Source organism: Nitrospira sp. (genome assembly GCA_024760525.1).
Taxonomy (GTDB): domain Bacteria; phylum Nitrospirota; class Nitrospiria; order Nitrospirales; family Nitrospiraceae; genus Nitrospira_D.
Genome location: CP060499.1, coordinates 2,594,031 through 2,651,267, shown reverse-complemented (window position 1 = coordinate 2,651,267; position 57,237 = coordinate 2,594,031). Strand labels below are relative to the sequence as shown.

55 protein-coding genes, 1 tRNA gene and 1 pseudogene (2 of these 57 running past the window's edge) are annotated in these 57,237 nt (G+C 54.7%); 34 read left to right on the top strand and 23 right to left on the bottom strand.

Annotated features, from left to right (window positions below; all coding sequences use genetic code 11):
* The 5 genes from H8K04_12400 to H8K04_12380 form a co-directional block, all read right to left on the bottom strand.
* Positions 1–810, bottom strand: partial view of a hypothetical protein gene (locus H8K04_12400; GenBank protein ID UVT14647.1) — the 5' portion only. It extends 321 nt beyond the left edge of the window; the window shows 810 of its 1,131 coding nt (coding positions 1–810); the start codon lies at positions 808–810; its stop codon lies beyond the left edge, outside the window.
* A gap of 156 nt (positions 811–966) precedes the next feature.
* Positions 967–2,646: a hypothetical protein gene (locus H8K04_12395; protein UVT14646.1), complete on the bottom strand. Its 1,680-nt coding sequence runs from the start codon at positions 2,644–2,646 to the stop codon at positions 967–969.
* A 392-nt stretch (positions 2,647–3,038) separates the two neighbouring features.
* Positions 3,039–3,794, bottom strand: a complete 756-nt coding sequence (locus H8K04_12390) for a hypothetical protein (GenBank protein ID UVT14645.1) — start codon at positions 3,792–3,794, stop codon at positions 3,039–3,041.
* Positions 3,795–4,042: 248 nt separating this feature from the next.
* On the bottom strand, positions 4,043–4,501 hold the full coding sequence (locus H8K04_12385) for a polymer-forming cytoskeletal protein (protein ID UVT14644.1): 459 nt from the start codon (positions 4,499–4,501) through the stop codon (positions 4,043–4,045).
* Between the two features lie 148 nt (positions 4,502–4,649).
* On the bottom strand, positions 4,650–4,910 hold the full coding sequence (locus H8K04_12380) for a hypothetical protein (protein UVT14643.1): 261 nt from the start codon (positions 4,908–4,910) through the stop codon (positions 4,650–4,652).
* A 120-nt stretch (positions 4,911–5,030) separates the two neighbouring features.
* Here H8K04_12380 and H8K04_12375 point away from each other — a divergent pair, with 120 nt between their 5' ends.
* Positions 5,031–5,423, top strand: a complete 393-nt coding sequence (locus tag H8K04_12375) for a DUF423 domain-containing protein (protein UVT14642.1) — start codon at positions 5,031–5,033, stop codon at positions 5,421–5,423.
* 178 nt (positions 5,424–5,601) lie between these two features.
* On the opposite strand, the gene H8K04_12370 is transcribed toward H8K04_12375, so the two are convergent.
* Positions 5,602–6,495 (bottom strand): hypothetical protein, encoded by an 894-nt coding sequence (locus H8K04_12370; GenBank protein UVT14641.1) that lies wholly within the window; start codon positions 6,493–6,495, stop codon positions 5,602–5,604.
* Positions 6,496–6,572: 77 nt separating this feature from the next.
* Positions 6,573–7,373 carry a dienelactone hydrolase family protein gene (locus H8K04_12365; GenBank protein UVT14640.1) on the bottom strand — a complete coding sequence of 267 codons (801 nt, stop codon included), beginning with the start codon at positions 7,371–7,373 and terminating at the stop codon, positions 6,573–6,575.
* A 133-nt stretch (positions 7,374–7,506) separates the two neighbouring features.
* Between H8K04_12365 and H8K04_12360 the strand changes: the two genes are divergently transcribed.
* Positions 7,507–8,490, top strand: coding sequence for a Gfo/Idh/MocA family oxidoreductase (locus H8K04_12360; protein UVT14639.1), 984 nt, complete (start codon positions 7,507–7,509; stop codon positions 8,488–8,490).
* 78 nt (positions 8,491–8,568) lie between these two features.
* Here the strand turns inward: H8K04_12360 and H8K04_12355 are convergent, their stop codons facing one another.
* Both H8K04_12355 and H8K04_12350 read right to left on the bottom strand, forming a co-directional pair.
* Positions 8,569–8,805: an Lrp/AsnC ligand binding domain-containing protein gene (locus H8K04_12355; GenBank protein UVT14638.1), complete on the bottom strand. Its 237-nt coding sequence runs from the start codon at positions 8,803–8,805 to the stop codon at positions 8,569–8,571.
* Positions 8,806–8,918: 113 nt separating this feature from the next.
* A complete protein-coding gene (locus H8K04_12350; GenBank protein ID UVT14637.1) occupies positions 8,919–9,359 on the bottom strand; it encodes a hypothetical protein in 441 nt (146 codons plus the stop codon).
* Between the two features lie 330 nt (positions 9,360–9,689).
* On the opposite strand from H8K04_12350, the gene H8K04_12345 reads away from it, so the two are divergent.
* The 5 genes from H8K04_12345 to H8K04_12325 all read left to right on the top strand — a co-directional run bounded on the left by H8K04_12345 (position 9,690) and on the right by H8K04_12325 (position 12,915).
* Complete coding sequence (locus tag H8K04_12345) at positions 9,690–11,219, top strand: YifB family Mg chelatase-like AAA ATPase (protein ID UVT14636.1); 1,530 nt, start codon at positions 9,690–9,692, stop codon at positions 11,217–11,219.
* Positions 11,220–11,226: 7 nt separating this feature from the next.
* Positions 11,227–11,439 (top strand): hypothetical protein, encoded by a 213-nt coding sequence (locus H8K04_12340; GenBank protein ID UVT14635.1) that lies wholly within the window; start codon positions 11,227–11,229, stop codon positions 11,437–11,439.
* Between the two features lie 319 nt (positions 11,440–11,758).
* A complete protein-coding gene (locus tag H8K04_12335; protein ID UVT14634.1) occupies positions 11,759–11,998 on the top strand; it encodes a hypothetical protein in 240 nt (79 codons plus the stop codon).
* The gene (locus tag H8K04_12330) at positions 11,995–12,414 is read left to right on the top strand and encodes a type II toxin-antitoxin system VapC family toxin (GenBank protein UVT14633.1); all 420 of its coding nucleotides are present in this window, start codon (positions 11,995–11,997) and stop codon (positions 12,412–12,414) included. The genes H8K04_12335 and H8K04_12330 overlap by 4 nt, the downstream gene beginning before the upstream one ends.
* A gap of 75 nt (positions 12,415–12,489) precedes the next feature.
* A complete protein-coding gene (locus H8K04_12325) occupies positions 12,490–12,915 on the top strand; it encodes a hypothetical protein (protein UVT14632.1) in 426 nt (141 codons plus the stop codon).
* Here the strand turns inward: H8K04_12325 and clpB are convergent.
* Positions 12,905–15,523, bottom strand: coding sequence for an ATP-dependent chaperone ClpB (clpB, locus tag H8K04_12320; GenBank protein ID UVT14631.1), 2,619 nt, complete (start codon positions 15,521–15,523; stop codon positions 12,905–12,907). The two genes, H8K04_12325 and clpB, sit on opposite strands and share 11 nt — an antisense overlap.
* A 142-nt stretch (positions 15,524–15,665) precedes the next feature.
* Here clpB and H8K04_12315 point away from each other — a divergent pair, with 142 nt between their 5' ends.
* The 5 genes from H8K04_12315 (at position 15,666) to H8K04_12295 (ending at position 21,182) form a co-directional block, all read left to right on the top strand.
* Positions 15,666–16,496 (top strand): hypothetical protein, encoded by an 831-nt coding sequence (locus H8K04_12315; protein ID UVT14630.1) that lies wholly within the window; start codon positions 15,666–15,668, stop codon positions 16,494–16,496.
* A 182-nt stretch (positions 16,497–16,678) separates the two neighbouring features.
* Entirely contained in the window at positions 16,679–18,154 is a 1,476-nt protein-coding gene (locus H8K04_12310; GenBank protein UVT14629.1) for a HAMP domain-containing protein, read from the top strand.
* Positions 18,155–18,441: 287 nt separating this feature from the next.
* Positions 18,442–18,927 (top strand): hypothetical protein, encoded by a 486-nt coding sequence (locus H8K04_12305; GenBank protein UVT14628.1) that lies wholly within the window; start codon positions 18,442–18,444, stop codon positions 18,925–18,927.
* Between the two features lie 24 nt (positions 18,928–18,951).
* Positions 18,952–20,370, top strand: a complete 1,419-nt coding sequence (locus tag H8K04_12300; protein ID UVT14627.1) for a sigma-54-dependent Fis family transcriptional regulator — start codon at positions 18,952–18,954, stop codon at positions 20,368–20,370.
* Between the two features lie 221 nt (positions 20,371–20,591).
* Positions 20,592–21,182 (top strand): hypothetical protein, encoded by a 591-nt coding sequence (locus H8K04_12295; protein ID UVT14626.1) that lies wholly within the window; start codon positions 20,592–20,594, stop codon positions 21,180–21,182.
* A 203-nt stretch (positions 21,183–21,385) separates the two neighbouring features.
* Here the strand turns inward: H8K04_12295 and H8K04_12290 are convergent, their stop codons facing one another.
* The 4 genes from H8K04_12290 to H8K04_12275 all read right to left on the bottom strand — a co-directional run bounded on the left by H8K04_12290 (position 21,386) and on the right by H8K04_12275 (position 26,694).
* Complete coding sequence (locus H8K04_12290; GenBank protein UVT14625.1) at positions 21,386–21,553, bottom strand: hypothetical protein; 168 nt, start codon at positions 21,551–21,553, stop codon at positions 21,386–21,388.
* A gap of 495 nt (positions 21,554–22,048) precedes the next feature.
* The gene (locus tag H8K04_12285) at positions 22,049–22,486 is read right to left on the bottom strand and encodes a hypothetical protein (protein UVT14624.1); all 438 of its coding nucleotides are present in this window, start codon (positions 22,484–22,486) and stop codon (positions 22,049–22,051) included.
* A 2,742-nt stretch (positions 22,487–25,228) separates the two neighbouring features.
* A complete protein-coding gene (locus H8K04_12280; GenBank protein ID UVT14623.1) occupies positions 25,229–25,936 on the bottom strand; it encodes a thermonuclease family protein in 708 nt (235 codons plus the stop codon).
* 347 nt (positions 25,937–26,283) lie between these two features.
* A complete protein-coding gene (locus H8K04_12275) occupies positions 26,284–26,694 on the bottom strand; it encodes a hypothetical protein (protein UVT14622.1) in 411 nt (136 codons plus the stop codon).
* Between the two features lie 252 nt (positions 26,695–26,946).
* Between H8K04_12275 and H8K04_12270 the strand changes: the two genes are divergently transcribed.
* Both H8K04_12270 and H8K04_12265 read left to right on the top strand, forming a co-directional pair.
* The gene (locus H8K04_12270) at positions 26,947–27,345 is read left to right on the top strand and encodes a hypothetical protein (GenBank protein UVT14621.1); all 399 of its coding nucleotides are present in this window, start codon (positions 26,947–26,949) and stop codon (positions 27,343–27,345) included.
* Between the two features lie 1,066 nt (positions 27,346–28,411).
* Positions 28,412–28,984 carry a DUF1566 domain-containing protein gene (locus H8K04_12265; protein ID UVT14620.1) on the top strand — a complete coding sequence of 191 codons (573 nt, stop codon included), beginning with the start codon at positions 28,412–28,414 and terminating at the stop codon, positions 28,982–28,984.
* A gap of 112 nt (positions 28,985–29,096) precedes the next feature.
* Here H8K04_12265 and H8K04_12260 read toward each other — a convergent pair whose 3' ends face one another.
* A complete protein-coding gene (locus tag H8K04_12260; GenBank protein UVT14619.1) occupies positions 29,097–29,444 on the bottom strand; it encodes a hypothetical protein in 348 nt (115 codons plus the stop codon).
* A gap of 632 nt (positions 29,445–30,076) precedes the next feature.
* On the opposite strand from H8K04_12260, the gene H8K04_12255 reads away from it, so the two are divergent.
* A complete protein-coding gene (locus tag H8K04_12255; GenBank protein UVT14618.1) occupies positions 30,077–31,285 on the top strand; it encodes a threonine ammonia-lyase in 1,209 nt (402 codons plus the stop codon).
* Between the two features lie 272 nt (positions 31,286–31,557).
* Here H8K04_12255 and H8K04_12250 read toward each other — a convergent pair whose 3' ends face one another.
* Both H8K04_12250 and H8K04_12245 read right to left on the bottom strand, forming a co-directional pair.
* Positions 31,558–32,451: a class I SAM-dependent methyltransferase gene (locus H8K04_12250; protein ID UVT14617.1), complete on the bottom strand. Its 894-nt coding sequence runs from the start codon at positions 32,449–32,451 to the stop codon at positions 31,558–31,560.
* Positions 32,452–33,445: 994 nt separating this feature from the next.
* Positions 33,446–34,381 (bottom strand): trypsin-like peptidase domain-containing protein, encoded by a 936-nt coding sequence (locus H8K04_12245; GenBank protein ID UVT14616.1) that lies wholly within the window; start codon positions 34,379–34,381, stop codon positions 33,446–33,448.
* 1,151 nt (positions 34,382–35,532) lie between these two features.
* Between H8K04_12245 and H8K04_12240 the strand changes: the two genes are divergently transcribed.
* Complete coding sequence (locus H8K04_12240) at positions 35,533–35,736, top strand: hypothetical protein (protein ID UVT14615.1); 204 nt, start codon at positions 35,533–35,535, stop codon at positions 35,734–35,736.
* 586 nt (positions 35,737–36,322) lie between these two features.
* Here the strand turns inward: H8K04_12240 and H8K04_12235 are convergent.
* On the bottom strand, positions 36,323–36,706 hold the full coding sequence (locus H8K04_12235) for a hypothetical protein (protein ID UVT14614.1): 384 nt from the start codon (positions 36,704–36,706) through the stop codon (positions 36,323–36,325).
* A gap of 489 nt (positions 36,707–37,195) precedes the next feature.
* On the opposite strand from H8K04_12235, the gene H8K04_12230 reads away from it, so the two are divergent.
* Positions 37,196–37,570 (top strand): hypothetical protein, encoded by a 375-nt coding sequence (locus tag H8K04_12230; protein ID UVT14613.1) that lies wholly within the window; start codon positions 37,196–37,198, stop codon positions 37,568–37,570.
* On the opposite strand, the gene H8K04_12225 is transcribed toward H8K04_12230, so the two are convergent.
* Positions 37,536–37,910, bottom strand: coding sequence for a hypothetical protein (locus H8K04_12225; protein UVT17967.1), 375 nt, complete (start codon positions 37,908–37,910; stop codon positions 37,536–37,538). The two genes, H8K04_12230 and H8K04_12225, sit on opposite strands and share 35 nt — an antisense overlap.
* A gap of 560 nt (positions 37,911–38,470) precedes the next feature.
* Positions 38,471–38,770: a hypothetical protein gene (locus H8K04_12220; protein ID UVT14612.1), complete on the bottom strand. Its 300-nt coding sequence runs from the start codon at positions 38,768–38,770 to the stop codon at positions 38,471–38,473.
* 562 nt (positions 38,771–39,332) lie between these two features.
* On the opposite strand from H8K04_12220, the gene H8K04_12215 reads away from it, so the two are divergent.
* From H8K04_12215 to H8K04_12185, 7 genes are all read left to right on the top strand, one after another.
* On the top strand, positions 39,333–39,479 hold the full coding sequence (locus H8K04_12215) for a hypothetical protein (GenBank protein UVT14611.1): 147 nt from the start codon (positions 39,333–39,335) through the stop codon (positions 39,477–39,479).
* A 373-nt stretch (positions 39,480–39,852) separates the two neighbouring features.
* Positions 39,853–40,014 carry a hypothetical protein gene (locus tag H8K04_12210; GenBank protein ID UVT14610.1) on the top strand — a complete coding sequence of 54 codons (162 nt, stop codon included), beginning with the start codon at positions 39,853–39,855 and terminating at the stop codon, positions 40,012–40,014.
* Between the two features lie 206 nt (positions 40,015–40,220).
* On the top strand, positions 40,221–40,673 hold the full coding sequence (locus H8K04_12205) for a hypothetical protein (protein ID UVT14609.1): 453 nt from the start codon (positions 40,221–40,223) through the stop codon (positions 40,671–40,673).
* Positions 40,674–41,324: 651 nt separating this feature from the next.
* Complete coding sequence (locus H8K04_12200) at positions 41,325–41,519, top strand: helix-turn-helix transcriptional regulator (GenBank protein ID UVT14608.1); 195 nt, start codon at positions 41,325–41,327, stop codon at positions 41,517–41,519.
* A gap of 939 nt (positions 41,520–42,458) precedes the next feature.
* Positions 42,459–42,632, top strand: coding sequence for a hypothetical protein (locus H8K04_12195; protein UVT14607.1), 174 nt, complete (start codon positions 42,459–42,461; stop codon positions 42,630–42,632).
* A gap of 136 nt (positions 42,633–42,768) precedes the next feature.
* The gene (locus tag H8K04_12190) at positions 42,769–43,008 is read left to right on the top strand and encodes a YtxH domain-containing protein (GenBank protein ID UVT14606.1); all 240 of its coding nucleotides are present in this window, start codon (positions 42,769–42,771) and stop codon (positions 43,006–43,008) included.
* Positions 43,009–43,262: 254 nt separating this feature from the next.
* Positions 43,263–43,850: a DedA family protein gene (locus H8K04_12185; protein UVT14605.1), complete on the top strand. Its 588-nt coding sequence runs from the start codon at positions 43,263–43,265 to the stop codon at positions 43,848–43,850.
* Positions 43,851–44,462: 612 nt separating this feature from the next.
* Here H8K04_12185 and H8K04_12180 read toward each other — a convergent pair.
* Complete coding sequence (locus H8K04_12180) at positions 44,463–44,903, bottom strand: DUF3015 family protein (GenBank protein ID UVT14604.1); 441 nt, start codon at positions 44,901–44,903, stop codon at positions 44,463–44,465.
* Positions 44,904–45,165: 262 nt separating this feature from the next.
* Between H8K04_12180 and H8K04_12175 the strand changes: the two genes are divergently transcribed.
* Positions 45,166–45,384 (top strand): hypothetical protein, encoded by a 219-nt coding sequence (locus H8K04_12175; GenBank protein ID UVT14603.1) that lies wholly within the window; start codon positions 45,166–45,168, stop codon positions 45,382–45,384.
* Between the two features lie 9 nt (positions 45,385–45,393).
* Here H8K04_12175 and H8K04_12170 read toward each other — a convergent pair whose 3' ends face one another.
* A complete protein-coding gene (locus H8K04_12170; protein ID UVT14602.1) occupies positions 45,394–45,936 on the bottom strand; it encodes a DUF4142 domain-containing protein in 543 nt (180 codons plus the stop codon).
* 850 nt (positions 45,937–46,786) lie between these two features.
* Here H8K04_12170 and H8K04_12165 point away from each other — a divergent pair.
* Positions 46,787–47,296: pseudogene (locus tag H8K04_12165) on the top strand (site-specific integrase).
* Positions 47,297–47,456: 160 nt separating this feature from the next.
* Here the strand turns inward: H8K04_12165 and H8K04_12160 are convergent.
* Positions 47,457–47,532, bottom strand: a tRNA-Thr gene (locus H8K04_12160).
* A gap of 563 nt (positions 47,533–48,095) precedes the next feature.
* Between H8K04_12160 and H8K04_12155 the strand changes: the two genes are divergently transcribed.
* The 8 genes from H8K04_12155 to fliE form a co-directional block, all read left to right on the top strand.
* The gene (locus tag H8K04_12155; protein UVT14601.1) at positions 48,096–48,452 is read left to right on the top strand and encodes a hypothetical protein; all 357 of its coding nucleotides are present in this window, start codon (positions 48,096–48,098) and stop codon (positions 48,450–48,452) included.
* A gap of 1,181 nt (positions 48,453–49,633) precedes the next feature.
* A complete protein-coding gene (locus H8K04_12150) occupies positions 49,634–51,085 on the top strand; it encodes a sigma-54-dependent Fis family transcriptional regulator (protein ID UVT14600.1) in 1,452 nt (483 codons plus the stop codon).
* A gap of 118 nt (positions 51,086–51,203) precedes the next feature.
* Entirely contained in the window at positions 51,204–53,384 is a 2,181-nt protein-coding gene (locus H8K04_12145; GenBank protein UVT14599.1) for a tetratricopeptide repeat protein, read from the top strand.
* A complete protein-coding gene (locus H8K04_12140) occupies positions 53,381–54,652 on the top strand; it encodes a PAS domain-containing protein (protein UVT14598.1) in 1,272 nt (423 codons plus the stop codon). The genes H8K04_12145 and H8K04_12140 overlap by 4 nt, the downstream gene beginning before the upstream one ends.
* Positions 54,645–56,057, top strand: coding sequence for a sigma-54-dependent Fis family transcriptional regulator (locus H8K04_12135; protein UVT14597.1), 1,413 nt, complete (start codon positions 54,645–54,647; stop codon positions 56,055–56,057). Before H8K04_12140 ends, H8K04_12135 begins: the two co-directional genes overlap by 8 nt.
* 201 nt (positions 56,058–56,258) lie before the next feature.
* Positions 56,259–56,669, top strand: a complete 411-nt coding sequence (flgB, locus tag H8K04_12130; GenBank protein ID UVT14596.1) for a flagellar basal body rod protein FlgB — start codon at positions 56,259–56,261, stop codon at positions 56,667–56,669.
* A 74-nt stretch (positions 56,670–56,743) separates the two neighbouring features.
* The gene (flgC, locus tag H8K04_12125) at positions 56,744–57,193 is read left to right on the top strand and encodes a flagellar basal body rod protein FlgC (protein UVT14595.1); all 450 of its coding nucleotides are present in this window, start codon (positions 56,744–56,746) and stop codon (positions 57,191–57,193) included.
* Positions 57,193–57,237 carry the beginning of a flagellar hook-basal body complex protein FliE gene (fliE, locus tag H8K04_12120; GenBank protein UVT14594.1) on the top strand. It continues 270 nt past the right edge of the window, so the window shows 45 of its 315 coding nt (coding positions 1–45); the start codon lies at positions 57,193–57,195; its stop codon lies beyond the right edge, outside the window. Before flgC ends, fliE begins: the two co-directional genes overlap by 1 nt.

The window sequence follows — 57,237 nt, the reverse complement described above, 5'->3', positions numbered from 1 at the left end:
CTCTACCCGATAATCCCGCGGACCATGATTCAACAGTTCTGAAGGTATGACAGCTGACACCTCAGCGCCTGTCACTGACAGCACTCGCAAGGTAAAAGTATCGCTATTCGCCGTCGCACTAAGCTTGAGACGTAATTCACTTGCTGGGGCTTTCTGGAGATCGAGTGGAGAATTCAATTTTGCAGTCAGCTTGCTTGGATCTTTAGGTTTGTCTGTCTCCACCTTATCGAGTCGGAATAGGCCCAACTCTTTTTCTGCGGAGGCTTCGCGAACGGCTCTAAACTGATCTGCCCCACTCTTCGACTGGAACTTCACAATATCGATCTTCTTCAGTGTCAGTTCATCGATTGCACTACCCACTTCTCGACGAAGCGCAGACGTTGCTTCTCTGTAAGCGGTTGCTGTGTTTGGCGCAATGTGATCTGCTGCGCCACGAAGAGCCTGCTCCATTTTCATTCCCGCTACTTCGTAGGCCTCGTACAATGCATCATTCTTGCTGTACGCTAGAAGGCCACTGAGGAATGTGCCGACTATCGGAATGACCACGTATGCATCAGAGCCTGTATGGCCCAGGGCCGAAAAACCAGCCAGGGCTCCTACGCTTGCCAATGCCACAACTCCGCCCAAGTAGATAATGTCCCGATTCAGAATTGCTCGTGCCCTTGCATAACTTCTATAATCTTGGGCCCAAAGCACAGATTCCCAATAGCGAATACACTCGGGCCTCACGTCATTTTGCATGTTTTTCGGGCAGCGCTCGCTCGCATCATCATAGAAGTCCGATCGATTTTCTATTAGCGGTGGAAACATTCCAATTTCTCGCGTGATGTTAAAGTGAGATCCGGTACAGCCTGTGCTCAGGAGACTGGTTGACAAGAGCAAGACCATAATCCAATGTGAGCGACCGCGACTTTCCAATGGGTTTGGAATCATTGGCTGCCCCCCCCTCAATAGAAAAAGTTACTGCTATTCGGGCTTAATACACTCTTCCGATGGTGTATCCACTTGCCAGCACTTAGCGTTCCAGAATCGAAACCGTTCTGCCATTTCCGAGTGATTCTGGGGGTTTGTATCAGCAGCGGCAATTCCAGCGCTGAAGCTCCTGACGTGGATGCGACTTCGCAAACATTGGTCACCGGCATTGGTACAGATTGGTGTGCTGTGGATGCTGCGCAAATAGTTGTCGTAGGAGCCAACCCTTCGGTGCTGAAGCGTTTCCGGATTGGCTAAGAAAGTGTCGAGCCATGTAAGGAGCGATCCTCGAGGCGTGAGGTCGCCCCATTCATACTGAATCTCGCCGCGCTCTACAACAGGATGCAACATGAAGTTATTGAAGTGAGTCTTTGTATTTGCGGTAAGGTAAGGGAATAGTGAATCTTCATAATCCTCGATTGAAGAAGCCGCAGCGAGATAGATAATTCGAGAAATGGGCAGCTTGGGGCCATACAATTGGATCATTTCATTGAGCACGATTGCACCCATGCTGTGCCCCACTACGACAATTTCCCAATCATACGCCGCGTCTTTGCGCTTGGCTTCTAGTAGCTTTTCCATGAATATGGAAAGCCCTCCAGAGGCAGGAATTGTCGCCAGTTCATCTCGTGCTTTAGCGGCTCTAGTAATTGAAGAAAGCCGCATTTCCTCCTCGGAGTGGAACAAAAGATGTATTCTCCGTTGCATGTTTATCCAGGCACTGGTCCCAAATGTATCGAGGATTGGGGCAATGGCTAGCTTCATGGGGAACGTAAAGAGATAAGACGCTGCGCGCAGATTCTTCTCGGTGCACCGTCCCTCATCGCTTCCAATTGAAATCGGAAAAGTGTCCATTGATGGCGGACGAGAGGGGGGCCTAAACGCCGGTGGGCTAGCTTCTATAGCAAAGGGCACGCAATAGGGAGGCTTTTGCAACTTAAGCTGGTCGGTACATGAATCGAGCGGGGTAGCTAAATTGTACCGGCACATGAGTTCGATGCTGATTGTACCGCTGAGGCCTGGACCGAAATGATTCCATGCATTGTCGAATGTTTTGAAATCGTTATAGATCAACTGCCCCCAGACCAACGGGGCGCGCACCAGGCTGCGCGTAACGTCCACCGGGAAAATGATCATGGAGGATGGGATGCCGGCGTACCACGGCCAGCGTTCTCCTTGACGTGTCTCCCACAGGTGTTCGAAATAACTAGACCATAGCGATGATCTCCAATTGATAAATATGGGATAGAATCCCTCTTTCTTGATCAAATCTATTCGAGTTTTTTCATCCTCGAACTCTTCAGTCATCCGGCGAAGTGAGCCCACCTGTGTATTCATTCCTCCATGGATGAAAAGCATGATTTTGCGCTTGCCTTGCCGGCCGTTTTGAGGTGCAGTGCCCCATTGCGCGATTCCTCCAAGAACTCGATCGATGTGTGTTTCGTATTCACTTGTTTCATAGTGCCGGTATGACAATAACGTGCTGTGTCGACCCTCTCCCACGTTTCCTGTGGGATCGACTGCTTGTCCATTTCTGCCAAACATGACCACATGTTTCGTGGGAACAGAGAATGTCTGACAGCCTACAATCAATATTGCACTGATTATCAGGAGAATAACTGATGGTAAGCCTGACCGATTGGAGTTATTCATTGGTATGTTGAGTGTACTCAAGCGATGCTCCTTTCGCTTGGGTTGCATGCAAGAGACTTGTTGCGCTGCTGACTCATCCAGCAAATGATGTGCCTCGAGGATAGCGACGGAATTGCATGAATTGCGAAGGATTGTGATGTTACCTGCGAAACGGCAATTTCGTAACGTGAATCCATTTTTATCCATAGTGAATCCGAATAGATTCATGCTTTTGCGCTTGGGGCCAAGCAAGGCAGGATAGTAGGGCTAGAGAGAATGTAAAGAATATGACTCGTAGGGCTAAAGTTTTACAGCGCGACTCAATAGGTACGATAAGCTCTATCGAGTGCGTGCTAGTGAATGTGGGCAAGAGTTCAGTGTTGAAGGCGTTCGTTCAGGCTGCGGATCGAAACAGTTAAAGATTCAAAAATGGTTCACGGCAGGGTGATCCCGTCGGTGATGCCATAGGCAAGGGCGTAACAAACAAAAATGCCGAGGCCGCCGATGGTGCCGGCTATGATCGATGTCATCCAGTTGCCGCGAGTGACATGTTTGGCAAGGATGGCCAGCAGAATCGCAATGCCGAACTCTCCCAGGATGATGTAATACGGTGTTTGGGAAAACATGCGGCAGTTGTCATACTGCCACCAGTTGATACGCCGAGCCATCTCTTCATAGTAGGGAATATTGATCGCGCCCAGCAGGCCGACGCCCAGCAATCCCCAGCCGCAGAATCGATTCCAGAGCCAGAGTCCGACATATCCGAATTGCACGGCGACGACTTCCCAGGCGAACGGCATCCAGAGAGGTGAGCGCCAGAGCATTGGTCCGCCGCCGATGGAATAGTCGAGCGTTTTGGTATAGTCCACCAGCCAGGCATCCGCCGCTAGTTCCGTGAAGCCCACTCCGAGTCCGAAGATCATCAACCGCCCAAGGAGGATGTCTCCATGTTTCACAACGAACCAGAGCAACATGGCGTTATCGACGACATTAAGCGCAAGGCCGGTTTTCCAATCAGACCAAGGCGCCCATGTCAGCACAGCGACAGCAACAATGTTGATCGCAATGGTGGCAATGATGAGCAGTAAGCGCTTGAGTGCCAGGGAATCGTCGAGCTTCTGTAAAGGCCTCTGCGGTGTTGCAAGGCTGAGTGGTGGTCTGGCGAGCAGCTCTGCGTAGGGCGCGATCACGGAACGCCTCATTCCATCTCGGCTCATACCCCGATCTACGAAAATGGAGGAAGGTTGGATCTCCATCTTTGTGAATAATGGTGCGGAGCAGTTACGGTCGCACAACAGCGAGCCGGCAAGATGGCGGTCGGATGTGGCGACTGATTTGAACGAGGTGTTCGGTAGGAATTTCCGTACGTAGCTAACGCGGGTCAAGGCCACTAGCGCGTGATAGCCGCCGGCTCGACCTTACACGATGCGAGGGAACGTCAGTTCCCTCGGTCGCTTTCGATCAGAACGGGGCGGGACACGTTCAGTCTCGGGGCCATCTCAGTGTAGACCATGGGGCTCTGTTCGAGCTCATCGACGACCGGATGGGAACCCATGTCGATCGACCCCTTAAAGAATGAGCCCTCTTCCATCGAAAAAGAAGGGGTGGAGATGTCGCCGAGCAGGACGCCGGGCTTGAGCAGCTGGATTTTTCCGCTCGCGGTGATATTCCCGTGAATCTTTCCCCTGGTCACGATCGTCTCGGCGATAATGGTGCCTCGGATGATCGCGTTCTCGCCGATCACCAGCATGCCCTTCGCGTGAATTTCTCCTTCGATCGAGCTGTCTAATTGAACGGTGCTGTGAAAGTGGACGATGCCTTTGAATGTGACATCTTTCCCGAGAACGGTGAAATTCCCATTATCGCCGCCCTCAAGTTCTCGTTTTTTGTCCCACATGATGGTGACCCTCTTTTAAGCTTGAGATGAGCGTACTCAACACCTTTTGTGTACAAAGTCAGTCAAAAGTCCGTGTCAACATACAGGAGTCGGGAGAAAGAATCAAAGGGTGATTTTCAGCAATTCGGTTTTGTAGCGGGAGGGAGACTCACTTCTTGCCCGAGGGTGATTCCGGAGTGCGTGCCTTGTCCGAACCTTGTGCGGCGATGGACTTGACGGCCTTTCCAATAGCCGGTCCGATCTTCGGAATTTCTTTCTCGACGTTCTGTGCGGCGCTCCGTAACCCGCGCGTGAGCTCATCGACTGTGAGCCCCTTGTTGCGTTCGGCTTGTTGCGAGTCAGCGGAAGAGGCTACGCCAGCGGTGACAAGAAGGAATGTCAGCACCCAAAAAGAGCATCGTCGATCCATGGTGAAACTCTATCATAGGTGGGAAGGCTTTTCAGACTCGGTCCAGTGGATGGAGTATTCGGTTGGGATCGCGTATGATCGCGCCGGTCTGCGACGGGGCATATCTGGGAGCTAAGTGCGATGGATGTCGATGTGTCATCTCGGTGGTTGGTGTTTGTCGGCTGTATCAGTGCCGGACTTGGAGTGGCAGCCGGTGCCTTTGGGGCTCATATGCTCAAAGGTGTATTGGATCAGCCGATGTTGGCCGTCTACGACACGGCCACTCGTTATCAGATGTATCATGCCTTCGGGATGATCTTGAGTGGCTTAGCTGTTCGTATCGGGCGTGATGTTGGAGCAGCCAAAGCCGGTTGGCTGTTTTTGGCGGGGACGCTCTTGTTCTCCGGGAGCCTGTATGGAGTCTCGTTGCTGGGCATCCGTTGGCTCGGAGCGGTCACACCGGTCGGGGGAGCACTGTTTATTATTGGTTGGGTCTTGCTGGGTTGGCGTGCGTGGCGTTGGGCAAGATGTTGAAAAAGTCCCCCAGCTTTGTTCTCGCATCGCTCAACGCCTCAACGTACTGAGAAGTACGCCTCGGCATCTCGCTTGCTGCGGCCTCGCTGGATGGACTTTTTGAACATCTTGCGGGGTATCCGCTACATCACTCTATTACCCGCAGGTGTTGCTTAAGACCTCAACATAAGAGATCCTACTAGGGCTGGCAGCCGGTCAATCGCTTGCCGCTAATCGGTCCCCATCCCCCCATGTTGTTCACGAACGACCCTTCGATCTTCGCATCGTCCTTGATGAACAGCAGACTGTCTTCCTGGATGCGGCCGTTTTGCTCCCATCGCAAGTAGATGGCATCTCCCACGATAATGGATTCCGTCGGTGTGACGGAGTTGGCCGATACTTGTCCGGCCGGGGGAAACGTAATGGTGGCCTTCTGCTCTCCGTGGTTCTGGTGATTGTGAACGATCCATTGCCAGGTCCCGCACAACCGCGCCTGGCCTTTCGCCTGCCTGATACGCTCCTTCCACCCGTAGATGTCCCACCAGGCGGCGGTTGCCCGCTGGCTCGCTTCAAATACCGTGCGTTCAGCAGCCAACAAAAGTTCTGTGTTCTGTTGCTTGAACGTTGGTTGAGACGTCCGAAGGGTCTGGTCTTCCTCGGTGAGGCGGAGCAAGTCGGCAAGCGATGCGCTTCGGCTGCGACCACGCAACCATTCTTGGCGGGCAGGGGAAAGGGAGACCGCTGTTGAAGATGAGATCGCGTCGCGGCTGAGTGAATCGGCCAGCTGCCACGCAGCCAGTGCTCCCATCAATTCATAGACCGTCTGGGATAATTCGGTCAATCCCAGCTCCTTGACCATCTTACTCGGGAGTCGCTTGGTTCTGAGCGCTCCTGCAGCATCTTTCAGGCCGAGCGCAGGGCCGACGCTGGTGGTGAACAGTGTCATGGCGCCCTCGTCTGAATCGATCGGAGCGAACTGGTCGGCACGCTGACCAACCGTTTCGGCCAGAAGAGTCGGTGACACCCGTTCTTCTGCGGCTGCGGGTGACAGGGTGAGCATCGAGAGGCCCACGAGCAGGAAGACACTTGCCATGGTAGGGCGAGGCCGGCTGCGATTCGCACCATCGGTCAGTGTGGGAATCCGGTAGGGGAGTGGCTGTCTGCTGCGGGTCATGTTCCTTGGAAGCAAGACTTCAAGAAACTCGCAGTTCGTTCCCAGGCGAGGACCGAACTGTCGGGATCATAGATGCCCGGCTTCATATCGTTACAAAAGGCGTGGGATGCTTCGGGATAGAGATGAGTTTCGACTCGTTTGGCATACTCGCCAGCGGCAGTGCGTATCTGTTCGACGTCATCCTGTGTGGCCCAGGTGTCCTTTCCTGCCTGATGATACAGCACAGGTGAATAGAGATCTTTCATCAGTTCTTTGGGCGTGACCATCTTGCCGTAATATGACACGGCAGCGCGCAACCGCTTTCGATGACAGGCGAACCGCAGCGCGTAGGATCCGCCCATTCCGTAGCCGACGGCGCCATGAATATTCCGTTTCGTGAAGGTGCGGGTATTGAGGTATTCACAACAGGAATTGATATCCGTGATGACATGCGCGTCGTTTTGCCGTTCCAGTAGGACGGCTGCCACATCGTCATTGGCGGTCACCATCCCTCCCAAGCGGCCGTAGAGATTGGGAATGATCACGGCGTACCCCTCGCAGGCCAGCCTCGCGCCTAGATCCTTCATCTGCCCGGTCAGGCCCCACCAATCATGCAGCAACACCAGGCCTGGATAGGTTCCTGGTGCTTGCGGCCAAAACAAGAGGCTATCGATTTGGTGTTCCTTCGGCATCTTGCTCTTGAAGTAGGGATCGACCATCTGATCGGTATGCGTGGGGATCGGCACTCCGCTTGGAAAGCGCGCCGTTCCTGTTCCGATCTGTTCCAATGTAAAGGGGGCTGTTTGAGTCGTAGGCATGGTCAAGAGCGTTATCGGAGCGGCTTCGCACGCGGCATCGCCTTACTATATGAAGCCGCTTGCGGGAATGTCAAATGAGCGCCATTGACTGATCGGCACCTCCGTTTTACTCTGAATCAGTCGAGAGGCACTCATGAATAAGGAACGCATCGGTATAGGGTTGATCGGAGTGGGCAGGCATGGGCTTCGGTATGCGCAGCATATCGTGCGCGACCTTCCGACTGCCTACCTCAGCGCAGTGTGCCGCCGACATCCCGAGCAAGGGTTCGATGTTCCCGGAGGGCCACCGGTCAATGTCTATGGAGAGGCCGCGTCGCTGATCGCCGATATCACCGTCGATGTGGTCGTTGTTGTCACTCCTCCCATATGGTACCCGGAGATCTGCCGGTTGGCGGTGCAAGCGCGAAAACCCATGCTGATTGAGAAACCGCTGGGAACTACAGCGGCCGATGCCTATGCGATGGCCGCGTTGGTTCGTGAAGCAGGGGTGCCGTTGATGACCGCGCAAACCCTCCGATTCGATAACACTATTCAACACATGAAGAAGCTCCAGCACGATATCGGGCGGTCCGATCGACTGGATTTGGTCAGCCGGATTGAGACAAGAAAGACGGCCCTTGATCATGCCGACGGCTATGGCAGGCGAGGCGCCTTACTGGAAATCGGAGTGCACATGCTTGACCTGGTTCGATTCATGACCGGTGAAGACGTATGCGAGGCGCGTTGCACGATGGACGTGCGGCCGGATGCCGGACCGGAAACCGCGGCATCCGTTCGCCTCACCACTTCCAGTGGAACGAGATGCCAGATTGAAATCGCGCGGGTGCCGGAAGGCCGGATCGGGCGGGCAATATGGTGGGGATCGCAGGGTCGGCTGGACGTTGATTGGGTGCAGCGCCACGTAGGGCTCAGTGACGGGACTGACACAGAGAACTTTGAACTTCCCCCATCACAGACGGTTCTCGCAACTCTGACCGCATTCTTGCAGGCCGTGACTGATAACTCCCCGATGCCCGTCACAGGAGATGATGGGTGTCGTGCGGTGGAAATCGCCGAAGCCTGCTACAAGTCGGCACAAGCTGGTGGCGCTCCTGTTCTCCTCAATCGTCGTTCGTGAAGCGTACTCGCAAATAAAGATTAGGACGCCCGTTCTCTATCCTGCGCTTCACGAGATACTCTTGCATCGTGCCGTGGGCTACGGCTCCGCCACGATGTGGGTATCCGTTTCCTCGACTCCATCGATGGCGTGTATTTTTGTGATCACGACATCGGAAAGTGCCCGCTCATCCTGGACGCTGATGAAGACGAAGATATCCGGACGGCCGAAGCAGGAGTGGGCCTGCTCGACGCCGGATATGCGTTTGAGTGTGCCGACGACGTCTTTGGTCTTTCCCGCTTTCACCTTGATGAGAATGTAGGCTCGGGTTGCCATGGGTCCCTCCTTGTAGGTTTCGTCGTTCGTGAAGCGTGAAGCGTAAGATGTAATACATTACTATTCTTTGCCGTTGTCGCGAGATACGAGATACGCTTCACGAGATACATGATTCATTGTCCCGCCGATCCAGGCATCGCGTTCCTATGGAGCGCATATACCTCCTCAAAGTGTTGTCCCTGTGCCGCGAGCGCAGACCGGCTGTCTCTCACCAGCTGCATGAATCGCCTGAAATCTTCCACTGAGACGTTGAATTGCCCGAGGCCGGTTGCCAATCGCTGGAGCTCTTCAGCCGGCACGTGAACGTCCGCGTCCGCGAGCGCCTCCAGCATTTCAGCGGTCCATCCGGTTGAGCGAAATCGTTCGAGGACCGTCGTTGCGTTCTCGCCGTGCTTGTCGGCCACGGCCCGGTTTACGAAATCCTGCACGGAGCGATCCGTGCCCTTGGCAAAGGTGGATTGGAGCTGGATGACAGACTGAATGATCCGATCCGCATCTCGGGTACCTTCGGGTGGAAGTACCTGGGCCTGTTGAAGGGTCGCGAGAACGGCCATCGCCGATCCAACGTATGGAGATGCGCTTTTGGCCCGTTGCATGGGAGTCGGAGGGAGGCCGTTCGCGGCGAACGTCGAGAAACAATCCACCGGGAGGAAGGAGAGCATGAAAGAGAGACTGAGGGCCCAAATTGCACAAGTCTGCCTGTTGCATCCTGACCGACTCGTGGGGACCGTTCCCTCTGGGCGATACCAGAGGCGCATGGGCGGATTATACAGAGTCAGCCCAAGTGACGCCAGCTCAGCCTGGAGCTGTATTGAAACCCTTATGGAGTATTACTATAATCGCCGAGGTTTGGACGCGGTCAGGAAGAGAAAGGCAATGGTTGCATGCTCGCCAAGGTTCGGAGCGCGGCGCTTATCGGTCTTGATGCGCATCTGGTCGATGTCGAGGTCGATATTTCCGGTGGACTACCCCAGTTCTCCGTCGTTGGGTTGCCCGACGCCACGGTCAAGGAAAGCCGCGACCGAGTACGTTCCGCGCTGAAGAACACCGGGTTTCACTTTCCCGCCAAGAGAATTACCGTCAATTTGGCCCCCGCCGGCGTGAAAAAGGAGGGATCGGGACTCGACCTTGCGATCGCCATCGGGATTCTCGTCGCGGAGGAGGTTATCCCGCAGGCCATGCTCGAGACATGTGTGTTGGTCGGGGAGCTTTCGTTGGATGGCCGAGTGAAGCCCATCACAGGAGCCCTCTCCTTTGCGCTCGCTTGCCGTGTGGGATATGACTTGTTGCTGCCCGCCGACAATGGTACGGAAGCGGCCCTGGTGGAAGGGGTAGCTGTCTATCCGCTCCATAGCCTTCCAGAAGCCGTGGAGTTTCTCAAAGGAAGCCAGATCATTGCCTTGAGCCGGTCCAGCCGCGACGCGCTGGAATCCACCAGATCGACGGAGGAAGAAGATTATACCGACGTTCGCGGGCAGGACCATGCCAAACGGGCACTCGAGATTGCCGCCTCCGGCGGACACAATGTGCTGATGGTCGGTCCTCCTGGTTCAGGAAAAACGATGCTGGCACGCCGGCTTCCCTCGATTCTTCCGTTGCTGGAGCTGGAGGAGGCGATTGAAACGACTCGAGTCCATAGCGTGGCCGGCCAACTCGCTCCGGATCGGCCATTGTTGACCGTACGGCCGTTTCGAGCCCCGCATCACAGCATCTCGGACGCCGGACTTGTCGGAGGAGGTACCGTTCCGAAGCCTGGGGAAGTGTCACTGGCGCATAACGGCGTCTTGTTTCTGGACGAATCGCCTGAATTCAAACGGGGCGTCCTGGAAGGGTTGCGGCAGCCGTTGGAAGACGGGCATGTCATCTTGACGAGAGCGAGCGGAACCTTGAAGTATCCGGCCCGATTCATGTTGATTGCCGCGATGAATCCCTGTCCTTGCGGATACTATGGAGACCGGACGCGGCCCTGTATGTGTACCGGAACGCAGATTCAGCGATACCGAGCGAAACTCTCCGGGCCGTTGTTGGACCGGTTGGATATTCATCTCGATGTCCCTCCTGTTCCGGTGCGAGAGCTCCGCACCGAACTCCCTGCCCCAGAAGGATCGGCTATGATCAGAACACGTGTCGTTGCGGCCCGTGAGCGCCAACGGCGACGGTATCGGAGCGACGGCATCTACACGAATGCACAGTTGAAGCCGCGAATGGTAAAGCGGTATTGTGGGCTCGACCAGCCCGCTCAAGAGTTGCTCGAGCACGCAATGGCGAGGCTTCGATTGTCGGCGCGGGCGCACGGACGTATTTTGCGTGTCGCGCGCACCATCGCCGACTTAGCCGACTCTGATAAGATTGACACGGTGCATATCGCGGAGGCTATTCAATACCGCTCGTTTGACCGCAATCCCGACGTGTGAGGACTCGGTGGCTTCAGCAAGAGTGTTTCTCTGGTGGTTTGTCGTGGGAGCGACGATGGCGTTGGCCGTCATCCTGGTGCAAGGCGGCATTAGGGAAGTGATGCAGGCGCAAGGATCGGTGTGGGAGCTGAAACTCGTCGAGCTGCTGACCACGATCATGGGCGGAGGGCTGTTGGGAGGCTGCATCGCGCTGATTCTGGATCGGATCAAGAAGTCTTAAGTGCTGGGTTGAGCCTTCCCTCGATGTGACCATGCGCTACCACCTTCCTCCGGCCAACAGCTGCGCCCCGGATAACCCGCGTGCAGTTCCCCAGACGCCGAGGGCTCACGCTCCGATACCACAGTATAGAGCCCGCGCAGCCAAATGGGCAGGTTAGCAGGATCAAGAGCCGTGGACGGATTGTACAGGAGGTAGGGGGAAAGCAAGGGCTAGGGCTGAAGTGTGCTCACGGCTGCTGAACATCAGGAGAAAGCCGTTGCAGTGGTGATCGTTGAGTGCTAGCATTATGTTAGCATGTCGTTCGGAAAGGGAGCAGCGGATGGCGCAAGTTCTTGTTCGCAATCTAAATGACCGCGTGGTGGCACGGCTCAAAAAACGCGCCCGAACTCGGGGGCGTTCACTGCAGGCGGAAGTCAAGACTATTCTTGAAGAGGCCGCCAAAGACGACATGCCTGGGGATTTTTGGAAGGAAGCCGATCGTATTCGCGAGCAGCTCAAGCGTTCCGGACGGAAGTTCAGTGACAGCGCTGCGTTGATTCGTGAGGATCGAGACCGGTGACCGCGTATGTGCTCGATGCCAGTGTCGTCGTGAAATGGTTCATTCCGGAGGCGCACAGTGAGGGGGCGCTACGGCTAAAGGGGAGGGATGCTCGACTTCATGCTCCGGCGGTGCTGACATTGGAACTCGGTAACGTCCTGGTCAAGAAACGACGGCGTGACGAGCTCACGCGTGCTGAAGCGGAAGATATTTGGAACGCATTTCGGCAGGTCCCGATCCGTCGACACGCCGATGATACGTTAGTGCTCGCTGCCTTCGATCTCGCTCAACAAACACGAACCGCTCTGTATGACAACTTATATCTTGCTCTCGGCGTTGAGCTGGACATTCCCTTTGTAACGGCCGATAGAAAATTCTATCAGGCGCTTCAAGCCACACCCTATCGCCACAAAATCAATTGGATTGAAGATTTATGATGCCTGTCCAGAGGGAAATATTTAACTGAGACTGCATATAACTGCCGTCTAATATCATCTTGAATAATGAGGAACATGGATATCGAAGTCGGCTCCAATCTCTACCGCAATTCGAACGGAACCATTGAGATCGAAGGTGTGCCGCAAATTCACGTGGCTCGGCATCCCGCGACCGGTATGCTCCTGGTCAATTTTGCCCTGTTTGACTCGAACGGCCGAATGCTCGCCAAAGTGGTGGACAGCACCATGATGTTCAACGAACGGCGCGCCTATGAACTGACGAAGACAGCCAAGGGCATGGCCATGAAGGATACCGCTTCCGGGAAGATTCTGCTCCAGCTCGAGGCGAAAGCCCCAGATGCGGTCTCCTTTTCACGCGGAGAGTTTCACACGATAAAAGGCCACCTCTTCCAAGTCTCACCGACCGAATGGAAGCTCGAGAAGCAGCACAAGAGCGGGCTGACGCACGATACACAAGGAGGCGCTGTTTCTATCGGGTAGACGAAGACGCCCGAGGCTCCGTCACCGTCGGGATGACGACAAGATTTCCGTTCTTGATATCGACCGATGCGGTATCCCCGTCCCGCAACTCTCCCTTCACCAGCAAGCGCGCAATCGGTGTTTCCAGCTCCTGCTGAATGAGGCGCTTGAGCGGTCTCGCTCCGTAGACCGGGTCATAGCCGCGCGCTCCCACATGTGTGAGCGCCGTGGGAGTGACGGCCAGTGTAATCCGGCGTTCCTCCAATCTGCTGCGCAGGCGTTCCAGCTGAATCTCCACGATCTTGATCAGCTGTTCGGTGCCGAGCGGATGGAAGACCACCATCTCGTCGACACGGTTCAGAAACTCAGGTCGAAAATGTTGCCGTAGTTCGCTCATGACCACCGTTCTGACCTGTTCGTAGGTGGCGCTGCGTTGCTGCGCCTCCAAGATGTGCGGGCTGCCGATATTGGAGGTCATGATCAGCACCGTGTTCTTGAAGTCGACCGTGCGGCCTTGTGAATCGGTCAGGCGGCCGTCATCCAGGACCTGCAGCAGGACATTGAAGACGTCGTGATGCGCTTTTTCGATTTCATCGAACAGGATCACCGAGAAAGGACGCCGGCGAACGGCTTCAGTCAGTTGACCCCCTTCGTCGTAGCCGATATAGCCCGGCGGCGCGCCGATCAAGCGGGCGACGGTGTGCTTTTCCATATATTCGGACATATCGATTCTGATCAGATTTCCTTCGTTGTCGAAGAGAATCGCGGCCAAGGCCCGGGCCAGTTCGGTTTTGCCGACTCCCGTGGGCCCCAGGAAGAGAAACGAGCCGATCGGACGATTCGGATCCTTGATGCCCGAACGGGCGCGCAGCACGGCATCCGCAACGGCTCGAACACCTTCATCCTGTCCCACCACACGTTGATGGAGCAGCTCTTCGAGTTTCAGCAGCTTGTCGGTTTCTCCCTCGAGTAAACGAGAGACCGGAATGCCGGTCCATCGGCTGACCACGGCGGCAATTTCATCTTCATCGACCTCTTCTTTCAGGAGCTTGGTCTCATCCTGCTTCTTTCCTAAGTGCTGCTGTTCCAGAGACAGCTCTCGTTCCAACCGGGGCAGTTCGCCGTACCGGAGTTCGGCCACTCGATTGAGGTCATAGGCTCGCTCTGCCTGATCGATCTTCAGCTTGATGTCCTCGATCGCCTCGCGTGTTTTTCGAAGCCGGGAGACGGAAGCTTTTTCCGATTCCCACCTGGTTTTGAGGGCTTGTAAGTCACGCTGCTTCTCGTTCAGTTCGGCTTCGAGCGTGCTCAAACGGGCCGCGCTTGCGGCATCCTTCTCCTTTTTCAACGCCTCGCGTTCAATTTCCAGCTGCAGCACCTTGCGCGAGACCTCGTCCAATTCGGCCGGAAGGCTGTCGATTTCCGTTCTGAGGCGCGCCGCGGCTTCGTCGACCAAGTCGATGGCTTTATCGGGGAGGAACCGGTCTGAAATATAACGATGCGAGAGCTTGGCCGCGGCGACCAGCGCGCTGTCCTTGATCCTTACACCATGGTGTACCTCATAACGCTCCTTGAGGCCGCGCAGGATGGAAATGGTGTTTTCCACGGATGGTTGGTCGACCAGGACCGTCTGAAAGCGGCGTTCCAATGCGGCGTCTTTTTCGATGTGTTTGCGGTACTCATCGAGTGTGGTGGCGCCGATGAGGTGCAACTCGCCCCGCGCCAGCATCGGCTTCAACAGGTTGGCCGCATCCATCGCGCCTTCGGCGGCTCCAGCCCCAACGACCGTGTGCAATTCATCGATGAACAGGAGAATTTGACCCTGAGAGGATTGGATTTCTTTTAAGACGGCCTTGAGCCGCTCTTCAAACTCGCCGCGGAACTTGGCGCCCGCGACGAGCGATCCCATATCCAAGGCGAAGAGCTTCTTGTGTTTGAGGCTCTCAGGCACGTCGCCTTTGACGATGCGGATGGCCAGCCCCTCCACAATGGCGGTTTTCCCGACCCCTGGTTCGCCGATGAGAACCGGGTTGTTCTTCGTCCGGCGGGACAAGATCTGAATCACACGCCGGATCTCATCATCGCGTCCGATGACGGGATCGAGCTTGCCTTGTCCGGCTAATTGGGTCAGATCGCGACCGTATTTCACCAACGACTGGTAGGTGCTTTCAGGGTCTTGACTGGTGACACGCTGATTCCCACGCACCTGCTGCAATCCGGACAAGAGGCGGTCTCTGGTGAGACCGAGTTTCTTGAAGACGCCTCCTTCCTGGACCATCGCCAGCAGGACGTGCTCGACGCTGAGAAAATCATCCTTCAGCGATTTTTGCTCGTCCTCCGCCCGGTTCAAAACCTGGGTGAGTCGGGCTGCCACATGCATTTGGCCGGGGGAAGCGCCGCCGCCTTGTACTTGCGGCAACTTGGCGAGGGCTTGTTCGACTGCTTGCCGGACGGCGGGGAGGGCAAGGCCAGCTCCCTCGAGCAACGCCGGTGTCGTTCCGCCCTCCTGATCAAGCAGTGCCAGCAGGACGTGCTCAACATCGATGCCTTGATGGCTTCGACGTTGCGCGTGAGCGGAGGCGGCCTGCAAGGCCTCCTGCAGCTTGATCGTCATTCGGTTCATGTCCATGGTTATTCACCCGTATAAATGTATGTCGATGAACCATCTGATAATCATCAGGAGGTGCAAGTCAACCGAGAATCTATATTCTGCCGGCGACGCGACTAGATCTTGACCTCTTCGCCAATCCCGACTAGGGTACGGAATTGGTATGGTGAACCTCGTTTCGGCCACACTCCAGCTGTATCGGCAAGCCGTATACGCGACGGGACGCTCGCTCGCTCGAAGCTGGATGACCATGGTGGCGCTCATCGCGTTTGCGGTCCTGTTCCTGGGTGTCGCGAGGGTCGCCGCCCCGTTAGGAATGGCTGGAGGATTTCTGCTCGGTATCGCGAATGCCCTGTTGGTAGGCGCGACGCTTCGGCTGATCGAACAGTCTCTCAGCGGGTCGCGAAGCATCCAGCTGGCGGATGTGACCGAAAGCTTCGGGCATTACTTTTGGGACGTGATCGGCGTCGGATTTGTATTGTGGCTGCCTACCTTGTTGTTGGATATGGGTATGCAGGCCAATCCGTACGGCCAGTTCCTGTTGTCGGCGTTTCTTCTCATGGTCTTCATTCTGTTGAATCCGGCGCCGGAAGTGATCTATCAAGTCCGACACGATTCAACCCTCGACGTCTTTAAGACCGCCTATGAATTCGTGTTGGAGCATTGGATCGAGTGGTTCTTGCCGTTTGTGGTGCTCATCCTACCTCTGGTGCTTTCTCCAAGCGGCCTGCAGGAGTTTTTTTCGCTTTCCGGCAGTGTCGGCCGGGGGGCCGGCCTCGACTTCCTGCAAATTCTCATGCTGCCCTTCACCGCCATAGGGGGATGGTTGTCCTACGTGGGGATCGATTCCGACGCGCAGGGGATCCTTCTTTTGCTGCTAACCCCGCCTATGACCATGGCAATCTTGCTATTCCGCGGCCATCTTTTTGCATTACTCCGTGGATCTTCCAGACGGCAACGTCTGTTCTCTCACCAGCTTGACGCCAGACAGTAGGAGACTACGTTTCGCAACACGCTGTTGCCTCAGTTCTTTTCGTTACACTTGGAGCAACTCCAGTCAGTTCTCAGTGCCTTTGCTGTCTAATGAGCTTGTGATTTGGAGCTGAAATAGTGTATGGGTTATCCTACACCTGAGTTCGGCCCCTTCATGATGCTGTCCAGGTGAGGCACGGACTCATGCGGCTTTCAATATTTTGGCGCCTGGTCATGACCTCCCTGGTCATTATTACAGTCATGGGGGGGGTCAATCTTTACGCGCTCTTTCAGCTTCGACAATTGACGGCCATGAGCACGCAGATGGCATCCTACCATTATCCGGCCGTCGAATCCGCGAAGCGGCTCTTGGGTTCGGTCTACGCTCAATTGAACAGTGAAAAAAAGTTCCTCGCAACAAAAGATCAGACCTTCCTGACGAATTTGACTGAGGAAGTTGACGAGTTCCAGCGTAATCTTCAGCTCTTACAGAACCAGGAAAGCTCCGCTCAAGGATTGAAACTGCTGCGGGAGACAGGCGATTTGCTGCAAGAACGGTTGAGGCTTTTCCGGGACGAATTCCAGAAGGTGAAAGGGAGATCCCGTCAAGCCGTTCTGGAGTATGAAACAAGACGTGATGCCCTCATGGATCAGATGTCTTCCTCGATTCAGAGCTACATCGATCTGCATGAGGTGCGGGTGAGCGTCGGGGTAAGCGAATCACGTTCGAGCGCGGCTCAAGCCGAAGCTGTCACGGAACAACTTGTGCTGGTTGCCCTCGTGTTTGGGTTGGGACTTGCCGGCATCGCCAGCTATACGATCTTGCGCCCGCTCCGGCAGCTGCAAGGGCACATCAAACAGATCGGACAAGGGAATTTCGGCACGTCCCTCCAGATCAAGGCTCCCGCCGAGCTGCGAGATCTGGTGGATACCGTGAATTGGATGGGCAGAAAGCTGCAAGAGATCGATGATATGAAAACGGAATTCTTGGCGCACGTGTCCCACGAGTTGCGCACGCCGATGGCCTCGATTCAAGAGGGGACGCATCTGCTCCTTGACGAAATTCCCGGGCCACTGGTACAGGAGCAGCGAACGACCCTCCGGATCATGGCCGACAGCAGCCGGCGCTTGATCCACCTGATCAACACGATTCTGGATCTGTCGAAAATGGAAGCCGGCATGATGGAATACCGCATCGTCCCGATGGATCTCCACAGAATCGCTGAAATCTCCATCAACAAGGTTCGTCTTCTTGCCGACTCCAAGCATGTCCAGTTGGTGTTAGAAAGTGTCGGCGAACGGGCTTGGGTCAAAGCAGATGCCTCTCGTCTTGAACAGGTGTTGGACAATCTTCTGTCGAATGCTCTGAAATTCAGCCCTGAGGGAGGTGTGGTAAAGGTTCATATGAACCCCGATCTACAAGCCGGAGTTCTCGAAGTTTCCGTTTCTGATACGGGACCCGGAATCGCCCAGGAAGATCTCCCGCATATTTTCGAACGTTTCTACCAGGGTCGCACCAAAGTAAAGCAGACGGCGGGGAGTGGGTTGGGTCTGGCGTTAGCCAAGAAGGTGGTCGAAGCCCATGGTGGACGAATCTGGATTGAAAGTGAGAAAGGCAAGGGGGCGACTGTACGGTTTATCCTACGGTTGACGAAACCGGAAAAGGCAGGGCAATCGTGAGCAGAACAACTCCATTTATTACAGCTGGCCACTTTGTGATTTGTCTCTTGTTAGTCGGATGTGCCTCCTGGACGACACCAATCCCCCCGTCTCGTCCTTATTTCACTGCCGAACCACAAGAAGTCAAAAGCTTTCAAATGCTTACGAGAAAACAAGAGGGTTTGACTCTAAAGTGTGGGCAGTCAAGCTCCTGTGACCACGTGTATTTTACACTCGGCCTACTAGGTCTCTATGAAAGTCGCGAAGTTGCAGAGAAATATTTCGGCAAGGTCTTGGCGGTGGCTCCTATGAGCCAACTGGCAGAGTCGAGTAAAGCCTGGCTCCAACTTTTGAAGGAGCCTGTTGTTCCAGGACGGAAAGCCTGGTCCGAAGCAGTGGTTACTGCCCCTGCCATTGCCGAGACCAACACATCATTGGCGCTGACTGCCGATCGTCTGGTGCGGGATTTGCTAGACAGGGAAATGGTCATCCAACAGCTTCGCTCCTCCAGGGAAGACGATTCTGAAGCGGTTGAGGCCTTGCAGCGCGAACTAGTGGATCGAGACCACAAGATTGAGTCACTGCAATCGAAGAAAGAGTCAGTGAAGACATCAGCCGATCCGTCAGTGATTCAAAATCTGCAAAAGCAGCTCGCCGAGCGGGACAGAAAGGTGGAGGAGCTTTCGACGCAGCTGGAGGCATTGAAGCGTATCGATCAGGAAATGCGGGAAAAGGTGCGCCCAATCCGCCCCCCGGTGACCGTTCCGGTGCCGGGTCCTGAAATGACACCCTAGCAAATACAACAAGGAACATTGAACATGGAACAAGAGAATATTCTCGTAGTCGACGACGATGAAGGCTTGCTGCATCTGCTGAAGATGCGGTTATCCGCCATGGGATTTACAGTCACGCCTTGTACGACAGGGCAGGATGCGGTCGGTGAGGCGAAGAAAACCATGTTCAATTTGGCTATCACCGATCTGCGTCTTCGCGGAGAGGACGGACTCGACGTGACCGAAGAGCTGCTGAGAAGTCATCCCGGACTTCCGGTCATTATTCTCACGGCCCATGGAAGCATTCCCAACGCGGTGGAGGCGATGCAGCGAGGGGCGTTCGGCTATCTGACGAAACCGTTTGATGACAAGGAACTCAAGGCCACCATTGAAAAAGCGCTTGCTCAGCAGCGGATGAGCCGCGAGATTCAGCGTCTTAAATCACTGGTCAAGGAACTGTATGGGCTTGAAAATGTCGTGGCGCGAAGTCCGGCCATGCAACGGCTCTTCCAGCAAATCGCGCAGGTCGCCGATTCGGATGCCACCATCTTGCTCTTTGGAGAAACCGGCACCGGCAAAGAAGTGATGGCGCGTGTCATCCATACCAACAGCCGACGCAATAAAGGTCCCTTCGTGGCGCTCAACTGCGCCGCCATACCCGAAACGCTGTTCGAGAGCGAGCTGTTCGGACATGTCAAGGGCGCCTTTACGAGCGCCCATGGGGCGAAGCGAGGGTTGTTCCAAATGGCCAACGGCGGTACGCTGTTCCTCGATGAGATCGGCGAGATGCCGCTGTCCATGCAGGTGAAATTATTGCGTGCCGTGCAGGAGCGGGAGATTCGGGAGGTGGGATCCGAGACCTCGGTCAAAGTCGATGTTCGCATCATTGCCGCGACCAATAAAGACCTCGGAGAGGCCGTCAAGAACGGGACGTTCCGGAACGATCTGTACTATCGCATTTCCGTGGTCCCCTTGTTCGTTCCGCCGTTAAGGGATCGCCGCGACGATATTCCGCTTTTGGCGCAACATTTCCTCAAGCTCAGTATGAAACGGGCCAATAAGGATGTGAAAGGATTCACGCCCGCCGCGCTCCATCGGCTCATGATCAATCCCTGGCCCGGCAACGTACGGGAGCTGGAAAACGTGGTTGAAAAAGCGGTGGTGATGTCGCGACAAGACATGTTGACGCCGGACTTATTGCCGGCCGTCAGCGTGTCGGCCGAGTCTCCGCTCAAACCGCTTACGGAAGCCAAAGAGGAATTCGAACGGACTTACCTGAAAAATGTGCTCCAGTTGACGGGGGGGAATATCTCGCGCGCCGCTCAGTTTGCCGGCCGGTACAGGGCCGACTTTTATAAGATGCTGCGAAAGTACGGCCTCCACCCTTCCACGACGAAGGGAAAATCGGACTCCGAACTGGATGAGCTGGAAAGCGAAGTGAATTTGACGGAAGCGGAGCGATAGATCTCGACCTTCGATCGCAATGCATCGGTGGACTTGGAAAGGCCGCGTCTCGAGCGACGCGGCCTTTCTGTTTGAAGACGCGTGCTCCTGATGACCGGTTTCTTCATCTGGTAGGTCCCGGCTGCTTCATTGCGTCGTGACCTTTTGCATTGCAGTCAGAGCAGTCGGCGCTTAGGATATTCTTGGCTGATTGCCGCCATATTGAGAAAGGAGCGATACCTATGATGCGATATGGGAAATCCATAATTGTCCTCGCAGGGACATTGATCATGGCCTCTACCGTCACACTGGCGCCGCCGCCGGTTCTCGGCGAAGGAGGGGCTCGCCGTGATGTGGTACGTCAAGCGGCCGAATCGGCGGGGGCGGAACGCGCCGCGCCGTTGTCGCTGTCCCAACATGCAACGATCATGAGTCGGGATGGACAAGTGGTTCGCAAAGGCAGCAATGGATGGACGTGTGTACCCGACGATCCCAATACATCTGGTACGGACTCAATATGCATGAACGAACCGTGGCGTAATTTTGGGGAGGCTCTGAAAGACAAAAAGAAACCCGCGGTCACGCAAGTAGGGATTGCGTACATGCTTCAAGGTGACAGGCCTGTGAGCAACACCGATCCCTATTCCACAGAACCCAAGCCTGGAGACGAGTGGGTGGAAGGAGTCGGCGCGCATCTCATGATTCTGCTTCCGGATGCAGGGGTCCTGAAAAATGTGCCGACCGATTCGAAAAACGGAGGACCGTGGATCATGTGGGCCGGCACCCCTTATGCGCATTTAATGGTTCCCATCGACAGTTACCCGTCGCGATAACCGGATACCGGTATCCCTTATCCGTTCAGGGATTGCTCAAGCAGTGGAAGGCCTGAGCAATCGCTTTCCCCTCGAACTGCTATGAGGCCAAGAACGATGATTGGTCGCGTCCGTGCAAAAAGAAATCGAAATAGTCGGCGTATCTTGCGACGCAGGAGGCTGGTCAGAATTCTGTTTTACAGAACGGTCGGCAAAATGGCGGCTTAAAGCGGCTCAGGCACGTTTTTGAGTAATTCAGTCGCGCAGAGCCGCACGACTCCGGCCTCGTCTTTGGTGAGATGCTCCCCTCGCGCCACAACACGTTGTATCTGTTCACTCACTGCAATAAAGTTCACGATCTCCTGTCTGAAGCCGTTCATGTAAGTTTCCATGCGAGCAAACCTCCATGCGTTGTGAGGGGGTTGAGCGTGTAGTACGTTCAGATAGTGAAGATAATCTCTCAGCCGGCCCAGTCAAGGCCCCCAAGATATTCGGCTCGAATTTAAAGGGACTACACTACTCGTCGCGCGAGAATTGCCGAGTTGCAGAAGGCGGGTATGATGCCGTGAGATTCGCGGTTTACAAAGATCAACTCGACCACACGCATTCTGCCATGTCTGCCTGATGATGCAGCTGCTCGCGTACCGCAAAAGCACCATGCTCCCGCATCCATTGTCCGAGTGCGGCTGCGGACTTTTCTGTCAGGGCGCAGCCCACGCAATCAGCTTTGGACATGCGGTAGGCTAGGCTCGAGATATCTCATTTCAGGCCGGGAATACTCCTAAAGACCACAAATTCCGGCAAGTGCCAGGACTTCCTGTCAAGGTCTAGTCCCCTGGATGCTTGGGTTTTTGGTCGAGCAAGAGAGAAAAGTCTGCGTCGAGAGATCAGTGGAGAGGTTCTCGGATGGGACCGCGTCCATCGATCTCACCTCGTGCTACCTCCAGCGCTGCCGCTTCCGCCTGCTCACGAGTGGAGAAGCTGCCGGCGGCTTGCCCGGTTGACCTCGACAATCCTGTTGGCCTAAGTTCAAGTATGGTGTACTCGCAGATCCATGCTCCATCGTCCTGCTGACAGGACTTCAATTGGATCGACCGCCCTTCATAGCTTGATCCCGTCATTGTCCTTACCTCCGGCTGATGAACGCCAGACACTGCCTCCGCGCGGGCATCGAACGCTGTTGTAACCCCAAGAATAGCCGTGAACATGAAATGCGCTTCCGATTCCGGGAGCGCGTTCTTTTCCGGCAGAGGCTTCTTGATTGGCACACAGGCTGACAAAAAGGAAGCCGCGGATCGGTGAAATACCGGCCTTCGATTGTCCATCGGCATTGTCTTCCTATAGTTCCTGAAGAGCGCTGACGCTCCCGCGCCACGCTAAGTCGCCGGGGTTGATTGGAGGACGATACATTCCAGAATGAGTACTCGCCACCTGGGAAAGAGACTAGGGCCAAAGAAGCAAGCCACCGGTCTCAGATGGCTTATATCGAATGGAAGCGAAGAAGCGTGACGTTGAAGTATTCTTGTCGGCGCTTCCCAATAGGGGAGGAGAATCCGCTCCGGTGATTGTCCTTCGCCGATGGGATCAGTGAATGTAGAAAGGGTGAGCAGCCTATGGCACGACGATGGCTGGGATAAACGGAAGATGTATGAGTGCAGGCCGTTTGAAGCTGCGATCACTCCTTGTCAGAGTCTTATGGTTGCAAAGTTCCTAGGCTCGTTATTTGGTGGTACAGACCGGATTAGTGGAACGTGGCGAAGTCAGTTCTGAAGCTTGCAAAGGCTTCGGCACAGCGAGCGCCTCGAAGGACTTGGGGGCAACCTCGGCAGACTTTGCCGCTCGACTTTTGCGTCGGTTGTGAGAGATGGTCCGATCGATGATGGCACCACAATTTATGCAGTTCCAGGTGTAGAATGCGAAAAAGAAGTCTGAAAGCCGCTCGAGCCTCAACATACCATTGCATTTTGGACATTCCATAACCCCTCCTCCGATATAAAATGAAAGCTCCGAGGAGGGGAGCAAATTCTGATCCTTGAGAGACAACAATATTTTCAGCGGTTTGGAACGTTCCCGCATTCACAATTGAACACAGACCGACGCTCTGCGTACACTGTGGTACGCGGCCTACCGAAATGGCCTCCTTCGCCCGATTTGCCGAAGGCATAGCTCCCGGCTACCCAACCGATCGTCTTCCCGGGAGAATCTTACCGATTGCGATGAGGCTACTCCTCGACGAGTAGAATGTACTGCGGTAATCACTGACGAGGTATCGCAACGGGTCACTCCTCCGTTTCAGCGCTTGGTCGACCTGGCAACCAAGGATGACGTCAGATATGTGCCTCACCCCCCAGCAGAATTAGTGTCACAAACAGAGCTAGTGCCTAGTTGTTGCGCATCTCTGGCTTCTTGTAGGTTCAGACGCCTGAGGTCATAGTGGGTGAATGGAGAGCGACAATGCTGAAATATAAGCAACGCAGGATCGACGTAGCTCCCGTACGGCAGGCTGATGGAACATGGCATTGTTCGTATATCATTTTTGAATTCAGACAAACCTGCTGGGGGTGCCAGACAGGGAGCCCTGACGGCAGTTTCTCGTCCCGCAAAGAAGCTACATTGGCAGCTCTGAAGGAGGCGAAACATATGGCCGAGGCACTCGAACAGTTTACGCTGCCGCCGAAGCGTTACAGCAGATCCAGCAGATCAGTGCACTGATAAGTCGCGGCGGCTTTCTCACGAACGCTCACATCATCGATAGGGCACAGCTAGTGGTAAATCGCCCACCGGCCCAACCGAAGATCGGTGGGGAGCTGGCAAGACGATCCACCCTGCGGTTTACACAGACCAACCCAAAATGAAACTCCGAGTAATGTAACTTATCCAGAACAGCGGAAAGTGGAGCCCAGCCTGCTATACGGCTGATGGGCATGTGACATGGCGTTGCATTGAACAGGCAGAGTTCGGCAGGGGTAGGGGGCTTACGGGCACACCGGATTGACCACGCTTATCAAGAAAAGTCACCGCTCAACTTGATAACGGGTCCTCGGCATCGATAAGACGTTTGGCCTTTTGAAGAGCGGCTGCTTTCGCCTCTTGTTGTGTAGCGAAGGAGCCGGCAGGATAGGACGATACGCAAGCCGATTTTATTGGAGAAAATTGAATAAACACATTTCGACAACGCCATGTTCCATTGTCGGCTTGGCTGACGAATAGCGAGATGGTGCGTCCCTTATACTCGTGCCTTGATGAAGGATCGATAGCAGTACATTCCATGGACACTCCTGTCCAATGAGCCCTTCTGCTCAATTCTCCGTCATTCACTCCAATTCGGAGCAAATGTTCCGACCCGACCACAAATTGCCGGATTTCCTTTCGCCTCGATTCCATGAGTGAAAGTCTTTCTGCCCAATGATGCCGATCACACTGTACAGGATTGCCCGACTCTAAACATCGTCAGGGTACATCCGCAATCAGGAAATTCCTGAATCTGCTCGATTTCTACCCGTAGAGGTGGGGGGAGGTGGGTCTTCATTTCGTCTAGGTACTATTCAACCTTTCCCACACTGTGTCGTGGCTGTGCTCTCCTGACCTGACTAGACAAATGGGGACACTGGAATGCTCCATACAGGTAAATGTCCGCACTGCAATAAATTGCTCTTTAACGCAAGTATCGAGCGTTTACCTATTCATCAGAATGATGATAAGAAGTGGCACGGCGCAGCCCTTGTCTGCCCTTTCTGCCAGAAGATTTTAAACGTTTCTATAAATCCAATTGCTTTGAGGAACAATATCGTGAACCAGCTGTTTGATCACTTGAAGCGACAGAAGTAGGCAGGGGAAAAGTCATACTCGCGGATGGCGGCTTTCTCAATACCTTCCAAACGGCACACCTACTTCCTTCAGAGGCATGCGCTTCATTTGCGAAATGCAGCGCGGAGATATGGGGAATGCGGTGCGATTCGGCGCTCGCGCCACAGGGGCAATCCCTTGTTCACAAGGTGTCTTCAGACATGTCCAGACAGATGTGAGTTAGGAATCCCGATGATCGCAGGTGAGTTTCCGCTTGTATGTCATGGACAGTTTCCGGCGACGCGATATCCGGCCTGTTCCGCCGCTTCGACACTCACAAACGCGATCCGGTTGCCTTCGGAGACCTTATCATAGCCAGGACAGTCGACGCGGTGGTAGATGTGGCTACGCCTGTTCCCAATGACATCGGAAGCTCCGGGCGAAGGGCCCGCGTTCTGAGGGATGGGCTGGGAGGCTGAAGGCGGGCAGGTGAAGTCCGATGCCTCCGGCACTTGGTTTCGCTGTAGCTTGCGAAAGATCCATGGCGGGGTCGGTGCCGGATCTTTCCAGAGCCCACGTTTCGCCTCGCGAGCGTCTTCCTCCAGCTGTTGCAGCTCCGTATCGGCGGAGTACCGGCAGAACCACCAGGCCAGTCCAGCTTTGACGAGTTCCTTGTTCAAGTGTCGGCCATCGGCAAGAAACACGTCGCCGATCGTCTGCTCATATTTGTCCTGCCCTTTGTTCTCGATGGTGAGGTGCTGCCCCGTGGTGATTTCTTCGATAAACTTCATAGCGTGTTGGCTGAAGTGTTGCCCCTTATCAGGTGCATCAATCCCATTTAGACGAACTCGTTCGACGCCTTGTTCGTGTTCGACGTCGAAGGTGTCGCCATCGATGACGGAGATCACTTTACCCGCAAAGTCCGAGGCTCCACTGAACGATGGAAAGAATATTAAGAGCAGGATTGGAAGAGACCAGGACGGTTTCATTCGCAGACAGTGATAAAGATACTCTAATGGGTCCAGTATATGCGGTAATGCTTTGGGCGGGCAAGCTTCATGGGGTCGGATGGGCTCCTGCCTTGAGGTTTCTTCGGGTTTGGATTTGGGCTTTGATTCGGCGTAGGTTCATCATGCCAGATCGCAAGCAGGGTGTCACGTCGGACAGGAGTTAAATTTTACCGAAATCGTCCTTTCTAACGCATAGAGGCACCGAAAGACCCCTGGCCCCAGGCACAACGTCCAGCGTTTTCCTCCAGGTAGTCCAGGCGCTGCACCGGTACGGGGTTTAGGTTCCAAATTCGATTTGCGGCACCCTGAGAATATGGAGACGTATTCTAATTTGGATTGCAGTCAGCTGAGGCATGTTCAGTTCGGCGATCGGTCCCTCTGTTCGCTCGAATCCACAGCGCATGGTTCAGATTGTCAACATTGGCCGTAATGCGGTCTCCTTTGTTAACAGGAGGTTTCTCAGTCGTCTCGTCGGTCAGTACGCTCACTTCTTTGCCATCTTCATCCTTCAGAACATAGGTGGTGCCGTCCACGCGGAGTACTTCACCAAAAAGCATATGGCTCTTACGCACCGCATTGTGTTCCGCTTGCATCGCATTTTTCCCGGGTGATATGTCGCATGGGCTTCCCATCATTTTCCCCTCCTCTCTAGATCCTACACAACCAACCTGTAAAATGGTGGCGAGTCCTAATAACAGTAATGTGTTGGTTGGAAGGCCGGCTGAAGTGACAATCATGGTACCTCCCGGTTATGGTGGTTGACGTTCATTACTGTATCTTTTCAAGAGGTAACCATGAGCTCGGCAGCTTCCTAGTTTTCGTACAGAGACATCCAGCACCCTGAGGCTGCTCCCGTCAGGCCGAGCTTCAACCCATAGCCACGTTCTCCCTATGTGTTTCCCTAGTATAGAAGTTCCTCACGCGTAGTTACGATTTGATCAGGGTGTTCAGCGTAGAGTTGGTCGGTCACATTCAACCAGGAGACGACTATGACGATTCGACACATGGGCGCTTGTATGGTGATGGCGAGCGGAATTCTCTTCAACGCGGGCTGCTCCTTGATGATCGACCAACCAAAAGGGAACACTCCCTCCGAGAGCACCTTGAAAGATCAATCACAAAGTCTCGCGGGAGTGTATTCAGACCTTGGATCCGACGGCTCCATCCAGCCCCATTCCGAATCAGTTGGCCAGGGAGGGCGGATCAACGGTCTGATTATTCTCGGTGGACCGGCAGACATGCCCGATATGAAAACGGGCAGGACGACGATCAAGGGGGCGACCGACACCACGCCCACGGTGAGGATGGGAGAAACAACGTTTAGCTCCGGATCCGGTCCGAACAGCGCGGGGTCACCGGGTAGAACGCCTGAAGCTGGCAACAAGTAGGCGTGTGGCCTCAACAATCGAAGCGGCGCCCCACCGATTGAGGCCAGGAATCCATATCCGCTTTGCGGCGTTGGGGGGAACAGGCCGGTAGGACCGGGTGAAGTTGCTTCAAGGTCTGAGGATGGAGGACCCCATCATCCCCTGAGTACATCACATTAAGAGAGAATGCAACACCATGACGGGTGGCTGGGTGTGCCCATCATGCCAGGTGGGGAGACATAGTGAGACGGCCGTCCTTACACAGGTTGAAGAGCCGATCTCATGCCCGTTGCCTCGTTCGTCGCTCCTCGGCTGAGGTCCCGTCTTGACCTCGCATCAGTGGATCACGCTCAGTCTGCGAGAACCCTTAGGCGGTGGTGCAAACCGTTCGAGTGCATCGACTCTACGTCTTGCCTCGTTCAGGGCCGCCGTTGTGGCCTCCTCGCGGGAGGAGAAATTGCCATCGAGGCACCCTGTCTGGCATCCCCAACAGGTTTGTCTGGATTCAATGATCATATAAGGGCAATGCCAGGTTCCATTCGCTTGTCGTACGGGAGCCACGTCGATCCTTCGCTGCTTATAGTATTCCATTGTCATCTCCCTTGTTCGCAGTGCCGTGTCTCGCTACCGTTGATCGGCTAACTGGATTGGTTGACTTTATAAGAACCGACGATCCCCAACCATGAGGGACAGACTGTATTTTTGAAAGTAAAACTACTGAATGTTGAAGTACACAGACCTGATTATCGCTTTTGGCCGAATGGACCTAGGAAGCCCCCAAAGATCAGGTCGGGAGGGCCAGCCGCTCGTTTCCCACGAAATAAGATGGACTGTCGTGTGGTCTTCGTCCGACTTTGCACCGATCCGCTTCAGTCCATTTTGTCGTTCCCGTTCAATCAGTATTAACATCTGTCGCGCTCTTGAACCGGCATCCTGCTACCGACACAAGCTGGGATTCCCGTATTCGATGTGCGACATCTAGTCAAATAGCGCCTGCTTGGAATAGAGTAGTCCGCCGACAATGGGTGTTGCGGTCGAGACGTAATCACCAAGCCATTGTGCCATCCACATAGAGGGAGGAAGTATCATGCACGTCGACGACAGATGGTTAAGGGGTATCGGTGTGCTAGGGGTGATACTCGGAAGTTTGGTTGCCGCAGAGTGGCATTCTGCCAATGCGCTCGAAGGGGAACAAAGCCCGCCGACAGATCAACCGAGTTTCTTACAAAGCTGGGATAAGAAGTTACCCGGCACCGCGCGGTTTACCGTCTTGGCTGATTTTGGTGGGGCAGCGGTGCGGGATAAGGAAACAGGGTTGGTCTGGGAACAATCCCCGGAGACGAAGACCGTGAATTGGACAACCGCACGATTTCAGTGTACGAGCCGCAAAATTGGGGGGCGCATGGGCTGGAGACTGCCATCGGTGCACGAATTGGCAAGCTTGGTAGATCCTTCCGTCTCACCGGGCCCCACGCTACCGGCAGGCCATCCCTTCGTGAACGTGCAGGCTGCCCACTATTGGTCGGCGACGTCGTTTGCCGGTAAACCGACCCACGCGTGGAACGTGGGATTCGTCATGGGGATGGTGCACGACATAAAAGTCACGGACAGTCACAACGTCTGGTGTGTGCGCGGTGAGAACAATGCGAATGCGTACTAACTCAACGATGACTTGGCGCCTCGCGTATGTACAGCGTGAGCGAATGTGAACGGGAGATGCGTCGCCTCGCTCGAAGAAATTGAAATTGTTAAGCCGATCGATAGTCTATGGCTCAACTGTGGCTGAGAGAGAACCGGTTGAGTTGAGGGGGATCTCTGACAGGATCGCGTGAATTAATGACACCGCGCGCAATTTCCAGTGCGGCCGCTTCCGCCTCGTCGCGAGTACGATAGTCGCCTACAGGGTATCCCGATTCGCTGAACGCCCGTGTCGGCCAGAATTCTACGATGGTGTATTCACAGACCCATGTCCCATCATCCGCCTGGGCAGACCACAATTTGATCGATCGTCCATTATACCCGGATTCCGTCCAATCGCTTCCTCGGTCGGCATGCTCGTGAGAAGCTCGGCTGCCTTTGGAATGTAAATCAAGATAGATGTCCGCGTGAATCGATGACATGGTGCACCTCCCTGAATGCGGAAGTCTCCACCGCGTGAGATTCATGGCTGTGGGTTGTCCCTCAGTCGATGTTTCTCATAGTACGGCAGTATGAGGTAGGGGGTGGCCTAGGAAATCCACCAGGTCCCTGATCCTATAGACAAAGGGGAGGGTAGGCTGACTCAATCTGCGTTCGCAGAGATGCTCGCGAAATAGAGCTGGCAGCGGCAAAATCGTGGGCGAGCTGCCAGGGATTCGGCAGGAAACGGTAGACTTAGGAAACAGGCGGTCGTGGAGCACAGATGGACATGCGTGGCCGTCAACAATCGACCAGATGGCAATGCGCCGCTAGCGATCCACGTTCGCGCGGACGCGCTATAGACCGACCGATCATGAGATTGCCTTGATATGAAGATTCCCCGATGATATAAGTCACACGCGTACTGAATCGATCGTGCCAGAGAGTCAACCAGTGACAACCATTCTTCGGAGTTTCGGGATTAGCCTGGCGGTGGCGATGATGATCGCCAATTCCGCCTAAGCCGGCCTGCACTATCACGTCATCGACGTAAGGCCCCTGGCGGATTGATCTCCGTCAGGGGTTTTTTGTTGCGCACGAACACGAAGCACGTAACAGGAAGGGGGAAAGGGACATGGTCACTCTTCAGTCGATCGAGGCCGCTGCCTGTCGCATCCGACACTCGATCTATGAATCTCCGCTGGTCCACTCGAAAACGCTGTCCCGACTGACCGGCAATTCCATTTACCTCAAGCTGGAAAATCTGCAGATGACCGGGTCTTTCAAGGAGCGCGGTGCACTGAATCGCATCCTGACCATGACCGAGGACGAACGGCGAGTGGGTGTCATTGCGGCCTCAGCCGGGAATCATGGCCAAGGGGTGGCCTTCCACGCGACGCAGCACCACATCCCCGCCCAAATCTGGATGCCGCGATCAACGCCCCTCATCAAGCTCTCCGCGACTCGTTCGTACGGGGCAGAGGTCGTTCTCCACGGCAATGGTTATGACGAAGCGTGTGAGGCAGCCGTGGAAGCAAGTATCGAAAGGAAGGCGACGTTCATTCATCCCTTCGATGACGTGGCAGTCATTGCCGGACAAGGAACGATCGGCGTAGAGCTGCTGACGCAGAATCCGGCGCTGGATGTGATCGTCGTGCCGGTCGGCGGCGGTGGGTTGATCGGCGGCGTGGCCTGCGCGATCAAGAACCGAAACGCTCGGATTAAGATCATCGGTGTCCAGACAGCACGCTTGCCTTCGATGAGAGCCGCCCTTGAAGGCGAAGAGCCCGTCGGCCTTCCCGCGCAATCGACGCTGGCTGATGGAATTGCGGTGCGCAGAGCGGGCACACGCACGTTGCCGCTCGTAAAACAATATGTCGATGACATTGTAACGGTCGACGAAGACGACATTGCAGCGGCGATTCTGCTTTTATTGGAAAGTGAGAAAACCGTCGCGGAAGGTGCTGGTGCCATTGCCCTTGCCGCGGTTCTACAAGATAAAATGGGCCATCGTGGGAAAAACATCGCGGTGCTGGTGTCCGGCGGCAACGTTGATGTGAACCTATTGGCGAGAATCATTGAGCAAGGCATGGTCCGGGACGGACGACGCTTGCGTCTGCGGGTCCGTCTTCCAGACTATCCTGGCGCGTTAGAAGGCTTGGCTTCAAGGATCGCCAAGGCGGGTGCCAATATCGTGGAGACGTCGTACAACCGTGCTCACTATGGAGTCAGGTTGAACGAAGCGGCGATCGATATCACGATGGAAACTCGTGGACGCGATCATACGGCGGAACTCTTGGCTGCCCTGCAGGGCTCTCGTTACGAATTCAGTGTGGTCGAATAGGTGATCATGACGGAAATGAGCTCAACGCAAGACTCGCTCGGTAGTCGACCGATATAACATCGTCAACGAAGCCGACTTAAACGGGCCGCAGGATTGCTCCGGGATATTTGTGAACGAGAAAACACACAACGGCTTATACTTTCCCTTGAGCAGGGACCCATATGCATTTTGCGCTTCAAGGGACAAGAGAAAGGTCGGACCGATTCGCGGGCACGCTCATTGACGCCATGACACTCAGTGGCCGCAAGATCCCCCGTTTATGTTGACGTTCTTCAGATTACATATTCCGGGCTACCCGTCGGTTCCGACGTGAGAGACCTAGGCTCGACCCTATTCTCCATTGGAGATCTTTGCCGTGCGGTACTCAATGCCGTTGGATTGGGCCTAAATGGTCCCCGCCGAAACACGAACTGATTGCAGCCCAGGTCAGAAGTGGTCTTGATATTGACCAGCCGGAATCCGCGATTTGCGACGAACTCACAAATCTGGTCCACTTTGGCCACTTCGAACGGATAGTCGATCCAGTCGTGTGTGATCGACATGCCCCGCAAGCGCTCATAGATGGCGAACAGGTTCTTGCGCTGGAGAATTGACCTCAGCAACTCACGGCCGAAGAAATAAGGGATGAACACGCTCGACGTGAGGGCTTTACCGATGGTGCCCGAGCAGTGAACGCGCTTGACCATCCGCCACAAGTTCGACCGCTTCCCTTGATCATTGTAGAGCGCCATATAGAGCAGGCCGTGAGCACCGACCAGAGACATGGCGTTCTGAATGGCTCGCCACATATCGCCCGTGTGATGTAGCACGCCCCAGGAGTAAACGATATCGAAGATGCCGAGGGTATCGACATACACTTTATCCAGCACCGACCCTTCCTGAATCGACCAGTTTGGACAGTTCGGGCGATACCGGTCGCGCAAGGCTTTGGTGCACGCCACGGACTCAGGGTCATCGTCGAAGGAATGGACGTGTGCCCCCAGATTGCGTGCGGCGAGTGAGAACAATCCGTTGCCTGAGCCAATATCGAGAAATGAGTGGCCTCGCAGGTCGTCTATCTTGAGGAACTTCAACAAGGATCGCTCCGTTTCAACGATCCGCTTATCGTTGATCGTCTCAAGGAACCGCTGCCAATTCTTCCAGAAATCAATCCGCTGGCCGTTCATGCCTTCCTCCGTTCGCGGGTGCGTTCCCGAAGGTAGTGCTCCCACTCGTTGTAAGGGATCCAGTTCACAATGAACAAACAGGGGCCGGGCGGATGGTTCATATAGGAACCATCCATGCTGCCTATCAACTCCCTTGTAATCTCTCATGGAATCGCAAGTTGAATGCCATGAGAGATACACGCAGAGCACTGCGGGCTCTTTTTACATAGATGCAATGAGTTATACGTGGAAAGCGCACTGGGAAGACAGGAAGCAGGGAACTCAGTGTAGGAAAAAGTGGAGAATAGCGGTCTATCTTGTATGGTTATCACACTAGGAAGACCCCTGAGTCGAGTGGCGTGCCCACTAAGATTTGGACGGCATCAAAAACCTGGACGGTTCCATGGACCCACATCATGGGTTCGAGAATGTTTTGTGGGATGCAGCACGTGGGCAAAAGGCAAGGGCAACCGACTGGGCTACGGATGATGTAGGGGGAAGAACGCGCTGAGAAGGCGTCGGAACGAGGTTGACCTGTCTTCGTCCTAAATCGAGGCAGCTTGAAGATGTTCGCGTGGTAGATGAGCCACTACTTGCCATCTCATGAAACGTGCCTATCAGTCGAATGCTTCACCGCATCCAGGCGCCGAATCGTACCTTCGCAACTCTTCTATCATTCGATCGGCACACCTACGTACTCTGATGCGAATAGAGACTCACTTTGACTATTGGTGCGCCATGTAGGTCTTTGCCAGTCCTTTGAGCGGTCGCGTTATGATCAAAGCTCAGTATACAAGTGGCCTGCTTCGCCCCTGTGCCGAATGCCTGTTTCTTCTCAGGTCAATCAATGCCCCGAGGCGGATTCGCTCAGGGAGGCGGTCGTGCATGACTCGGATAGAATTGCCGTATACGATTCCAGCGGCTTGACCGGTGAAATCTTTCGCATCGCGGTCAGTGCATCCAGTTCAAAGATCATGAGACCCCAAGGACGGCCAACAACGAATTCCGGTGTTTGTCACGGAAGGAGCGAGATGGTTTCCTTGAGTAGGCTGGCATGCACGACGACAGCGAGCTTCACGGGGTAGTGCTGGGTTCGCTCGGGGAAGAGCTCTCTGACAATTTGGCTGGTTTGAACCTGCTGGATCAGCACACCTACGATGAATCGGTTGGTCTGACCGAGATGAGTGGCGTGGTTATACGTACGGTTATGATCTACAAAATAGACCGGTCCTCCACTATTACCGCCGAAGACTTCGAAATCCATCATAAAGGTTTTTGTTTTGTGTGTTGGGATCAAAGGATAGGACGCGATTTTACCACTACGCAATATAGGGAAACCCTCGCTGTTTGACTCAAAGCCCAATGGATAACCGAGAGAATACAGGGTATCGCCTGGATGGATTTCATAGCGACGCAGCATGTCATCATCAGCCAATAACGAAGTATCCAAGTGACTAGATATTGCGGATACCGCGGCGGATGGTAAGCGAACATACATGACGGCGATATCTGCCTTCGGATGTTTAATCCAAAGTGGTTCGCCCTTGTTTTTTATCGGAAGTGTAAATGGGACACGTGTCCACTCATTTCCTTCCGTTTTCTGGCGGAGATGAAGTGTGGCGAAGTCCTCTGCAATATCGGCCAACACATGCGCGGCGGTCACAAGCACGATACGGAGGTCAGGCTTGTCTTTTCGTTGATTGCCAATGAGGAAAACTGTTCCGGTAACAATCCCACTCTTCCCCTTCCCTTCGAGTCGGAAGGTGTTCTCCATGAGGATCGTGTTGAGATCATCGATTGGTCGTACACTCTCTTCCTCGGCATGGAGCAGAGGCTCCGACACGGGTATGGCTGGCAGGAGAAGGACCAATACCCAGATTAAAGCAGGAGATTGTCGTCGAAGTGCCGGCAACCAATAGCGCCACCCTTCCTCTCCGTCTTTGATGCTCAAGTGCCGTTACCTCCCTTTACAATGAGAACCTAATGGCTCTGGCTTGAATCGTTTCTATCCCAGATTTGTTGTCATGCACCCATCGCTCAGTTTCAGCGGAAGATTGCCATGCAGTCTCGAGCCACAGGAAGAGAGATGGGGGACGGTTCCGACCCCACCGCGGAGTCGTACTTTCCGAGGGCTCATGACGGAGAAACGACGATAGGGCCCTAGAATGTAGGCCACGGTTGAAGACCATTATGGGGTGTGTGGGGGCGTATTGTAAGAGAGCGAATGTTCGAGGCGCAAGGAGTTGAGACCGGTCCCTGAGACGAGGTTCACTTGATGAAGATGCACACGGAACAAAACTTGATGGAATCGCTGAAGCCCTTTGGTGAGAGGTTCGAGAACACATTCGCTGGTGGTGTTTATCCGGCGGCGACAATCGGGAGAGGCTTCGCCTGAAGAACCGCCGGCACGCGCGAGCGAGGTTTGGAGCTGCCGCATCAGGAGAAAGGTGCAGGGTTACGCTTACCCCGAGCGAACGCGCTCTAAGTGACGTACCCCAGACCATGATATGCGCAAAGAGTCCCTCACTTGCCGCCAGATTGCGGATGATGTCTTGATGCGTATGGCCCAGGTCTTCCAGGTAGATCCCTAGTGGCTAACTACTCTCGAATATGCGCAAGTGGCATCCAACACAGAGGTTCAGAGGTCGGCGAGTAAGACCTCTCCCAAGTTACATGAAGCCTGCGGGCTATTATTAAGCAATGCGACTCCAGCGACACATGCACTCGACGGGGTATGTCGAATATGACCCACTAGGGCATCAGACATGCTGGTGAATCAAGGTGAGTAAGGTTGCCGTCCCTGTCCAATTACCTCTGAGGCCGAGAGAAGAAGCGCCGAAGAGCGAGCTGAAGGTGGGCTGGCACTGGTACAGGCTCAGCCCAGGCGCCGACCCGTTTCCTGTCAGAGTGTATCTTATCGGCGATATCAAATTCGCATGGCTCTGCGATCCGAGGTATCCACTGCCGGAAAACCGGCGCGTGGAAAACTGCACGGGAGAGTTTCTAGGGTTCATGTCGGCGCCGAAATAGTCCACGCGGTCACATAGCGGTTCTTCGGGGTGGCGAGAGACTGCGCTGCAATGAAGAGAATCTGAGACTGCCGTGAAAAGAAAGAACAAGAAGGACGGGCTTGTCCGTCATTTGGAAAAGCGCGCATCCGATCTAGATGTGTGGATGGTTGAACATGGCGCTGCTGTCATGCGAGACCAACGGCATCTTGATGCAGACTCACCGGAGCGCAAGCATTGGCACTATGGTTATATGATCGCGTTGCGAGACGTACTGGGTTTGATTCGCAGAACCTGACATCGTTGCATGGTAACCCCGAGGCATTTCAGCCTGTCAGTTTGCTCAATAAAAAGCGGTGCGACTCCGGTGGGCGTCTTTTGAATACCTCCTGTGCCGTCTGACCGACCTCACAATGCAAACGAACGTCGGGATTCTCTATCACGACGAGTAGGTCTCCGGATGGCGGCTGGATATGGCCATCGCAGATGGATCTGGGCACGCGACTTTCACTCAAGACAAAGTCGGCCTGAGAACGGCTGAAGGAAAACGACCTTGCTCCGGGAAAATAATTCGAGTGGGGTAGTGCCATTCTCAGGAGGAGTGTTCGGTTCAGGCTGGAACCAGCCATCTCTTGCGCGCATCGCAGAAGGTATCCACGGGATCAACCTTTCCGTCGTCTGGTTCGAAACGCACTAATGTCGTATAAATTGTCATCGGGATGGAATTCACCCCTGCACCTCGATCGTTACATCACGCGATTCCTTGACACGCACAATGATAAGCTCACAACGCCTTATTGTTGGCTAGGAATAGCCCGTAGAGCCGCCAGCCGTGTTCCGTGATGAGTCGTCAACACGGCTATGTGGCGTCAAACTAAGGAGCACTACACTGAGAACATGATATTTTCCGGCACCTCGGTTCCGAAATAGGCGGCAAGCGCCAGTGCAGCGAATATCAGAATCAGTACGATAAGTCTCGCTACTGGACCACAACACACGAAGGGAGTGATGACGATGATCGCGCCCCACAGGATAAACCAGCTTGAACGGAAATCAGATTTTAACGCGAGAACCGACAAGACAATGAGAAGCAAAACCGTTGCGCTTGTGACGGCGTATGGATAGGGGTTGGGTATCAGCGGCCCGACCTCAGAGCGTTGCTCGCACTGAGAGCACTGGGTGCTGTACCTGGTAGAAAAGGCCACCTCGCCTAGGGTGTTTCCGCATTCCTCACAACGCTTTTGGTGTGGTAGGGTGCCATCGCTCATGATCCGTAACCTCCGATTACGGTGATGTGGCAAGGGGCTCAGCTTGTTCACGCAAGCTGGGCCCCGTATATTTGGGGGCGATAATGGTTACATAGGGAAAAGCCTAAGGTCAATAGTCACTGCTGTCCACCTCTTCGTCAGTGGTCAATCCTAGTGCCAAGTGCTCGCTCGTGGGCCAGCGCATCGTAGCCCTTTCGATCTTAGCTTTAGCCGATTCCACGGACCGATCGCGCACAAGGGCTTGACCTCCCTCCAATAACTCTGAGTGTACGTAGAATGATGAGCGTTTCAATGAAAAGTCCAATTCATGAGAACACACACGAGAGGCCAACTCCTGCCTCCAGCAAGCCTAACGGCACTCAACCCGAGCTGGAGCATGCGTGCTAGGTAACCGGTGCTATTGCGTTAGACCGAAGATGGTGAATATGCTGAACATGCGGTCCTGAGATACGCAATACTCATCACTGAACGTGAGAATGGAGCGAACTCGTGGATTCACTTGTCACCTGGACAAAGGTCGTGTACGCCCTTCACGCGTTCAGCCTGCTGACCGGCATCATCGGCACTGCCACGGTGGTCGGCGCTTTCCTCACCGGCTGGCCTTCGATCATCGCGGTCATTCTCAACTACATCAAGCGGAGCGAGGCTCGCGGGACCTGGCTTGAATCGCACTTTCGCTGGCAGATTCGAACGTTCTGGTTTGGACTGCTCTGGATCTCCCTTTGCGTGGTCTTCATCATCGCGACCTTTGGGATCGGCCTCCTCTTCATGTGGCTGCCGATCACTCTGGTCGGACTTTGGTTCGTGTATCGCATCGTGCGCGGCTGGGTCACTCTGAGCGACCGTCGGCCAATGTACGTGTGAGAAGGTGTCTATGCGGCGGCGCAATACGATAAATAGCAGGTGGCCCAACCGAAAGTTGGTATGGAGCTGGCGAGAGGAATCGAACCTCCAACCTGCGGTTTACGCAAGGCTTCCCCTGAGAATCTCCAACAACCTGAATCTGTAGCACAGGAGCCTGATTCGCCCGATTCTCGAAGGGCATAACTCCCGACTGCCCGTTGCGTGGGACCACTGTCGCGAACCTACGCCCATACCGATTCTTGCCGGTACTTTCAATCGTCACGTTCTGGCCAAAACTCAATGTAGACGTGGCTTGCTTCGCTCGTTGGCCCAAAGCCTGCTTCTTCTCAGGGCAATCTATAACAGTGAGACAGACCCATTCTGCGTTCTAGTCGTGCAGAACCTCGATGTGGTTCTGATGGCGTAACTCTGTAGTGATATCGAAGGGGTCCTGCTTGGTACAGAGGCTCTTTGTGCCCGACACACGCTCAATGGCCTGCTCATCGGATGCGGCGGCGAATTGAGCGTTTGCCCGAGGCTCGTGTGCAGATGTGACAGTTGTTGTCCAACTCCATATCGACAGACCGAAGCCATACGCCATGACGCGCAAGCAGGAAGTCATCATTGCTCTCCTTCTGTCGGAAACCGTTGCGGGGATGGCCGGAGGGACAAAGGCCATCTGATCTCACTGAAGAGGGACGGATTGTAGAAGGGAGTAGAATCAATCTGCAAGAGAGCATATGAGAGTGCCGAGAACGGGCAGGCCGTCCAAGTGCGAGATCGCCAGGATCATCTACCGATCCATGGCGCCACGGCCACGCAAGTCCAGATGAGGCAGCGACGCACCCATGAGCGCTCATGCTGGATGAGAACGAGCGCTCAACAAATCAAACCTCGCGGTAGCATTCGAGAGAAAACAAGTTAGGACAGTTTCTCGGCAATGGTGATCCCACCATCCGCACCTATCTGGACGCGCTTTGCTGGATTGGCCAGAACAGCGGGGCTAACCATGTTTCCCATATACAGTTGAAGCCCACGAATCGTGCCAAACTCATCTAAGAAGGCTCGATTAAACTGCAATAGCCAACGATCCTTGCCGTTATGAAAGGCAAAGAGCGTCAGGAAATCCCCACCGATACTGACATCATGGAAGAGATTCTCCAGGTAGTCTTGTAGCTTTCGTCTCTTTTCTAGGTCTAATGTTATGCGCTCGTTGCTCATATTAGCTTGTCCCTGCGCGGGAATTAGTGATGGTTTCTGCCGCGAGGAGGGCGGCCACCCTAGCCCCATGAGGGGAATGAAAGGTTTCTTCAGAAACGCCCCTCGTTGAGGTTGGCTTTGGTTTCTCTTGGTGACCAGCGAGGCGTATTGTAGGAGAGAGGTCAATTACGGTGCAAGGAGCTGAGAGCAGTCCCCTAGAGCCTTGGGCTGCGTTTAGCCATCACTCATAGATTGAGGTGAGTTCCGGAAGGTGTCTTGAGCGGGTTACAAACAGCTTCATCCTGTGATATAATGGAAGTATTATGTCTTCAAAGAAGTCCCCTCAGCCAAGTTCCATTGTTAAGAGCACATCGACTGCTCGCAAGAAGGTTAGCTCAAAGTCCTCAAGTAAGTTACTCCAAGACACGAGCCGCATACCGTGGCTTCCAATCACTCCCAAGATCGCCACGACCACCTAGCTAGTCGGGTTATCCTCGCTCGCTGGCCAAAAGCGTACTTCTACTCAGGGCAACCGATGCGGGTGAGGTGGATAGGTTCGGCTTTCCTATTGTAAAGGACCTCAATGGTGTCGCCGTCTTTGACGGGCGGGGCAGGACAAACCTCGGCTGCGATTACTGAAACGGTGGACGCTGATGCGACTGGAACGGTCTTCACGGAACGCTTTGATCATGACTATACGGCCAGCACCACGGCGGTTCGTGGCTGGTGATACACCGAAGATGGAGCGACGACCTCTATCAATATGCGGGGTCGATTACGATGGTGGGGCGAATACGCAATGGGCCACCGTAGCCGTATTGATGCGACCTCTGGCGACAGGGAGGCGGCGCGCTGAACCGATCTACTTTCAATCATCCTTTGGCTCGTTCAAACGGAGGGCGAGATGATCCTGGCATGTGTCCTGCGGGCGCTTGCGGCGGAGATAGAAGGCCTCGACGCACTTTACGTTTCTAGTCGTTGTGGTAGGTTTAGCATGAGTTGTTCGATGGTCCGCGGGATAACGAATCATGTCCGAACAAACACACTCTGATGAAAAACCTAGAGACAGAGCATCTGCGATTGACGGAACCATGAGAGCCGCCATGGTTGGCATTACCTGCGGATTTATGAAGAATGCACTCGGTGAACTTGTCTTGCGATTTGAGGGGCCAGCCGGGCAAGTCGCTGAGGTTCCGGCTCATCCATCTCTTGAAGCCCAGGCGCTGGCCATGCAACAACGGATCGAGAGCGATTTCGAGTCCTGACCCTCCATTTTCGGCACTATCAATTCCTGTCCTGCTTGTCTTGATTCAATTCAACCGCACTCGATGGCTGGTTGCCGTCAATTATGCCGCCCGGCTGGTAAGCGGGTCAGCAATGGGGAGCTTGGGCCGGGCTCACCAGAACTATACGTGTATGACATCATTTGATGGCAAGCTACAATACATCCCGCCAATGAAAGGAGTGCAGGATGGAAGGCTTGTCGTGGATCGGGTACTGGCATCAGGTTATTGTCGCCTGCTTTTACTGGGCCATCGAACTATATCCATTTCCGACCCTTATGTTTGGGGTGTTCATAACGCTTATTACAGCGATCGGTTTCATATTCGTAGGCAAGCACAAAGAAGCACGGAACGTTGTGTTGGCGTTCTGTTTTGGATTGGCAGTCTGTGCTCTGGCGATTCTTGGAGTGGCGCTAACTTGGGGGCCTTATATTCATCTGCAACAGCGGGAGCATGAATTGAAAATTTTAGCGAGATCTGATTACGCAACACTCGAAATATCGAAACACAATGAGATGAGAGCGCTGAATGAGACTCTTGCTTCATTGCGTGGAGAGAATGCTTGCTTGCGGGACAAGCTAGACGGGGCAAACAATGCAAAGCCGTTGATTACTCACGATCGAAAGAGATCTTGTGACTAAAAGGCGCCGTTTAAGCTGTCTTTAGGAACCATGTACACCGGGATCGTGTGCATCAGAAGCATTATGCATCAACGGACCATTCATATGCCGAATATGCAGCCGGATGTGCCTTGACGAGAATGTATCTCGCGTCATTGAGGATTATCGACCCCAGCACACCGGCTTGGCTCTCCCACCGAGGAGCCGGGAATCCTGCCGTCAATGATGAGTTTTCCATAGCTAATACAGTGGACCGCTGCTTGCTCCTCTGTTGCGTACACATCTGTTGTGGAACATCGATAAACGGCCTCCTCCTTTGTTTGAGTGGTCCAAGAAATGCGGAGGTTCAATCCCCACGTCTCAGTCTCTGCGAGATATCGCGGTCTGGGCTGAATGGTGAAGCCTTTGTATCTCTCGAATCGTATCATATGCCCTTTTCTTAGGACTCCACCATGCCGTTCCCCCCAAGACGATGAATCGATCTCATTCATATAGAACGAGTATGGATTCAGTTATCCTACTGGAACAATCCCTAGTCCGACCACCCGTAGAACGATAGCGCCTTCAAAAAATCAGCTTCGTTATGGGTCCATTGAGCCGTGGGCATTCAGAATCCTGCAAGAGGTACAGGTGTTTGTGGTACTGTTCTTCACCTGATGCAAGGGGAGGAGCATGAGTGCCCAAGACTACAAAGAGTTGAGCCCTCGCGAGCGCCAGATTGTTGAAGCGGTCTGGGATGGGCTGAGAGTTAAAGAAATTGGGGGCCGTCTGCACATTGCCTCGCGGACGGTGGAGTATCACAAAGCCGTGATCCTGAGAAAGTGGTATTGTAGGAGTATGCTAACGGTCTGTCGGTTGGGCCTCTAGCGACGATATTTGAAGATCTAGCTAGGGCTTCATACTCTTCTTTCTTGAAGCTCTCCACTCCCATAATGCGATAGGGTGATGATCAATCCATAACCCCTTCTTTGCCTTCTTCGCCTCATTCTCCAATCCTTCCAGTAGCGTGTCACCTGGCGCATACTTCTGATACCACCAACACCAGCCCTCTCCAACAGCCAGACGCTGAATCCTCTCATTGCTCTTCTCACGGCGTCTACGAATCAGTTTTGATACAGGATTCTCGTTTCCAACCTGCCCTCAGTCTGCCCTTCACCAAACCTTTGAGGCGCTGGAGCTCTTCAACCACGCGCTCAAGCTCCTCCAATTTGTTCAAATCATCCCGGCAACTGGTGGCTGCGAGCCAGACTTGGAACAGAGCAAGGCTTGTGATCTGCTCCGGGTTTGTCGGGTGTGCAAGGATAGAAAGAACATTATTAATGAGTGCTCTGAGATGGGGGCAAAGACTTCCTAATTCTGCGAGCTCACACGAGCAGCGCAAAATGAGCTTTTGCTCCGTCCAGTCTGCGGTCACCTCAGAGGGAAAGTGCGAGGAGAACTCATCGATGCAATACAGAGACAGGTCCTGTTCGTTCACAAATGCCGCTCGCTCTCTACTAGGCGGTCATCTATTACACGTGTTTATGAAGCAGTCGACGAAGTGGATGAGTTGTATATCATCATGTCGCTACCGTGCAACAGAAAGCGAGGACTGCAACATATGCCTGGCTCGTTTACGTAGGAAGACTCATGAGCACTAGATATTGTGGGACGCATATGTACGCATACCCACAAGAGGACCGTACTGCACATAAGCTAGGGGTGTTCCTAGTTTGGAAGATACCCTGCCGAATGCATAACTAAGTCGTTCCTTGCTAAATGCGTCCATATTGACCGCCATTACGATTCCAGAAGAGCGGCTCTCTTATGACCTTACGCGATGAGATTAGGCATTTTATGGTGGTCTCGGAAAGCTTGCTCGACGGTACCATCAAAACAGAAGACCTAACCTACATCGAACTCGAACTTCTCCAATACTATCTCCTCAAGGTTGGTCAGAAGTTCCCGACCCACCCTAAACTGACTCATTCGTCGATGTAGGACAATGCCGGTGTCACCTCGCAATCATTTCCGACTGGGAGAATGGCCAGGGGAGAGTGACTTACGTGAGGAATGTTCACTCAAGCATAGACCCGGTTCCTCTACCTTGTATGTAACCACCGAACAGGAGGTGATTATGCACAACGCTATGGAGTGGTCTTCTTTTATAGCTGGAGCATTGCTTGGGGCAGGTGCTGTACTGCTGTTTGCACCTCGATCTGGCACAGAGCTCCGTGCCATGTTTTGCAATTATGCCAATCGCGTGAAGGATGATTTACGGGAGTGGGATGAAGAGATATATGACATGGAAGAAGCGGTCCTCGGGGATACTAGACGGTCGGCGATGAATTTGTGCAAAGAGGACAGGAGGCAGTGATGGGTTTCAGTCGTTCGAATATTGCATATGCCAAGCAAACACAAGATGAGGCCCCCACGAGCCGGGGCGTTCGGCATGAAGAGGTGAGAATGTTTGCTCTGCTGCAAGTTTTGGGAGGGGCCTCGCCGTGAAGCAGTCATCTCCGTGGTTTCTTCAACTGCTCGCTATCTAGTATTGGGTTCAGAAGTCGCTGCTCGAGGCTCTGAGACGAACGAACCAGCGTCTTGTCACCGTAAGTCGCGATAATCGACGCCATGGATGCGTTATTAGATTGGATCCCAGAATCTGGCTATCCTGCTCTCTTCATCTTGCTCATGCTTGGCCTCGTGGGATTGCCAATTCCAGATGAAACCTTGCTCGCCTTTTCTGGATACCTCATTTTCACAAATCAGCTCGCGCCGATGCCAACGATGGCCGCCGCGTTTCTCGGAAGCATCTGCGGAATTACCATCAGTTACCTCATTGGTCGTGTTCTGGGGTTGTATGTCGTCCGTACCGTAGGCCATAGATTGGGAATTGGGCCTGACGATTTGGACAAAGTCAGCGCCTGGTACGTGCGATGGGGGAAGTATGCCCTCTTCTTCGGCTACTTCGTGCCGGGCGTTCGACATCTCGTGGCCCTCGTGGCAGGATCATCGAATTTGCCGTTGGCGGTCTTTATGCTCTTCGCCTATACGGGAGCACTCATACGGTCCGTGACGTTTCTAGGGTTGGGCTATGGGTTAGGGGAAACATGGGCGCATGCGTCCGCCACAGTTCAGCAAAGTCTTGAGGTTGCTGGTGGTATGGCACTTGTGGTTCTCATCGGACTCCTCGTCCTTTGGATGAGAAAATCTCCATGATGGCCATGATGGAGTCTCTTGTACCTCTCTGGATGAGTGCTGTTGCCAGGAAATTGGCGGGTGGAGCATTGTCAGGGAGAGTGTTGAGGAACTCCTTTGCATCAGCGAGGCATAGAAGACAGCGACAACCTCGTCTCAGTCCCCAGGTTCTGTGGATAACCATGTGCACAAGCGAGGGCATGCGAGAGAATGTCCACGGATAGAGCTCCTGTCTGGCACTTTGCTCAAATTTTAGGCAACTGTAGCATACCGTGCAGACTTCAACGAATTGTATCTTAGGAAGGTGTGTATTTGAGACGCAAGGAAGTTAAGCAGCTCTATTACTTCCTCACTTCTAGACGGTGGATGATGCGATTAGAGGAGAGCGGGCACTAATACTTAGAACCAATGCAACCTTAAAGGGTAACAAATTATCAAATCCCTCGTCTCTCAAGGACCCATCACATCGAAGCATTTTCCGAATGCATAGAGGAAACGAGCGCCACCCCGCAGCCGGCTTTAGGCGGCGAGAACGGCGCGATGGCCAACAGCAATGAACGCACAATTCCTTACCTTATCGGATGCTGCCCAGGGGAGAAGTTCGGTAACTTACCCCTACTAGCCCAAGATGGCTCATAAACCGCTCACCGCAGTCGGGTTGTGTTTTTTTGCAGTCTTTCCATAGCCAGCCGACCAGGCATGGTTCAGAACCAGGGTCGAGGCCTCTTTGCGCGACAAGAGGGGATCAGATAGCACGGCATAGCGGTTCTGCATTTCCATTCCAAATGCGGTCTGCTCGTCCATCGGAATCCCGGCGAGGACCGCCAGAGACGTTAAATACTCGCCATGCCCCTGTGCAATATCGCCACTCACGCCATCATAGGCATGGGCCATGAACTGTTCCAATCGCTGGCGAGCCTTGGCAGAAGGATCGGGGATAGGGCTGCTGCCAGAGGTGCTTGATGTAAAGTCGCCAGTCAGCTTGAAGGGAGCCTGAAGGGTGTCAGTAGTTGGCCCACAGGAGACGCCGCCCAGCAAGAGAATTGGAAGAAAGAGCGTAGTAATGATTTTCATGCTTTCCTCCTGGTCAATCAATGTATAGGAAGAACGAATGGTCTGCCTAGTTCTCTTTAGCAGAGTGGGGCTACGGCGTGGACTAGATAAAGCCCTGGCGTCGGATGATTACTGGCCCGCGCATTTGTTTCTCGGCTTGGTTCGGGTTGAGGAATGTGCGAATCTACTGGGGTTGGAATCTGCCCAATCGGTTGTCTGGTCAATTTGAAGCCCTACTGGAGCATGCTGACGCCACATTACCCGCTAGGGTAGAATCCCGCCCATGCCTCTCTCCCCACTCATTCGCTTCGGACCCTCCACGTGGACCTATGAGGGTTGGCAAGGCCAGGTGTATCTGAAGCAGTACGCCAAGACGACGTTTGCACGAGAATGCCTTGGTGAGTATTGCCAATATCTCCACAACGGGGAACCGCTCTTTCGTACCGTCGGCAACGATTCCACGTTCTACCGCCCACTATCTGCGGGCAGCGAACAGGTCTAGGAAGTCTCGTTATTCTTCGAGGTGTTCTTCGGGGACTCCCAGGGAAGACGCGAGGGTTTTAGCCTCAGCAAGGTGGTCTTTGACCACGGGTACGGCGTCGGTCACCCATTGGCGAACCTCTTGATTCTTCTCCTGGTCTGCGCGTTTTTCAAGCTCCTTCATTTCCTTAGCATGTTCCCGCAATACCAGGGTGATATACGCGCGATCAAATCCCTTGCCTGATGCTGCCTCGAGCTCCGCTTTCATCGCTGTGAGCGGGTCGCTCGGGTCGTTCACGAGCTGCAGTCCTCCCTTCGAGGCCAAGCGTTCAACTTCTTTTCGTGACTTCTGGTGGTCGGCCACCATCCGAGCACCGAACCGTTTGACCTGCTCACTCTCGGCTTTCTGCGCGGCGATCTGACCCAGGTCGATGTGCTGCTGTTGACCAGCGGCGGATGTTTGCAGGAAGCCTTCGGTGGTTTGTGGGGGAACGTCGGGAGCGGCCATGGCCCAGGAGGTTGAAAGGATTGCAACAGCAAGCCCCCATACGATCGATGCAATAGGATGAGACATAATGCCCTCCTCATAGTGAGATGTAAGAGTCAATGAAATGGTGGTGCTGTAGGACAACCTCCATGACACAACCAATCATGGCGGACTTTGATGGGGCTTCGTACTAGGAAAGCCCTTAGGGGGGACGAGACAAGCATCTGGATATCGCGACAGTGGAAAGGCTCGGAGCCATAGTACGTGAATCTGAGATGTGGCCAGACTGTGTGGTGAAGTCTCGACGGACTACTTGATCGTCAATAGGAGAGGGCAATGCGCCGGTAACGATTCAGGTTCCTCTGAACATTCACCATTAAACAACTCACCCATACTGACCTACTTATGGGGATGCTCTATCGACGAAAGAAACGTAACTCGGTTACACAGAGTCTCGTAGAATTCGGCCCCTATTGGATGAAGTATTATTGCTAAGGGAGACCCTTCTACGAGAGTAGAGAGACTGAAAATAAGACAGAAGCTCGCCGCAGACTTAAAGAGCGAGAAGGGCAGGTTGCTCAGGGCGTGCATCAAGGTCCCAGAGGCGAACGGACAAGGTTTGAGGAGTTAGTTCAGGGTATTCGGCAGGATTATGCGATGAATGAGCGAAAATCTGGTCGGCGACTGAACGACTACCTCATACACTTGTCTCACTCTTTTAATAACCTTCGAGCTTCAAGTATTACCACTGATAAGATCCAGGCATCTATCCAGAAGCGAAAAGCTGAAGGTGCAGCCAATGGAACGATCAATCGTGAGCTAGGGTGCCTCAAGCGAATGTTCCGCATAGCCCTGCAACACACACCGCCGAAGGTTGTCAGAGTCCCTCATATTCCAATGCTGGAGGAACGCAACATTCGGTCAGGATTTTTTGAGCATGACGAATTTTTTGGCCCTGAGGGGAGCATTGCCAAATTACGCTCAGGTAGCTGCCACCCTTGCATACTGTAGCGGAATGAGAATGGGCGAAGTGTCTTCGTTGAAGTGGAATCAGGTGAACTGGACCGAGGGCAAGTTGTACCTGAACGCCCATGATACCAAGACAGATACACCACGGGTTCTTTATCTCACCGGAGACCTACTTCGAGTGCTGATAGCCTGGAAGCAGCGTTGTGACCAGAGGTGGCCGAAGTGCTCCTGGATTTGTCATAGGAGCGGGGTTCGTCTGGAATCGCTAAAGCACTCGTGGCGGAAAGGGTGTGAGGCGGTAGGAATTGGGAGGATGGTCGAAATTGAGGGCAAAGATGGAAAGGTCTGGGTTGGAAAGATCCCTCACGACTTCAGACGTACTGCCGTTCGAAATATGGTTCGCGCTGGAGTACCAGAAAAGGTGGCTATGGCTATCAGCGGACATAAAACACGATCAGTATTCGACCGCTATAACATCGTGCACGAGGCGGATCTTGCGAAAGCCGCACAATCGATGACCGTCTATTTTGAGCGTGAAAAAGCAAAGATGGTTACACTTCCGGTTACACCTGATGAGTTCAATGGGCAGAACAGCAGTGAGAATGATTCGGAACTGGTTGGAATGTCAGCGGGAAGTATGGAGCTGGCGAGAGGAATCGAACCTCCAACCTGCGGTTTACAAAACCGCTGCTCTGCCGATTGAGCTACGCCAGCCCTCTAAGAATTTCGAGGAGTCGTCGTTTTATCCTGTATGAGGTACTCCGTCAAGTGTTCCCGGCGTGTGCTGCTGAAGATACCTTCCGAGTCGGTTTGCTGCTTGGGCTAAGTATTCCTCTCGAATCTGATTGTACCGCTTCCACCGTTGAGGGGGAGTGTGGAGCCCACTCGCCAAGACCAACGATTTCCCGTCTTTGCTCTCGATGACGCGACTGCTGGGTCAGTCCCATGAGTGTCCCTCCGTGGTTTGACGGTGCGCTGCTCCATCCAGATGTTTAGATGGTCTCTACCGTGTGTGGTTTTGCGTCTTGTTCTGCTTGAGCAAGTTCCTCTTCTAACTCTTCGACATAGTTCCTATTCAATATCCTTTCGAGCCGATGATTGGTCTTTTCTCATGAATGGTTTCTTCATGTGCCATTCATCCTAACTTCATCTCCAAGCGGTACGCTGTATGTATGCAATAACGAATTGAACGGGCGTCATAACCTGGTTCGGCTAGGAGAATGCCTAGTAGCGATTGTCTCGTTGATGCGGTTGAATCAATCGTCAGGAGGTATGCGATGAAAACCAACAATCTATCTCTGTGTTTGTTATTGACAGGGGTCTGGTTGGCCGCGCCCGTCGTCGTGTCAGCCGAGGATCTCGGAGGTAAAGGGATTTTCAGTTACGGCAGCGAGATGTCCAAAGGATCTTCTTGGGACAAGTCCGGTGAACGTGAACCTCACATGGGTTCGTATAGCGACGCTCTCGGTCCATCGTTCGATATTCCCTCTAGCCTTAAGGGTGACCCCGCTACGTCCGATCCTTGGTTCGGCCGTAGATCATCGGGTGATCCGAGCGTCAAGGACTTGAGTCGCATGGATGGGGGTGGGTTTGCACCGCCTGGTAGCTACACCGGTTCTGAGCGACGCTTCTAGCCAGCGTTACCCTGATCGCCCGTAAGAACGTACTTCCCGGGAGGAGCCTATGGACCGTTTCGTCGTCAAGAGCCGAGGGCGGTTCCATAGGTTCATCTTTGCTTGTGGATTACCTCTGCTCCTTATCTTCAGTTAGTACATCTTCTTCGATGTAGCCGTTCGTGTTCGTTTGTCCTTTCCCAAGCTGGTTGTGCTTCTCTCATTAGACCTTCTTCATGCGACCTTCACCCTGTCTTCATCTCCCTAAGGTAGGCTGTTTCTATTGAATGAACGAAAGAGGATATATAACGAAAGGGGATAGATATGGACGCAAATTGGTTGATATTCGGGGCGACGATTCTTGGGTTAGTAATTGCGGCAGCGGTCGTCTACAAAAAGGGTCAACAGCCGCAAAAGTGAGAGGCTAACCTGAAGGCCCTTTCCCGATCGGCCTATGGACCGTTTCGGAGTGCAGCCTGAGACGGTTCCATAGGCATTATTTTTATGTTTCAGAACAATGAAGAAATGTTCACGAAGTCGTCATCGAGAATTCATGTTCGCAGGATAAGCTACAGATAAGGAAGGGAGGTGAACACATTATGACAATCCTCATAGAAGTATTCTTGTTGGCCACCATCGGTGGGTTGGTGTACCAAGTGTTTCAACTCGCGCGGCGTTGACCTGTGCGACACCCATTCTGTGAACGACACGGAGGCTTTGTGAATTGGCAATAAGGGCATGCTCCCCAAAATCCTTCCGGGACTGTGCCCCATTCCCGATTGTTCAGCGGTACCAGAGAGTTCAACAGCTGGATCAGTTACCCTGACAATCACCCGCTGTTGGCTGGCCTAAGGGAAGTCGTCCAGAGTCACCCACCTGGACGACTTCCTCAGGCTTTTTGCTTGACGTGCTCAATCCCGTCTCTCTCCGTAGCCTCTTTCCCGCAATCTGCAAATTCTAGATTTATAGGGAAGCGTCGGAACGGTGTTACAAGACCGCCGCTCTGCTGATTGAGCTACCCCAGCCTGTGCGTGGTCTCACCGTCTACATGGTGTGTCGAACAGCACCAATAGGCCGAAGAGCCCGTCAAGAAATCTCCCTCCGATCAGGTCGCTGTCGGGTAACTGATATAACTTGCATTGGATGCCCTTGGTGATTATCCTAACCCCGCCGCGTACTTCGTATTCCCAATGGTATCGAGCATGAGTCAAGTCCACGTCTTGGTTGTCGACGACGATCCCGCGCTCCGGGACATTCTGCAGGAAACGCTCGTGCAGGAGGGGTATAGCGTCTCGACTGCGGAGGATGGGACCGCGGCGATCCGCGCGGTCAGGGAGGCCGTGGTCCATATCGTGATCACGGACTTTCAGCTGCCCGACATCGACGGACTTGCCATTATCGATCGCCTTGCCAAGCTCGACGCGAAAATCATTCCCATCATGATGACCGGATTCGGCACGATCGAAACCGCTGTCCGTGCCATGAAATCCGGCGCGTTCGATTTCATTACGAAGCCGTTTGATCTCGAGACTGTTGCGGTGGTGGTGCGGAAGGCGGCGGAGTTTCATCGTCTGCGTCAAGAAAACCACCTCTTGAGAAAGGCCGTGCGGGATCAATACCGGCTGGAGCAATTGGTGGGCATCAGCGAGCCGATGCAGCAGGTGATGGATTTCGTGCAAAAAGTCGCCGACAGCGACAGCACGGTGATGATTCAAGGGGAGAGCGGCACGGGCAAGGAGCTGGTGGCCCGCATGCTCCACTTCAATAGTCTTCGGCGAGATCGTCCGTTGGTCCCGGTGAATTGCGGGGCCATTCCTGAAAATCTGCTGGAATCGGAGCTCTTCGGGCACGAAAAGGGCGCGTTTACCGGTGCCACCCATCCGCGGATGGGCCGTTTCGAGTTGGCGCATGGCGGGACCATCTTTCTCGATGAAATCGGGGAAATGAGCCTCCCGCTGCAAGTGAAGCTGCTCCGTGTGCTGCAAGAACGGGAATTCGAGCGGGTGGGGGGAAATCGGACGATTCATGTGGACGTGCGGATCATCGCCGCGACGAATCAGGATTTGGAAACGCTCGTGGAGGAAAGGCGATTCCGCAAGGATCTGTTCTATCGGCTCAATGTGATTCCGATCGTCATCCCGCCCCTCCGAGACCGCCGCAGCGACATTCCGCTCCTCATCGATCACTTTTTGACCCGCTTCAATCAGAGCAAGCACACCGAGGTGTCGGGTTTCACCCCCGAGGCGCTGCACCAGTTGACCAAGTACGATTGGCCTGGGAACATTCGAGAGCTGGAGAATATGGTCGAACGGCTGGTCGTCCTGAAGAAGCACGGCATTCTGTCGGCAGAGGATCTTCCGCAGAAGATCGGTCCGAAACCGGCCGCCCCTGAATTCAAGGAACAGTTCTTCAGGTTCAGTGAGGACGGCATCAATCTCTCCAGAGAGGTCGAGCAGTACGAAAAGCACCTCATCATGGAGGCGTTACGCAAGGCAAACGGCGTCACGTCTCGCGCCGCTCAACTTCTCCATCTCAATCGGACGACGTTGGTCGAAAAACTCAAACGCAAAGGCGTTGATCCGCGATCCCACCTGGAAACGCTCCCATTGTGGCCCGGGCCATCCAGTCAAAAGATTGACGATATCGCGACCTAGCCGACGCCAATCCTGACGCCGCCGGCCGCGGTTCACGACCGCTCACGATAAGTGTCATGATTTCCTTCGAGTTTTCTGCGGATGCACAGGGCATGAGCCTTGCTGATGCCCTATCGCCGTGCATCGATACCGCCCTTTATATGCTCCGTTGATTCTCTGGACCGCCGTCTGGATGGCGATCCCTCCCTCAGCCATTGGGGAGTCTTCCGGCCGCTCATCTCCTCCCACCTTGTCGGCCGCCGTCACCGAGCGGGCCCCCTCGGTGCGCAATCCGGAGCCGGTCGACCGGCTCCTCCAGCTCTTGCCCGACGACGGACCCCGTCTGGAAGGCCTCTCTCAAGGAATTGAAGGTCTGGCGTGGGAAGAAGGCCAGTCTGCCTATAGAAAGAAGTCCTGGGTTGAAGCGCGACGATTTTTCGAGATGATCGTCAAAGAACATCCCGCAAGCGTCCTCGTTCCATCGGCGAAGGCGTTTTTGGTCGAGCTGTCGCTGCGTGACGATCTCTCCACGCCACATCGGTTGGACGCGATTCAGGAGTACAAAAAGCTTCTCCATGATCATCCACAGTCTGCAAATGCCAGAAGAGCGGAATGGCGGATCGCGGATTTATACATTGATCAAGGGTGGATTCAGGAAGCACAGGCATTCTACGAGCAAGCCATGGCCCATTCCGCCCACCTTCCGTTCGACGCGAATCGGGCTCTGCTCGGGCTGGGACACACGTTCATGGCGATGAGCAAATGGAAGGATGCCGAGCACGCCTATGCCAATGTGAGAAAGCGAAGCGAGGATGACCGGCTGCTTCAAGGGGCTACGCTGGGATTGGCCCATGCCCTGTTCCGGCAGCGACGATTTGCGGAAGCGCATATCTTCTACGACCTGAGTTATCGGCGATGGCCGACCCTCTTCAGGGGTGACCCTCTGGCTCTCCAGTGGTACGCTGTTACACAGGTTGAATTGCATCATGAGGCGCCTGTCCGAGAGCTCATGATGCTCTTCTACAATCTGCATCCACACCACGAGTACGCCCCTGCAGCGTTGCTGCAGGCGGCCGAGAGCTTCCGGGCGGGGTCCAAACAGCCGCTCGCGGAGTTTGTTTATGCGTTGATTCCCTCGCTGTACCCTCAAAGCCCCTTGGCGGCGACGGCCAGGCTGCGGATCGCCACCCTTCGCGGGGAAAACATGCTCCCGGCCGGAGGAAATTGGGTCGGGCTCACGGTGCGCGCCATGATGCACGACGTACCGGTCCCGGATCAGACCGACACATCCTACCGAGCGCTGCTGGAGGCGATCGCGACGCAAGAGACGGATACTCCCATCGGCGGCGAGGCGCTGTTTTACCTGGGGAAGGGGTACGAAGATGCGAATGACATGAATCGGGCGCTTGGGGCATACAGGGACGTCACCATTCGAACCGAGCCTGGAAGCGCTCCGTGGTCGCTGAAGGCTTCGGAGCGTCTGTCGGCTCTCTTGACGCCTTGGATCGAAGCGGCGGTGTCCTCGCATGACGATCTCACGGTGGTGAGTCTCTTTCACCGCTACGGCGCGACCGGAGAACAACGTTATGCGCGTTCTCCGTTGCTGCTCGAAATCGCCGAGGCCCATCGACGTATCGGGTTCGCACGGGAAGCCCTACGGCTCCACCAACAGGTGATGAAGGCGCATCGAGAGCCGGCCTTGATAGAACCGGCCTTGATCAGCCTGGGAAAGATCTACCTCGATCAACGGGATCCTGAGGCCGCCCGAAAAGTCCTTGAGCGATACCGGTTTCAGTTTCCTATCGGACAATACGAAGGGGAGGTGCTGCACCTGCTCATCGCCGCCATGCGGCAACAGCGGGATTTGCAAGGCCTTCTCCATCTCTGTCGCACATGGCTCATGCGCCATCCGGTTCATCCTGAACGGCCGGCGATGTATCTGCAGTTGGCCAAGACGTTGGGAGAACTGGAGAAGCTCGACGAGTCTGCGCTGGCGTACGAAGAAGCGTTCAAAGCCGGCGCGGGGAAATCACCCGATACACTCCTGGCTTACGCGGATACCTTGTCTCGATTGAATCGGCATGAACGGGCCATCACGGCTTATCTGGCGGTGTTGGAAAAGAAACCGAAGGCGAGCCAAGCGGAATGGGCGCATCTCCAAACCGCTCAGCATTGGACGGCGTTGAAGCAGTACGATCGCGCCACCGTCGCGCTGGCGGAACTCGATGTGGCCGGGGACCAGACGGTCAACCGGCTGGCGGCATCGCTCAAAGCCAGCTTGCAAGGCGTCCGCCGTTCGGCGAATGCGGAGGGATTATGACCATCGCGACCACAGGGCGTCCTGAGGAACGAGAACTGCTTTGCGCGGCGTTCAAAAGCTTCGATGAAGCCGCCCATACCCTGCAGCAATCGTATCACGCGCTCACCGCGCGTGTGGAGCAGATGGATGTGGAATTGGCTCACAGCAATGAGGCCCTGCGCCGGCAGCTTTGTCAGAACGAGGCCATGCGCGTGCATCTCGACGGCATCCTCGAGTCCTTATCGACCGGGGTCTTGGTGGTGGACGATTCTGAGATCATCAGCCGGAGCAACCGAGCCGCCGGAGCGTTGCTCGGGGCGACGGATGCCGAACTGCGGAATCGTCGCGCCTCCGACGTTTTGTCTCGTGCGGGCCTCAGCGTGTGTGATCGGCCGCAACGCATCGGGCAGGCGTTGGTCTCCATCAGCCGGGTACCGTTGCACAACAATTCCGGAGATGCCTCCGGTCACCTCGTCCTGATTCAGGACATCACTCGGGTGTATCAGCTCGAAGAGCAACTGCAGCGCAAGGAAAGACTTGCGGCCATGGGGGAACTCATCGGACGGATCGCGCATGAAATCAGAAATCCGCTGGGCAGCGTGGAGCTCTTTGCGTCCATGCTCCAGCGCGATCTGGACGAACACCCGTCCGCCAAACGCTATGCCGAGCAGATTTCGCAAGCCGTCCAGTCGATGGACCGCTTGCTGGCCAATCTCTTGCTGTACACAACACCGGTACGCATGGCTCGTGGCTGGTACCCGGTTGAGCCGTTGATCCGCAATTCCATCAAACTGGCGGCCCATACGATCGCCAAAGTGCCGGTGGAGATCCGAGTGGACCTCGATCGGGAGACCCGTTCGATCTGGTGCCATGAGGGGCAGCTGAAACAAGTCGTCTTGAATCTGGTCGTGAACGCCGTGCAGGCGATGCCCAACGGAGGCATCTTGGTGGTCGGTCTTCACAAGGAACCGGTCCAGACACTCGGCCTGCCCTCCGTTCGTCTGACCGTGCGCGATTCCGGTATCGGCATCGATCCGGCTCATCGCTCGCGCATGTTTGATCCCTTCTTCACGACGAAGGATGAAGGCACCGGTCTCGGTCTTGCCATCGTCCATTCAATCGTCGAAGCCCATCAAGGTCGGATCGACGTCGAGAGCACAGTGGGTCAAGGCACCTCTTGTTCGATTATTCTGCCGCATCCATCGGTGACGCAGAACCAGCTTGAATCCGGTGAAACCGACCCTGTGGAACGCAATTTGGCATTAGCGGAGGATTGGTCTCATGAGTGACCGCGATAAGAACAGCACTCTTTCAGAGAGTACCGACGAAAGCGAACGGATCTTGATTGTCGACGATGACCCGTCGATGCGGGCGGCGCTGACGGAGACTGTCAGGCGGCTGGGCTATTCCGTGCAAGGGGCCTCCGACGGAGTCGATGCGATGGAACGGATCGTCCGGTTCCGTCCCTGGATGGTACTGACCGACCTCCGGATGCCACGCCTGAGCGGCCTGGACTTGATCAAAGAGATCAAGTCGCGAGCGCCGCAGGTCACAATCGTGCTCATGACGGCCTATGGAACGATCGAAACGGCGGTCGAGGCGATGAAGCTCGGCGCCAGCGAATACCTCTTGAAGCCGTTTTCTATGGACTTGTTGGAGCGAATCATCGTGAATCTCAAAGCGGGACGGGAAGAAGGCGCCGGAACGGACCTGCTTACCCAACCGGCCGATAACCGGGCGATCTTAACTCAAGACCCCGGAATGGTCAGACTGTTGAGCACAATCGAGGGGGTGGCGTCCAGCCAAGCGACCGTGCTCATCCATGGAGAGAGCGGTACGGGGAAAGAGCTCTTGGCTCGGTTCATCCACAATAGAAGCCCACGGGCGCATCGGCCATTCATCGCGGTCAACTGCGCCGCATTGCCGGATGGGCTACTCGAGAGCGAACTCTTCGGCCACGAGCGCGGCGCGTTTACCGGCGCCTTGATCAGAAAAATCGGCAAGTTTGAGATGGCGCATTCCGGAACGCTGCTCCTGGACGAGATCAGCGAAATGAACCTGACCCTTCAAGCGAAGTTGCTGCGTGTCTTGCAAGAACGCGAGGTGGATCGGATCGGCGGACGCGATCCGGTTCCCGTCAACATCCGCGTGATCGCCACGACGAATCGGGGGCTCTATCGCGAGGTCGAACAAGGCCGCTTTCGCGAGGATCTCTACTATCGGTTGAACGTATTTCCCATCACCGTCCCACCGCTACGCGAGCGCATCGCCGATATTCCTCTCCTCGCGCGGCATTTTGTGAACCAATCGGCCACGAGGAACGGCCTGACTCCGCCGTCCTTGTCGGAGAGCGCCATCGCGCATTTGCAGCGGCTGGTGTGGAAGGGAAACGTGCGCGAGCTGGAGAACGTGATGGAACGGGCGGTGCTGTTGGCCGGGCAGAGTCCCATCCTTCCCGATCATTGCCCTCCGGAGCGAAGCGACGAGACGGCGGCGCAGCTCGTCCGTCCGCAACAGCCGGCGAACGGATCTCTGTGGGAGATGGAACGGGAATTGATCTTTAAGACGCTGGCGCGCGTGAAAGACAATCGCACACACGCCGCGAAAGAATTAGGCATCAGCATCCGCACGCTACGAAACAAGCTGCGGGAGTATCGGGAGAGCGAGCAGACATTGTCGATCATCACGCCATGAGGGAGGCAAGAATTGCCGGTCGGCAAGTTCGTCCCGAGCCACGGCTCGCTCCGAACAGAGCACCACAACGTGTGGTGCCGCAAGCCGTGTGAGCGGGAGGAAGCTGGAGTCTCAGCCATCGCCGGACGGCTCAAGCAGGCATTAGGGTTGCAATCAAAGCGGAAGCGGTACGCCGCCGCATACTGAAGGGAGCACAAGGTTATGAAGATTTTTGATCGAACCATGCGACTATTGGAACGGACACTCGATCTTCGCAGTGCGCGGCAGCGTGTGATCGCCTCGAACCTGGCCAACGAAGAAACACCGGGCTATCGCGCGTCGGAGCTGAACTTCATGGACCAATTGCATTCTGCGCATAAGGGGCGCCTGCCGATCATGCTGGCGGCCACTCAGTCTCGGCATTTCGGCGTCCATGGGCCGCAAGGGGTGCAAGCCGTCACGGGGAAGCTCAGCGAAATGCCGGCGGGGGATCTTCCTCTCGACGCGAACTCCGTGAATCTCGAGTTGGAGATGGCGAAGTTATCCGAGAACGCCATGCAGTACAACGCGGCGACCACGATACTGGCCGCCAAATTCCGAGGGTTGTTGAGCGCCATACGAGATGCGCGATGACGGATGACCGTCAACAAACAATTGACGTCCGACAGATGTTTGCCGAGAGCTAGCGACCAGCGAGGAGGTTGTATATGGAAATGTCCGACAGTATGGCCGTATCGGTTTCCGGTTTGGATGCCCAACGGCGACGACTCAATGTCATTGCCAGCAATCTTGCGAACGCGCAATCGACCAAGACTCCAACGGGTGGTCCGTACAAACGACGCGACGTCGTCTTTCGCTCGACCGCGGTCCCCAGCGCGTTTCAGCGGGCCTTCCGCCAAGTCGCCCTTGGACCATCGGCGCGTGCGCTCGAAGGGGTTTCCGTGGCAAAGGTCGTGGAAGATCCCAAACCCGGGCAGCTGATCTATGACCCGCATCACCCGGATGCCGATAAAAAAGGGTTCGTCCGTCTGCCCAACGTGAACGTCATGGAAGAAATGGTGAATATGATCGGGGCCTCGCGCGCTTATGAAGCCAACGTCCAGGCGATCAACGCGACACGCGCCATGTGGAACAAGGCGCTCGAGATCGGGAGGTAATGATGAGTCAAATTTACGGGGTGACATCCGGTATCGCTCCCATC

What these genes read in the sequence shown, in the direction of transcription:
- H8K04_12385 (UVT14644.1), bottom strand. Translation starts at nt 4,501, where the DNA reads ATGTGGGACAAAAAACGAGAACTTGAGGGCGGCGATAATGGGAATTTC.
- H8K04_12380 (UVT14643.1), bottom strand. Translation starts at nt 4,910, where the DNA reads ATGGATCGACGATGCTCTTTTTGGGTGCTGACATTCCTTCTTGTCACC.
- H8K04_12375 (UVT14642.1), top strand. Translation starts at nt 5,031, where the DNA reads ATGGATGTCGATGTGTCATCTCGGTGGTTGGTGTTTGTCGGCTGTATC.
- H8K04_12370 (UVT14641.1), bottom strand. Translation starts at nt 6,495, where the DNA reads ATGGCAAGTGTCTTCCTGCTCGTGGGCCTCTCGATGCTCACCCTGTCA.
- H8K04_12365 (UVT14640.1), bottom strand. Translation starts at nt 7,373, where the DNA reads ATGCCTACGACTCAAACAGCCCCCTTTACATTGGAACAGATCGGAACA.
- H8K04_12360 (UVT14639.1), top strand. Translation starts at nt 7,507, where the DNA reads ATGAATAAGGAACGCATCGGTATAGGGTTGATCGGAGTGGGCAGGCAT.
- H8K04_12355 (UVT14638.1), bottom strand. Translation starts at nt 8,805, where the DNA reads ATGGCAACCCGAGCCTACATTCTCATCAAGGTGAAAGCGGGAAAGACC.
- H8K04_12350 (UVT14637.1), bottom strand. Translation starts at nt 9,359, where the DNA reads ATGGCCGTTCTCGCGACCCTTCAACAGGCCCAGGTACTTCCACCCGAA.
- H8K04_12345 (UVT14636.1), top strand. Translation starts at nt 9,690, where the DNA reads ATGCTCGCCAAGGTTCGGAGCGCGGCGCTTATCGGTCTTGATGCGCAT.
- H8K04_12335 (UVT14634.1), top strand. Translation starts at nt 11,759, where the DNA reads ATGGCGCAAGTTCTTGTTCGCAATCTAAATGACCGCGTGGTGGCACGG.
- H8K04_12325 (UVT14632.1), top strand. Translation starts at nt 12,490, where the DNA reads ATGGATATCGAAGTCGGCTCCAATCTCTACCGCAATTCGAACGGAACC.
- clpB (UVT14631.1), bottom strand. Translation starts at nt 15,523, where the DNA reads ATGGACATGAACCGAATGACGATCAAGCTGCAGGAGGCCTTGCAGGCC.
- H8K04_12315 (UVT14630.1), top strand. Translation starts at nt 15,666, where the DNA reads ATGGTGAACCTCGTTTCGGCCACACTCCAGCTGTATCGGCAAGCCGTA.
- H8K04_12310 (UVT14629.1), top strand. Translation starts at nt 16,679, where the DNA reads ATGCGGCTTTCAATATTTTGGCGCCTGGTCATGACCTCCCTGGTCATT.
- H8K04_12305 (UVT14628.1), top strand. Translation starts at nt 18,442, where the DNA reads ATGAGCCAACTGGCAGAGTCGAGTAAAGCCTGGCTCCAACTTTTGAAG.
- H8K04_12300 (UVT14627.1), top strand. Translation starts at nt 18,952, where the DNA reads ATGGAACAAGAGAATATTCTCGTAGTCGACGACGATGAAGGCTTGCTG.
- H8K04_12295 (UVT14626.1), top strand. Translation starts at nt 20,592, where the DNA reads ATGATGCGATATGGGAAATCCATAATTGTCCTCGCAGGGACATTGATC.
- H8K04_12290 (UVT14625.1), bottom strand. Translation starts at nt 21,553, where the DNA reads ATGGAAACTTACATGAACGGCTTCAGACAGGAGATCGTGAACTTTATT.
- H8K04_12285 (UVT14624.1), bottom strand. Translation starts at nt 22,486, where the DNA reads ATGGACAATCGAAGGCCGGTATTTCACCGATCCGCGGCTTCCTTTTTG.
- H8K04_12280 (UVT14623.1), bottom strand. Translation starts at nt 25,936, where the DNA reads ATGAAACCGTCCTGGTCTCTTCCAATCCTGCTCTTAATATTCTTTCCA.
- H8K04_12275 (UVT14622.1), bottom strand. Translation starts at nt 26,694, where the DNA reads ATGATTGTCACTTCAGCCGGCCTTCCAACCAACACATTACTGTTATTA.
- H8K04_12270 (UVT14621.1), top strand. Translation starts at nt 26,947, where the DNA reads ATGACGATTCGACACATGGGCGCTTGTATGGTGATGGCGAGCGGAATT.
- H8K04_12265 (UVT14620.1), top strand. Translation starts at nt 28,412, where the DNA reads ATGCACGTCGACGACAGATGGTTAAGGGGTATCGGTGTGCTAGGGGTG.
- H8K04_12260 (UVT14619.1), bottom strand. Translation starts at nt 29,444, where the DNA reads ATGTCATCGATTCACGCGGACATCTATCTTGATTTACATTCCAAAGGC.
- H8K04_12255 (UVT14618.1), top strand. Translation starts at nt 30,077, where the DNA reads ATGGTCACTCTTCAGTCGATCGAGGCCGCTGCCTGTCGCATCCGACAC.
- H8K04_12250 (UVT14617.1), bottom strand. Translation starts at nt 32,451, where the DNA reads ATGAACGGCCAGCGGATTGATTTCTGGAAGAATTGGCAGCGGTTCCTT.
- H8K04_12235 (UVT14614.1), bottom strand. Translation starts at nt 36,706, where the DNA reads ATGAGCGATGGCACCCTACCACACCAAAAGCGTTGTGAGGAATGCGGA.
- H8K04_12220 (UVT14612.1), bottom strand. Translation starts at nt 38,770, where the DNA reads ATGAGCAACGAGCGCATAACATTAGACCTAGAAAAGAGACGAAAGCTA.
- H8K04_12215 (UVT14611.1), top strand. Translation starts at nt 39,333, where the DNA reads ATGGTGTCGCCGTCTTTGACGGGCGGGGCAGGACAAACCTCGGCTGCG.
- H8K04_12210 (UVT14610.1), top strand. Translation starts at nt 39,853, where the DNA reads ATGGTTGGCATTACCTGCGGATTTATGAAGAATGCACTCGGTGAACTT.
- H8K04_12205 (UVT14609.1), top strand. Translation starts at nt 40,221, where the DNA reads ATGGAAGGCTTGTCGTGGATCGGGTACTGGCATCAGGTTATTGTCGCC.
- H8K04_12200 (UVT14608.1), top strand. Translation starts at nt 41,325, where the DNA reads ATGAGTGCCCAAGACTACAAAGAGTTGAGCCCTCGCGAGCGCCAGATT.
- H8K04_12195 (UVT14607.1), top strand. Translation starts at nt 42,459, where the DNA reads ATGACCTTACGCGATGAGATTAGGCATTTTATGGTGGTCTCGGAAAGC.
- H8K04_12190 (UVT14606.1), top strand. Translation starts at nt 42,769, where the DNA reads ATGCACAACGCTATGGAGTGGTCTTCTTTTATAGCTGGAGCATTGCTT.
- H8K04_12185 (UVT14605.1), top strand. Translation starts at nt 43,263, where the DNA reads ATGGATGCGTTATTAGATTGGATCCCAGAATCTGGCTATCCTGCTCTC.
- H8K04_12180 (UVT14604.1), bottom strand. Translation starts at nt 44,903, where the DNA reads ATGAAAATCATTACTACGCTCTTTCTTCCAATTCTCTTGCTGGGCGGC.
- H8K04_12175 (UVT14603.1), top strand. Translation starts at nt 45,166, where the DNA reads ATGCCTCTCTCCCCACTCATTCGCTTCGGACCCTCCACGTGGACCTAT.
- H8K04_12170 (UVT14602.1), bottom strand. Translation starts at nt 45,936, where the DNA reads ATGTCTCATCCTATTGCATCGATCGTATGGGGGCTTGCTGTTGCAATC.
- H8K04_12155 (UVT14601.1), top strand. Translation starts at nt 48,096, where the DNA reads ATGAAAACCAACAATCTATCTCTGTGTTTGTTATTGACAGGGGTCTGG.
- H8K04_12150 (UVT14600.1), top strand. Translation starts at nt 49,634, where the DNA reads ATGAGTCAAGTCCACGTCTTGGTTGTCGACGACGATCCCGCGCTCCGG.
- H8K04_12140 (UVT14598.1), top strand. Translation starts at nt 53,381, where the DNA reads ATGACCATCGCGACCACAGGGCGTCCTGAGGAACGAGAACTGCTTTGC.
- H8K04_12135 (UVT14597.1), top strand. Translation starts at nt 54,645, where the DNA reads ATGAGTGACCGCGATAAGAACAGCACTCTTTCAGAGAGTACCGACGAA.
- flgB (UVT14596.1), top strand. Translation starts at nt 56,259, where the DNA reads ATGAAGATTTTTGATCGAACCATGCGACTATTGGAACGGACACTCGAT.
- flgC (UVT14595.1), top strand. Translation starts at nt 56,744, where the DNA reads ATGGAAATGTCCGACAGTATGGCCGTATCGGTTTCCGGTTTGGATGCC.